Annotated in this window: 58 protein-coding genes and 1 tRNA gene (1 of these 59 cut by a window edge); 19 read left to right on the top strand and 40 right to left on the bottom strand. The window is 64.2% G+C overall.

Features of this window, described 5'->3' with window-relative positions:
• The 21 genes from ABWP92_RS01520 to ABWP92_RS01420 all read right to left on the bottom strand — a co-directional run.
• Positions 1-782: the 5' portion of an Hsp70 family protein gene (locus tag ABWP92_RS01520; RefSeq protein ID WP_502907431.1), read on the bottom strand. It extends 454 nt beyond the left edge of the window; the window shows 782 of its 1,236 coding nt (coding positions 1-782); the start codon lies at positions 780-782; the stop codon falls past the left edge of the window.
• Between the two features lie 142 nt (positions 783-924).
• A tRNA-Met gene (locus ABWP92_RS01515) sits at positions 925-1,001 on the bottom strand.
• Between the two features lie 42 nt (positions 1,002-1,043).
• A complete protein-coding gene (rplQ, locus tag ABWP92_RS01510; protein WP_353233569.1) occupies positions 1,044-1,439 on the bottom strand; it encodes a 50S ribosomal protein L17 in 396 nt (131 codons plus the stop codon).
• 109 nt (positions 1,440-1,548) lie between these two features.
• Positions 1,549-2,541 (bottom strand): DNA-directed RNA polymerase subunit alpha, encoded by a 993-nt coding sequence (locus tag ABWP92_RS01505; protein WP_353233568.1) that lies wholly within the window; start codon positions 2,539-2,541, stop codon positions 1,549-1,551.
• Positions 2,542-2,656: 115 nt separating this feature from the next.
• A complete protein-coding gene (gene rpsD, locus ABWP92_RS01500; protein WP_353233567.1) occupies positions 2,657-3,280 on the bottom strand; it encodes a 30S ribosomal protein S4 in 624 nt (207 codons plus the stop codon).
• A gap of 91 nt (positions 3,281-3,371) precedes the next feature.
• Complete coding sequence (gene rpsK, locus ABWP92_RS01495; RefSeq protein ID WP_011803865.1) at positions 3,372-3,776, bottom strand: 30S ribosomal protein S11; 405 nt, start codon at positions 3,774-3,776, stop codon at positions 3,372-3,374.
• Positions 3,777-3,793: 17 nt separating this feature from the next.
• A complete protein-coding gene (rpsM, locus tag ABWP92_RS01490; RefSeq protein ID WP_194769086.1) occupies positions 3,794-4,159 on the bottom strand; it encodes a 30S ribosomal protein S13 in 366 nt (121 codons plus the stop codon).
• Positions 4,160-4,182: 23 nt separating this feature from the next.
• A complete protein-coding gene (rpmJ, locus tag ABWP92_RS01485; protein ID WP_019576345.1) occupies positions 4,183-4,296 on the bottom strand; it encodes a 50S ribosomal protein L36 in 114 nt (37 codons plus the stop codon).
• 162 nt (positions 4,297-4,458) lie between these two features.
• Positions 4,459-5,772 carry a preprotein translocase subunit SecY gene (secY, locus tag ABWP92_RS01480; RefSeq protein WP_353233566.1) on the bottom strand — a complete coding sequence of 438 codons (1,314 nt, stop codon included), beginning with the start codon at positions 5,770-5,772 and terminating at the stop codon, positions 4,459-4,461.
• A 23-nt stretch (positions 5,773-5,795) separates the two neighbouring features.
• Entirely contained in the window at positions 5,796-6,227 is a 432-nt protein-coding gene (gene rplO, locus ABWP92_RS01475) for a 50S ribosomal protein L15 (protein WP_353233565.1), read from the bottom strand.
• An 11-nt stretch (positions 6,228-6,238) separates the two neighbouring features.
• Positions 6,239-6,421: a 50S ribosomal protein L30 gene (gene rpmD, locus ABWP92_RS01470; protein ID WP_066475638.1), complete on the bottom strand. Its 183-nt coding sequence runs from the start codon at positions 6,419-6,421 to the stop codon at positions 6,239-6,241.
• Between the two features lie 14 nt (positions 6,422-6,435).
• Complete coding sequence (rpsE, locus tag ABWP92_RS01465; protein ID WP_224152946.1) at positions 6,436-6,954, bottom strand: 30S ribosomal protein S5; 519 nt, start codon at positions 6,952-6,954, stop codon at positions 6,436-6,438.
• Positions 6,955-6,969: 15 nt separating this feature from the next.
• A complete protein-coding gene (rplR, locus tag ABWP92_RS01460) occupies positions 6,970-7,335 on the bottom strand; it encodes a 50S ribosomal protein L18 (protein ID WP_353233564.1) in 366 nt (121 codons plus the stop codon).
• Between the two features lie 11 nt (positions 7,336-7,346).
• Entirely contained in the window at positions 7,347-7,880 is a 534-nt protein-coding gene (gene rplF / locus ABWP92_RS01455; RefSeq protein WP_353233563.1) for a 50S ribosomal protein L6, read from the bottom strand.
• Positions 7,881-7,903: 23 nt separating this feature from the next.
• Positions 7,904-8,299, bottom strand: a complete 396-nt coding sequence (gene rpsH / locus ABWP92_RS01450) for a 30S ribosomal protein S8 (protein ID WP_353233562.1) — start codon at positions 8,297-8,299, stop codon at positions 7,904-7,906.
• A gap of 20 nt (positions 8,300-8,319) precedes the next feature.
• Complete coding sequence (rpsN, locus tag ABWP92_RS01445; protein WP_011803856.1) at positions 8,320-8,625, bottom strand: 30S ribosomal protein S14; 306 nt, start codon at positions 8,623-8,625, stop codon at positions 8,320-8,322.
• A gap of 8 nt (positions 8,626-8,633) precedes the next feature.
• Complete coding sequence (gene rplE / locus ABWP92_RS01440; RefSeq protein WP_353233561.1) at positions 8,634-9,173, bottom strand: 50S ribosomal protein L5; 540 nt, start codon at positions 9,171-9,173, stop codon at positions 8,634-8,636.
• 9 nt (positions 9,174-9,182) lie between these two features.
• Complete coding sequence (rplX, locus tag ABWP92_RS01435) at positions 9,183-9,503, bottom strand: 50S ribosomal protein L24 (protein ID WP_353233560.1); 321 nt, start codon at positions 9,501-9,503, stop codon at positions 9,183-9,185.
• 12 nt (positions 9,504-9,515) lie between these two features.
• Entirely contained in the window at positions 9,516-9,884 is a 369-nt protein-coding gene (gene rplN, locus ABWP92_RS01430; protein WP_187597918.1) for a 50S ribosomal protein L14, read from the bottom strand.
• 216 nt (positions 9,885-10,100) lie between these two features.
• Positions 10,101-11,705, bottom strand: coding sequence for a glycerol-3-phosphate dehydrogenase/oxidase (locus ABWP92_RS01425; protein WP_353233559.1), 1,605 nt, complete (start codon positions 11,703-11,705; stop codon positions 10,101-10,103).
• A 215-nt stretch (positions 11,706-11,920) separates the two neighbouring features.
• A complete protein-coding gene (locus ABWP92_RS01420) occupies positions 11,921-12,628 on the bottom strand; it encodes an ABC transporter ATP-binding protein (protein WP_353233558.1) in 708 nt (235 codons plus the stop codon).
• 292 nt (positions 12,629-12,920) lie between these two features.
• On the opposite strand from ABWP92_RS01420, the gene ABWP92_RS01415 reads away from it, so the two are divergent.
• Together ABWP92_RS01415 and glpK are read left to right on the top strand one after the other, a co-directional pair.
• Positions 12,921-13,685, top strand: a complete 765-nt coding sequence (locus ABWP92_RS01415; RefSeq protein WP_353233557.1) for a DeoR/GlpR family DNA-binding transcription regulator — start codon at positions 12,921-12,923, stop codon at positions 13,683-13,685.
• 42 nt (positions 13,686-13,727) lie between these two features.
• On the top strand, positions 13,728-15,221 hold the full coding sequence (gene glpK, locus ABWP92_RS01410; RefSeq protein ID WP_353233556.1) for a glycerol kinase GlpK: 1,494 nt from the start codon (positions 13,728-13,730) through the stop codon (positions 15,219-15,221).
• Between the two features lie 199 nt (positions 15,222-15,420).
• Here glpK and aqpZ read toward each other — a convergent pair whose 3' ends face one another.
• Positions 15,421-16,122, bottom strand: a complete 702-nt coding sequence (gene aqpZ, locus ABWP92_RS01405) for an aquaporin Z (protein WP_353233555.1) — start codon at positions 16,120-16,122, stop codon at positions 15,421-15,423.
• Between the two features lie 204 nt (positions 16,123-16,326).
• Here aqpZ and ABWP92_RS01400 point away from each other — a divergent pair, with 204 nt between their 5' ends.
• Together ABWP92_RS01400 and proC are read left to right on the top strand one after the other, a co-directional pair.
• Positions 16,327-17,526, top strand: a complete 1,200-nt coding sequence (locus ABWP92_RS01400; protein ID WP_353233554.1) for an esterase-like activity of phytase family protein — start codon at positions 16,327-16,329, stop codon at positions 17,524-17,526.
• 90 nt (positions 17,527-17,616) lie between these two features.
• Positions 17,617-18,456 carry a pyrroline-5-carboxylate reductase gene (gene proC / locus ABWP92_RS01395; RefSeq protein WP_353233553.1) on the top strand — a complete coding sequence of 280 codons (840 nt, stop codon included), beginning with the start codon at positions 17,617-17,619 and terminating at the stop codon, positions 18,454-18,456.
• Positions 18,457-18,474: 18 nt separating this feature from the next.
• Here the strand turns inward: proC and ygiD are convergent, their stop codons facing one another.
• The 4 genes from ygiD to recG form a co-directional block, all read right to left on the bottom strand.
• Positions 18,475-19,371 carry a 4,5-DOPA-extradiol-dioxygenase gene (ygiD, locus tag ABWP92_RS01390; protein WP_353233552.1) on the bottom strand — a complete coding sequence of 299 codons (897 nt, stop codon included), beginning with the start codon at positions 19,369-19,371 and terminating at the stop codon, positions 18,475-18,477.
• A gap of 20 nt (positions 19,372-19,391) precedes the next feature.
• Positions 19,392-20,264: a 4-hydroxybenzoate octaprenyltransferase gene (ubiA, locus tag ABWP92_RS01385; protein WP_353233551.1), complete on the bottom strand. Its 873-nt coding sequence runs from the start codon at positions 20,262-20,264 to the stop codon at positions 19,392-19,394.
• 243 nt (positions 20,265-20,507) lie between these two features.
• Positions 20,508-21,473 (bottom strand): LysR substrate-binding domain-containing protein, encoded by a 966-nt coding sequence (locus ABWP92_RS01380; protein WP_353233550.1) that lies wholly within the window; start codon positions 21,471-21,473, stop codon positions 20,508-20,510.
• Between the two features lie 244 nt (positions 21,474-21,717).
• Positions 21,718-23,829 carry an ATP-dependent DNA helicase RecG gene (gene recG / locus ABWP92_RS01375; protein WP_353233549.1) on the bottom strand — a complete coding sequence of 704 codons (2,112 nt, stop codon included), beginning with the start codon at positions 23,827-23,829 and terminating at the stop codon, positions 21,718-21,720.
• 332 nt (positions 23,830-24,161) lie between these two features.
• On the opposite strand from recG, the gene queA reads away from it, so the two are divergent.
• Positions 24,162-25,292 carry a tRNA preQ1(34) S-adenosylmethionine ribosyltransferase-isomerase QueA gene (gene queA / locus ABWP92_RS01370; RefSeq protein WP_353233548.1) on the top strand — a complete coding sequence of 377 codons (1,131 nt, stop codon included), beginning with the start codon at positions 24,162-24,164 and terminating at the stop codon, positions 25,290-25,292.
• Positions 25,293-25,346: 54 nt separating this feature from the next.
• Here the strand turns inward: queA and ABWP92_RS01365 are convergent, their stop codons facing one another.
• The 3 genes from ABWP92_RS01365 to ABWP92_RS01355 all read right to left on the bottom strand — a co-directional run bounded on the left by ABWP92_RS01365 (position 25,347) and on the right by ABWP92_RS01355 (position 28,623).
• On the bottom strand, positions 25,347-25,925 hold the full coding sequence (locus ABWP92_RS01365; protein WP_353233547.1) for an HdeD family acid-resistance protein: 579 nt from the start codon (positions 25,923-25,925) through the stop codon (positions 25,347-25,349).
• A gap of 138 nt (positions 25,926-26,063) precedes the next feature.
• Positions 26,064-27,668 (bottom strand): gamma-glutamyltransferase family protein, encoded by a 1,605-nt coding sequence (locus ABWP92_RS01360; RefSeq protein WP_353233546.1) that lies wholly within the window; start codon positions 27,666-27,668, stop codon positions 26,064-26,066.
• 4 nt (positions 27,669-27,672) lie between these two features.
• Positions 27,673-28,623, bottom strand: a complete 951-nt coding sequence (locus ABWP92_RS01355; RefSeq protein WP_353233580.1) for a Bug family tripartite tricarboxylate transporter substrate binding protein — start codon at positions 28,621-28,623, stop codon at positions 27,673-27,675.
• Between the two features lie 242 nt (positions 28,624-28,865).
• Here ABWP92_RS01355 and ABWP92_RS01350 point away from each other — a divergent pair, with 242 nt between their 5' ends.
• Positions 28,866-29,789, top strand: coding sequence for a LysR family transcriptional regulator (locus ABWP92_RS01350; RefSeq protein ID WP_353233545.1), 924 nt, complete (start codon positions 28,866-28,868; stop codon positions 29,787-29,789).
• Positions 29,790-29,797: 8 nt separating this feature from the next.
• Here ABWP92_RS01350 and ABWP92_RS01345 read toward each other — a convergent pair whose 3' ends face one another.
• The 6 genes from ABWP92_RS01345 to trpE form a co-directional block, all read right to left on the bottom strand.
• Complete coding sequence (locus ABWP92_RS01345) at positions 29,798-30,541, bottom strand: uracil-DNA glycosylase (protein WP_353233544.1); 744 nt, start codon at positions 30,539-30,541, stop codon at positions 29,798-29,800.
• A 121-nt stretch (positions 30,542-30,662) separates the two neighbouring features.
• Positions 30,663-31,463 carry an indole-3-glycerol phosphate synthase TrpC gene (gene trpC, locus ABWP92_RS01340; protein WP_353233543.1) on the bottom strand — a complete coding sequence of 267 codons (801 nt, stop codon included), beginning with the start codon at positions 31,461-31,463 and terminating at the stop codon, positions 30,663-30,665.
• Positions 31,464-31,488: 25 nt separating this feature from the next.
• The gene (gene trpD / locus ABWP92_RS01335) at positions 31,489-32,520 is read right to left on the bottom strand and encodes an anthranilate phosphoribosyltransferase (protein WP_353233542.1); all 1,032 of its coding nucleotides are present in this window, start codon (positions 32,518-32,520) and stop codon (positions 31,489-31,491) included.
• Between the two features lie 21 nt (positions 32,521-32,541).
• Positions 32,542-33,123 carry an anthranilate synthase component II gene (locus ABWP92_RS01330; protein WP_353233579.1) on the bottom strand — a complete coding sequence of 194 codons (582 nt, stop codon included), beginning with the start codon at positions 33,121-33,123 and terminating at the stop codon, positions 32,542-32,544.
• Positions 33,124-33,131: 8 nt separating this feature from the next.
• The gene (locus ABWP92_RS01325; protein ID WP_353233541.1) at positions 33,132-33,503 is read right to left on the bottom strand and encodes a chorismate mutase; all 372 of its coding nucleotides are present in this window, start codon (positions 33,501-33,503) and stop codon (positions 33,132-33,134) included.
• Positions 33,503-35,002, bottom strand: coding sequence for an anthranilate synthase component I (gene trpE, locus ABWP92_RS01320; protein WP_353233540.1), 1,500 nt, complete (start codon positions 35,000-35,002; stop codon positions 33,503-33,505). The genes ABWP92_RS01325 and trpE overlap by 1 nt, the downstream gene beginning before the upstream one ends.
• Positions 35,003-35,411: 409 nt before the next feature.
• Here trpE and ABWP92_RS01315 point away from each other — a divergent pair, with 409 nt between their 5' ends.
• Complete coding sequence (locus tag ABWP92_RS01315; RefSeq protein WP_353233539.1) at positions 35,412-36,014, top strand: chalcone isomerase family protein; 603 nt, start codon at positions 35,412-35,414, stop codon at positions 36,012-36,014.
• Positions 36,015-36,289: 275 nt separating this feature from the next.
• Entirely contained in the window at positions 36,290-38,062 is a 1,773-nt protein-coding gene (locus ABWP92_RS01310) for a methyl-accepting chemotaxis protein (RefSeq protein WP_353233538.1), read from the top strand.
• Between the two features lie 109 nt (positions 38,063-38,171).
• Here ABWP92_RS01310 and ABWP92_RS01305 read toward each other — a convergent pair whose 3' ends face one another.
• A complete protein-coding gene (locus tag ABWP92_RS01305) occupies positions 38,172-38,879 on the bottom strand; it encodes a phosphoglycolate phosphatase (RefSeq protein WP_353233537.1) in 708 nt (235 codons plus the stop codon).
• Positions 38,880-39,086: 207 nt separating this feature from the next.
• On the opposite strand from ABWP92_RS01305, the gene ABWP92_RS01300 reads away from it, so the two are divergent.
• The gene (locus tag ABWP92_RS01300) at positions 39,087-39,446 is read left to right on the top strand and encodes a hypothetical protein (RefSeq protein WP_353233536.1); all 360 of its coding nucleotides are present in this window, start codon (positions 39,087-39,089) and stop codon (positions 39,444-39,446) included.
• A 120-nt stretch (positions 39,447-39,566) separates the two neighbouring features.
• Here the strand turns inward: ABWP92_RS01300 and rpe are convergent, their stop codons facing one another.
• Positions 39,567-40,247 carry a ribulose-phosphate 3-epimerase gene (rpe, locus tag ABWP92_RS01295; RefSeq protein ID WP_353233535.1) on the bottom strand — a complete coding sequence of 227 codons (681 nt, stop codon included), beginning with the start codon at positions 40,245-40,247 and terminating at the stop codon, positions 39,567-39,569.
• 98 nt (positions 40,248-40,345) lie between these two features.
• Between rpe and apaG the strand changes: the two genes are divergently transcribed.
• The 7 genes from apaG to ABWP92_RS01260 all read left to right on the top strand — a co-directional run bounded on the left by apaG (position 40,346) and on the right by ABWP92_RS01260 (position 47,658).
• On the top strand, positions 40,346-40,750 hold the full coding sequence (gene apaG, locus ABWP92_RS01290) for a Co2+/Mg2+ efflux facilitator ApaG/CorD (protein ID WP_353233534.1): 405 nt from the start codon (positions 40,346-40,348) through the stop codon (positions 40,748-40,750).
• Positions 40,747-42,741 carry a transporter-like protein TlpB gene (tlpB, locus tag ABWP92_RS01285; RefSeq protein ID WP_353233533.1) on the top strand — a complete coding sequence of 665 codons (1,995 nt, stop codon included), beginning with the start codon at positions 40,747-40,749 and terminating at the stop codon, positions 42,739-42,741. Before apaG ends, tlpB begins: the two co-directional genes overlap by 4 nt.
• A 232-nt stretch (positions 42,742-42,973) precedes the next feature.
• Positions 42,974-44,233 (top strand): cation:proton antiporter, encoded by a 1,260-nt coding sequence (locus ABWP92_RS01280; protein WP_353233532.1) that lies wholly within the window; start codon positions 42,974-42,976, stop codon positions 44,231-44,233.
• On the top strand, positions 44,223-45,341 hold the full coding sequence (locus ABWP92_RS01275; protein WP_353233531.1) for a YbdK family carboxylate-amine ligase: 1,119 nt from the start codon (positions 44,223-44,225) through the stop codon (positions 45,339-45,341). The genes ABWP92_RS01280 and ABWP92_RS01275 overlap by 11 nt, the downstream gene beginning before the upstream one ends.
• Before the next feature lie 65 nt (positions 45,342-45,406).
• Positions 45,407-46,375: a thiamine-phosphate kinase gene (gene thiL, locus ABWP92_RS01270; protein ID WP_353233530.1), complete on the top strand. Its 969-nt coding sequence runs from the start codon at positions 45,407-45,409 to the stop codon at positions 46,373-46,375.
• 189 nt (positions 46,376-46,564) lie between these two features.
• Positions 46,565-47,113 carry a phosphatidylglycerophosphatase A family protein gene (locus ABWP92_RS01265; protein WP_353233529.1) on the top strand — a complete coding sequence of 183 codons (549 nt, stop codon included), beginning with the start codon at positions 46,565-46,567 and terminating at the stop codon, positions 47,111-47,113.
• Complete coding sequence (locus ABWP92_RS01260) at positions 47,113-47,658, top strand: CinA family protein (protein ID WP_502907430.1); 546 nt, start codon at positions 47,113-47,115, stop codon at positions 47,656-47,658. The genes ABWP92_RS01265 and ABWP92_RS01260 overlap by 1 nt, the downstream gene beginning before the upstream one ends.
• Before the next feature lie 75 nt (positions 47,659-47,733).
• Here the strand turns inward: ABWP92_RS01260 and ABWP92_RS01255 are convergent, their stop codons facing one another.
• On the bottom strand, positions 47,734-48,594 hold the full coding sequence (locus tag ABWP92_RS01255) for a UPF0149 family protein (RefSeq protein WP_353233528.1): 861 nt from the start codon (positions 48,592-48,594) through the stop codon (positions 47,734-47,736).
• Positions 48,595-48,911: 317 nt separating this feature from the next.
• Between ABWP92_RS01255 and ABWP92_RS01250 the strand changes: the two genes are divergently transcribed.
• The 3 genes from ABWP92_RS01250 (at position 48,912) to ABWP92_RS01240 (ending at position 52,550) form a co-directional block, all read left to right on the top strand.
• Positions 48,912-50,642, top strand: coding sequence for an FMN-binding glutamate synthase family protein (locus ABWP92_RS01250; protein WP_353233527.1), 1,731 nt, complete (start codon positions 48,912-48,914; stop codon positions 50,640-50,642).
• 89 nt (positions 50,643-50,731) lie between these two features.
• The gene (locus ABWP92_RS01245; RefSeq protein ID WP_353233526.1) at positions 50,732-51,556 is read left to right on the top strand and encodes a BUD32 family EKC/KEOPS complex subunit; all 825 of its coding nucleotides are present in this window, start codon (positions 50,732-50,734) and stop codon (positions 51,554-51,556) included.
• Positions 51,557-51,779: 223 nt separating this feature from the next.
• Entirely contained in the window at positions 51,780-52,550 is a 771-nt protein-coding gene (locus tag ABWP92_RS01240) for a crotonase/enoyl-CoA hydratase family protein (protein ID WP_353233525.1), read from the top strand.
• A gap of 7 nt (positions 52,551-52,557) precedes the next feature.
• Here the strand turns inward: ABWP92_RS01240 and ABWP92_RS01235 are convergent, their stop codons facing one another.
• Positions 52,558-53,661 (bottom strand): CaiB/BaiF CoA transferase family protein, encoded by a 1,104-nt coding sequence (locus ABWP92_RS01235; protein ID WP_353233524.1) that lies wholly within the window; start codon positions 53,659-53,661, stop codon positions 52,558-52,560.
• A gap of 482 nt (positions 53,662-54,143) precedes the next feature.
• The gene (locus tag ABWP92_RS01230; protein WP_353233523.1) at positions 54,144-55,445 is read right to left on the bottom strand and encodes a UDP-N-acetylglucosamine 1-carboxyvinyltransferase; all 1,302 of its coding nucleotides are present in this window, start codon (positions 55,443-55,445) and stop codon (positions 54,144-54,146) included.
• Between the last annotated feature and the right edge of the window lie 179 nt (positions 55,446-55,624).

The raw sequence follows: 55,624 nt of genomic DNA, 5'->3' as shown, positions 1-55,624 counted from the left end.
AGATGCCAGGTGGACAGATCGAAGAAAACCCGGCTGGGCACCTCGCGGCCACTGGGGCCGATGTGCCGGTAGCCCAGCAACGGCATCACCTGGCTGACGCTCAGGCGGTGGTCGAAGTCCGTTCCGCCGACATGCACACCCGACGTGGCAAGAATGTCCGATGCCCGCTCGGCCTTGCCCGCATGACCTGGCCCCAGCCGTACCACCGTGAAGTCCGACGTGCCGCCACCGATATCGACAACCAGCACCACGGCCTCCCGCTCCAGGCGCTGCTCATAGTCCAGCGCGGCGGCGATGGGTTCGAGCTGAAAGCTCACCTCGCCGAGACCGGCATCCCTGGCGGCGGCCATAAGCGCGTTTTGCGCCTCCCGGTCGCGCTCGGGATGCTCATCGACGAAATGCACCGGCCTGCCAAGCACTACCCGTTCGGGCAGTCTGCCATCCAAAGATTCCTTCGCCTGCGTTGCCACGCGGCGCAGGAACAGCGAAATGATGTCCTGGTAGCTCACCAGCTTGCCATGCAGCGCCGTCCGTTCCTGCAGGAGCGCACTGCCAAGCAGACTTTTGAGCGATCTCATCAAGCGGCCCGATTCACCCTCCAGGTACTGCTTCATCGCATCGCGGCCAAAGTGCATGCTGTGTTCCTCGAAATGAAAGAACAGGGCCGACGGCATGCCCGTCGCGGCGCCTTCGAGCGGCAGCAAGCGCGCCGCCCCTCCGGGAGCACGCCATGCGGCCGCGGAGTTGGAGGTACCGAAGTCGATGCCCAGGGTACCGGGCATGGTGGGCGAGTGATCTGGCATGTTGGCTGAAATGGCGGCTCGATCCCGGCATCTGGCCAAAGGGCAGCGCGTATCCAGGGCCAGGGAAGCAGAGAGGCAAAAAAGAAAAAGCCCGCTTTTTTCAAAGCGGGCTTTTCAAACTTGGTTGCGCGAGAAGGATTTGAACCTCCGACCTTTGGGTTATGAGCCCAACGAGCTACCAGACTGCTCCATCGCGCGGTATGTGTTTATTATAACTTAGTTTTGCAGTAATTTTTCGAATTACGCTGCAGTTTCGTTATTTTCTGCTGCTGCTTCGGGAGCGCGGTCCACCAGCTCAACATAAGCCATGGGCGCATTGTCACCCACGCGGAAACCCATCTTCAGGATACGGGTGTAGCCACCGGGACGTGCATTGAAGCGCGGGCCCAGTTCGTTGAAAAGCTTGGTGACGCTGTCGCGGTCGCGCAGGCGGTCGAATGCCAGGCGGCGATTGGCAACTGTGTCCACCTTGGCCAGGGTGATCATGGGCTCGATCACGCGGCGCAGTTCCTTTGCCTTGGGCAGGGTAGTCTTGATGGCCTCGTGCTCGATGAGCGAGTTCATCATGTTCTTGAGCATCGCGAGGCGGTGCGAGCTGGTGCGGTTCAGTTTGCGGAGGCCGAGTCCGTGGCGCATGGTAATTTCCTTTTGAATTTAAAGCGACTAGCCGTATCAGGTACTAGCCGCTGCGCTTTTTGAAGGGCTCACCTTGAATCTGGTGAGCCAGCGATTATAGCGTTCTGGATCAACGCTTGTCGAGGCCGGCCGGCGGCCAGTTCTCGAGCTTCATGCCCAGCGTGAGGCCACGCGAAGCAAGAACTTCCTTGATTTCGTTGAGCGACTTGCGACCCAGGTTCGGAGTCTTGAGCAGCTCGTTTTCGGTGCGCTGAATGAGATCACCGATGTAGTAGATGTTCTCTGCCTTGAGGCAGTTGGCGGAACGCACGGTGAGTTCGAGCTCATCCACGGGACGCAGCAGGATCGGATCAAACGTTGCGTTGGAGCGCGAACCGGCGGGTGCATCGAACGCAGCGAGTTCGCCACCTTCGAGCTGCGCGAACACTGCGAGCTGTTCCACCAGGATCTTGGCGGATGCGCGCACCGCATCTTCAGCGGTAATGGCGCCGTTGGTTTCAATTTCAACGACCAGCTTGTCCAGATCTGTGCGCTGCTCGACACGCGCGCTTTCCACGGTGTAGCTCACGCGCTTGACCGGAGAGAATGATGCGTCCAGCACGATGCGGCCGATCGACTTGGTCGATTCGTCGGCATAGCGGCGCAGATTGCCAGGCACGTAGCCACGGCCCTTCTCCACCTTGATCTGCATGTCCAGCTTGCCGCCGGCGGACAGATGGGCGATCACATGATCCGGGTTGACGATCTCGACGTCGTGCGGAGTCTGGATATCCTGTGCGGTGACCACGCCTTCGCCATCCTTGCGCAGGCTCAACGTAACTTCATCGCGGTTGTGAAGCTTGAAGACCACGCCCTTGAGGTTCAGCAGAATGTTGACCACGTCTTCCTGAACGCCGTCGATGGAAGAGTACTCGTGGAGCACGCCCGCGATGGTGACTTCAGTGGCGGCGTAACCAACCATGGAGGAGAGCAGCACGCGGCGGATGGCATTGCCCAACGTATGGCCATAACCCCGCTCAAACGGCTCCAACTCGACCTTGGCACGGTTGTGGCCAAGCTGCTCAACGTTAATTGCCTTGGGCTTCAGCAAATTGGTTTGCATGCGAACTTCCTCTTAATACCCCCAGCTCGTTACACCGGTAAGGCTAGTGAAGCGCCTAAACCGCGATGCCTCGCGGTTCAGGAACAGTTTTTCGAAAACTTAGGCAAGCAGCGAATTAGCGCGAGTACAACTCAACGATCAGAGATTCGTTGATGTCCGCACCGAATTCATCACGGTCAGGAGACTTCTTGAAGACGCCTTCAACCTTGTCGGCATTCACCTCGACCCAAGCGGGCAGGCCCACTTGCTGAGCCAGTTGCAGCGCTTCGACGATGCGAGCCTGCTTCTTGGACTTCTCACGCACGGCAACCACGTCGCCAGCCTTCACCAGGAAGGATGCGATGTTCACGGACTGGCCGTTCACCGTGATGGCCTTGTGCGACACCAGCTGGCGTGCTTCTGCACGCGTGGAGCCGAAGCCCATGCGGTACACGACGTTATCCAGGCGCGATTCGAGCAGCGACAGCAGGTTGGCGCCGGTGTTGCCACGGCGACGGTCGGCTTCTGCAAAATAGCGGCGGAACTGCTTTTCCAGAACGCCGTACATGCGCTTTACTTTTTGCTTTTCACGCAGTTGCAGGCCGTAGTCGGAAGTACGAGCACCCGAAGTGCGGCCATGCTGGCCGGGCTTGGAGTCGAACTTCGCCTTGTCGGCGATCGAGCGGCGTGCGCTCTTCAGGAACAGGTCGGTGCCTTCACGGCGGGAGAGTTTGGCCTTGGGGCCGAGATAACGTGCCACTTGAGCTTCCTTGTCTTGTCATCTACCGCGCCCTGAAGGCACGGGAGCCACCATGGCATGAAGCCATGGTGGCGGTGGGCTTATTGAAAAATCAGATACGACGGCGCTTTTGAGGGCGGCAGCCGTTGTGGGGAACCGGCGTCACGTCGGAGATCGAGGTGATGCGGATACCCAGTGCGCCGAGAGCGCGCACCGACGACTCGCGACCCGGGCCGGGGCCCTTGATCTCGACGTCGAGGTTCTTGATGCCTTGTTCAATGGCAGCACGACCAGCCACTTCCGAAGCCACCTGGGCAGCAAACGGAGTCGACTTGCGCGAACCCTTGAAACCCTGGCCGCCGGACGAAGCCCACGACAGGGCATTGCCTTGACGGTCGGTGATGGTGATGATCGTGTTGTTGAACGACGCATGCACGTGAGCGATGCCGTCCGAAATGTTCTTGCGAACCTTCTTGCGAACACGCTGTGCGGCGTTGTTAGCGGGAGATTTAGCCATAGTGCTCTACCTAGTCTTTACTTCTTGAGTGCCGCTGCGCCCTTGCGCGGACCCTTGCGGGTGCGGGCATTGGTGCGCGTACGCTGGCCACGCATAGGCAGGCCTCGGCGATGGCGGAAACCACGATAGCAACCGATGTCCATCAAGCGCTTGATGTTCATGGTGGTTTCGCGGCGCAGGTCACCTTCGATGGTGAACTGAGCGATTTGGTCGCGGATCTTTTCGAGATCTGCGTCCGTGAAGTCTTTGACCTTCTTGGAGAAGGCGATTCCGCATGCTTCGCAGATCTTGCGAGCGCGAGTGCGACCGATGCCGTAGATAGCGGTCAGGCCAATCTCAGCATGCTGATGCGGAGGAATATTGATACCAGCGATACGTGCCATTTGCGTCCTCTAATACTTCTCAATCAACCTTGACGCTGCTTGTGGCGTGCATCTGTACAGATCACACGCACAACGCCCTTGCGGCGGATGATTTTGCAGTTGCGGCAAATCTTCTTGACCGAAGCCGAAACTCTCATTGCATTCTCCTAAATTTCCAATCGTCCCGGCTGCCTGCAGCGGAACACAAAGTCTCATCAAAAGTTTTGTGCCCGCGATACATCGAAGGGCATCAATTTACCGTTGCTATCAGGCGAACCCGGCATTATGCCGTATTCGCCCGATTCTTGCTTGACTCAGCTTCAGAGCGTTGTTTTAAAGTTAGCCTTCTTCAACAACGACTCGTACTGCTGCGACATCATGTAGTTCTGAACCTGGGCCATGAAGTCCATGGTGACAACCACGATGATCATCAGCGAGGTGCCGCCGAAATAGAACGGCACGTTGTACTTCAGGATCAGGAACTCCGGCAGCAGGCAGACGAATGTGATGTACACAGCGCCCACCAGTGTCAGCCGGACCAGGATCTTGTCGATATAGCGAGCCGTGTTGTCACCAGGACGGATGCCCGGGATGAACGCACCGCTCTTCTTCAGGTTGTCCGCCGTCTCACGGCTGTTGAAAACCAGCGCCGTGTAGAAGAAGCAGAAGAAAATGATTGCAGCGGCATAGAGCAACACGTAGATCGGCTGACCCGGGGTGAGCGCACCCGCGATGTCCTTCAACCAACGCATGGACTCACCGGCGCTGAACCAGTTCACCACAGTAGCAGGCAACAAGATGATGGACGAAGCAAAGATCGGGGGAATCACGCCGGCCATGTTGAGCTTCAGGGGCAGATGGGACGATTGGCCGCCATATACCTTGTTGCCCACCTGACGGCGTGCGTAGTTCACCAGGATCTTGCGCTGGCCGCGCTCCACGAACACGACGAAATAGGTCACCAGCGCAACGATCACGACGATCACGATTGCTGCCAGCGGGCCCATGGCGCCGGTACGGACAAGCTCCAGCATGCCGCCGATCGCATTCGGCAGGCCAGCAGCGATACCGCCGAAGATCAGGATGGAAATACCATTGCCCAATCCACGCTCGGTGATCTGCTCGCCCAGCCACATGAGGAACATGGTGCCAGCGGTCAGGCTGACAACTGCGGTCATGCGGAAGCCAAAGCCCGGGTTCAACACCAGGCCCGCGGAGCTTTCCAGAGCAACGGCAATACCGAGCGACTGGAAGATCGCCAGGCCCAGCGTTCCGTAACGCGTGTACTGGGTGATCTTCCTGCGGCCGGCTTCGCCTTCCTTCTTCAACTGCTCAAACGTCGGGACCACGTAGGTCATGAGCTGCATGATGATCGATGCCGAGATGTACGGCATGATCCCCAGTGCGAACACCGTGAAGCGCGAGAGCGCCCCACCCGAGAACATGTTGAACAGGTTCAGAATGCCACCTTGTTGGCCACTGAACAGCTGCTGTAGCTGCGCCGGGTCGATACCGGGTACCGGGATATGAGCCCCGATGCGGTACACAACCAACGCCAGCAACAAAAACACCAGCCGACGACGGAGATCGCCGAACTTGCCCGTTTTCGCAATTTGAGCTGCGTTAGTAGCCACGGATGCCTTTCTAGTTAGCCCGATCAGGCGACGGAGCCGCCGGCTGCCTCGATGGCAGCCTTTGCACCCGCGGTCGCGCCAATGCCGTTGAGCTTCACAGCCTTGGTGAGCTCACCAGACTTGATCACCTTCACGACCTTGGCGAGCTGACCCACCAGACCGGCATTCTTCAATGCGGCGACGTCGACTTCGGCCAGGCCGAGCTGGTTCAGGGCGGTGAGTGTCACTTCCGCATTGAACTTCAGGGAGGCAGACTTGAAGCCGCGCTTGGGCAGGCGACGCTGCAAAGGCATCTGACCGCCTTCGAAGCCTACCTTGTGGTAGCCACCCGAACGCGACTTCTGACCCTTGTGACCGCGACCGGCGGTCTTACCCAGACCAGAACCGATACCGCGACCCACGCGACGCTTGGCGTGCTTGGCACCTGCTGCAGGCTTGATGCTATTGAGTTCCATCATCAATCCTTTCAGAGAACCTTCACCAAGTAGGCGATCTTGTTAATCATGCCGCGCACTTCGGGGGTGTCCTTCAGTTCGCTGATGCTGTTCAGCTTGCGCAGACCCAGACCACGCACGGTGGCGCGGTGGTCTTGCTTGGTACCAATCGGGCTACGCACCAGTTGGACCTTCACAGTTTGTTGCGTTGTCATAGTGACGACTCCGATCAGGCGAACAGGTCTTCAACCGACTTGCCACGCTTTGCTGCCACTTCCGAAGGGGTCGTGGAATTGTTCAAAGCGTCGAAAGTGGCGCGAACCATGTTGTAGGGATTCGACGAACCATGGCTCTTGGCCACGATGTCGGTGATGCCCAGGACTTCGAAAACGGCGCGCATTGGGCCGCCGGCAATGATACCGGTACCCTTGGGAGCAGGAGCCAACATCACGTTGGCAGCGCCATGGTGACCCATCACGGTGTGATGCAGGGTGCCGTTCTTGAGCGACACCTTGATCATGTTGCGACGGGCTTCTTCCATAGCCTTCTGCACGGCAGCAGGCACTTCCTTGGACTTGCCCTTGCCCATGCCAACGCGGCCGTCACCGTCGCCAACCACGGTCAGTGCAGCGAAGCCGAGAATACGACCACCCTTCACAACCTTGGTGACGCGGTTGACCGCGATCATTTTTTCGCGCAGACCGTCGTCACGACCTTCGTCTTGCACCTTGGGGGAAAACTTTGCCATTTTTATCCGCTCCGCTTAGAACTGCAGACCCGCTTCGCGGGCAGCTTCAGCCAAAGCCTTCACGCGGCCGTGGTATGCGAAACCAGCGCGATCGAAAGCCACTTTTTCAACGCCAGCAGCCTTTGCCTTCTCGGCAATGCGCTTGCCAATGGCCTGTGCGGCTTCGACGTTGCCGCCCTTGCCTGCACCGCCGAGGGACTTGCGCACATCGGCTTCCGCCGTGGAGGCCGAAGCCAGCACCTTGGAGCCGTCGCCGGAAATCACGGTAGCGTAGATATGGAGGTTCGTACGGTTCACCGTCAGGCGCGCGATGCCTTGCTGGGCAATACGGATGCGCGTCTGGCGGGCACGACGAAGACGCTGCTCTTTCTTTGTCAACATGTTGCAGCTCCTTACTTCTTCTTGGTCTCTTTGATGACGACCTTCTCATCCGCATAGCGGATGCCCTTGCCCTTGTAAGGCTCGGGAGGACGCACAGCGCGGATTTCCGCGGCGAGCTGGCCAACGCGTTGACGGTCGGCGCCCTTGAGGACGATTTCTGTCGGCGAGGGAGTTGCCACGGTGATGCCGGCGGGCATCTCGAAGTTCACGGGGTGCGAGTAGCCGACGGCCAGGTTCAGCTTGGAACCGGATGCCGCAGCCTTGAAGCCCACGCCGATCAGCGTCAGCTTCTTCTCGAAACCCTTGCTCACGCCCACGACCATGTTGTTCACCAGCTGACGCATGGTGCCGCTCATGGCGTTGGCTTCACGGGACTCGTTGGCGGGGACAAACGTCAGCTTGCCGTCCTCCAGAGTCACCTTGACCAGAGCGTTCGGCGTCAGCGACAGATTGCCGCCCGCGCCCTTCACGCTGATCTGGTTGTCGTTCATCGACACGTCCACGCCTTGCGGGACGGTAACGGGGGATTTGCCTACACGGGACATTTCAGTTTCTCCTCAATGCCACGTTAAGCGACGTAGCAAAGCACTTCGCCACCCACACCGGTAGCACGTGCCTTGCGGTCGGTCATCACACCCTTGGGGGTGGTGACGATTGCCACGCCCAGGCCGTTCATCACGGTAGGAATGGAATCACGACCCTTGTAGACACGCAGGCCGGGGCGGCTCACGCGCTCAATACGCTCGATCACGGGGCGACCTGCGTAGTACTTCAATGTGATTTGGAGTTCGGACTTGCCGTCTTCCGTCTTGACTTGGAAGCCGTCGATGTAACCCTCGTCCTTCAGCACCTGTGCAATGGCAACCTTCACTTTGGAAGACGGCACCGAAACGGATGCCTTGGAAACCATTTGCGCATTGCGAATGCGGGTCAGCAAGTCAGCGATGGGATCACTCATGCTCATGTTGTATCTCTCCTGCCTGCTTACCAGCTGGCCTTGGTGACACCTGGGATGTCGCCAGCAAAAGCCAGTTCACGGATCTTTGCGCGACCCAGACCGAACTGGCGGAACGTGCCACGTGGGCGGCCAGTGATTTCGCAGCGGTTGCGCTGACGGGTCGGGTTTGCGTTGCGGGGGAGCTTCTGCAGACCCAGACGGGCTGCTTCACGCTCTTCGTCGCTGCGCTTGGCATCGCCGGCAATTGCCTTCAGTTCTGCGTACTTGGCAGCGTACTTGGCGGCCAGTTTTTCGCGCTTCAGTTCGCGCTGGATCAAAGCTACTTTAGCCATACGCCGCCTTAGTTCTTGAAGGGGAAACGGAAGCCAGCGAGAAGAGCCTTGGCTTCTTCGTCGTTCTTGGCTGTCGTGGTGATGCTGATATTGAGGCCGCGCAGTGCGTCGACTTTGTCGTACTCAATTTCAGGGAAGATGATCTGTTCTTTGACGCCGATGTTGTAGTTGCCGCGGCCGTCGAAAGCGCGGCCGGAGATACCACGGAAGTCACGAACGCGCGGCAGTGCCACGGTCACGAAACGATCCAGGAATTCATACATCTGAACGCCACGCAGGGTCACCATGCAGCCAATGGCCTGGCCTTCGCGGATCTTGAATCCGGCGATTGGCTTCTTGGCCTTGGTCACCACGGGCTTCTGGCCAGCGATCTTGGTGAGGTCGCCCACGGCGTGGTCCATCACCTTCTTGTCAGCCACGGCTTCGCTCACACCCATGTTCAGGGTGATCTTGGTCAGACGCGGGACTTCCATAGGAGACTTGTAGCCGAACTTTTCCGTCAGTTCAGCCACGATCTTTTCGCGATAGTATTTTTGCAGTCGTGCCATGTTGACTCCTTAGGCTGCCTTGATTTCGGCGCCGTTGGACTTGAACACGCGAACGCGCGAACCGTCAGCTTGCACCTTGATGCCTACGCGGTCAGCCTTGCCCGTTGCGGCATTGAAGATGGCCACGTTGGACTGGTGGATGGGCATTGCCTTTTCCACGATGCCGCCAGTCGTACCCTTCATGGGGTTCGGCTTGACGTGCTTCTTGACCAGATTGATGCCTTCCACGACCACGTGGGAGTCATCCTTGCGCAGCGAAACCGTGCCACGCTTACCCTTGTCGCGCCCTGTGAGCACGATGACTTCATCGCCCTTGCGAATCTTGTTCATGACTCGTGTTCCTTAGAGAACTTCAGGCGCCAACGACACGATCTTCATGAACTTTTCAGTACGCAGTTCACGTGTCACGGGGCCAAAAATGCGGGTGCCGATAGGCTCCAGCTTGGAGTTCAGCAACACTGCCGCGTTGCCATCGAATTTGACGAGCGAACCGTCGCCACGGCGGATGCCCTTGGCTGTACGAACCACCACTGCGCTGAGCACATCGCCTTTCTTGACGCGGCCGCGCGGTGCTGCTTCCTTGACGCTCACCTTGATGATGTCGCCGACGCTTGCATAGCGGCGCTTGGAACCACCCAGCACCTTGATGCAGAGGACGGACTTCGCGCCGGTGTTATCGGCGACGTCTAACCGAGATTCTGTCTGGATCATTTCAATATTCCCAACTTGCACCGGAAAGCCCACACGAATGAAAGCTACCAGTCAGTCTTGGGCCCGTCGTCAGAGCTGCAAACCATTCACAGCTCATCCGCTGGGCAGAAACTTTCGCGCATAGATTTACGCGAAGCCTTGTATTGTCGCAAAGAAATGCCTGCCCGTCAAGAGGCAGGAAATCCAAAGACGCGACGCCCGCGCCCCGAAGATGGCTCAGGGCTGCGGTACTGTGGCGTATTGTTGCGCAACTGCCAAAAACTCGTCCAGCCGAGGATCGATTTCCAGCTCTTCCCGAAGGATTTCGGCCACGCGCGGAGCGACGCCAGCCGCCATCCGCGCATCGAGGAACAGCATGCGCACACGGCGCGCGAGCACGTCCTCCACGGTGCGGGCATATTCGTGGCGGGCCGCAAAGCGCACCATGGCTTCGGTGAAACCCGGCGCCAACAGTTCGTCCGCGCCATCCAGGGAAGCCACGAATCCCGCCTCACTGCCGTAGGAATGCAGACCCTGGGGATCATTCATGCCCTCGCGCATGGGCCTGGCGATGTCCGCGCCCACCACGGGCAGATGCACGGTCACGCCGCCAGCGATTTTCGGCAACAGATGGGCATCCATGCAGTGCTGCAGCACGTCCTCCGCCATGGCGCGATAGGTGGTCCACTTGCCGCCCGTCACCGTCACCAGTCCGCTGCGGCTGACCAGCACCGTATGCTCGCGGCTGATTTTCTTGGTATTGCCCGCATCGTCGTCCTGATGCTTGACCAGCGGGCGCAGCCCGGCCCAGATGCTGCGAACATCGGACACCTGGGGGGCACGACGCAGATAGCGCGCGGATTCACCCAGGATGAAAGCCACTTCCTTTTGCATGGCTTCGGGCTCATAGTCGAGCCGGTTTTTCGGACTGTCGGTCGTGCCCAGGATCACCTTGCCAAGCCACGGCACGGCAAACAGCACCCGGCCATCGGTTGTCTTGGGAACCATCAACGCGTGGTCGGATGGCAGGAATTCCCGATCGACCACGATGTGCACGCCCTGGCTCGGGGCCACCATGGGCTTGACCGGCCTGCCCAGGGCAAGGCCATCCCTTTCACGCAGCGCATCCACCCAGACGCCTGCGGCATTCACCACGCAACGCGCCTTGATCTCGAAGCGCCGTTGCGTCTGCGTATCCTCGCACACCAGGCCGTTCACCTTGCCGTCGGCATAGGTCAGGCTGGTTACCGCGCAGTAATTGACAAGCAGCGCGCCCCTGAGCGCAGCCGTGCGGGCCAGCGCCAGCGCCAGGCGTGCGTCGTCGAACTGGCCGTCCCAATACTTCACGCCGCCCTTCAGGCCTTCGCCCTGCACCGTCGGCAGAAGCCGCATGGTGTCCATGCGGCCCAGGAACTCGGTCGAGCCCAGACCCGCCGATCCCGCGAGGCCGTCGTACATCTTCAGGCCCACGCCATAGAACGGCGTTTCCCAGAGCTTGTAGGAGGGCATGACGAAGGCCAACGGACGGGCCAGATGCGGCGCATTCCTCAATAGCGTCGTGCGCTCATGCAACGCCTCGCGCACGAGGGAGATGTTGCCCTGCGCCAGATAGCGCACGCCACCATGCACCAGCTTGGTCGCGCGCGACGATGTGCCTTTGGCGAAGTCATGGGATTCGAGCAGCACGACCTTCAGGCCACGGGCGGCGGCATCCAGCGCCGTGCCCAGGCCGGTGGCTCCCCCGCCCACGATGGCGAGGTCATACACGACGGGCTCCTGAAGCCGCTCCAGCAACTCGGCTCGCACTGTCTTTAACGGTAAAACATTCGATTCAGCGGTCATATATATCAACGGGCAGGTTGTGACTTTTGTGGGTTTGAACCCGGTGGTTCCCATTTTTTACGGCGCGACAAGCCGGGGGTTGCGCGGCAACACTGCCGCAAGCGCCCCACCCGATCCGTCGCACCACCATGCCCCCAACAGCCTCGCCGCCTCTCGTCCATGTCGCCGGATGAGGGCCGCGTTATCGTTATGAAAAAACAAATCCGTGCCATCCATCAGATATCGAGATACGCCTCGCACGGCGTTTCACTTCCCCGGATATCCCGCCCCGCGCCGGACATCACGATCTCGCCATGCTCGAGCAGGTAACGCCGCTCGGACACGCCGGCCGAACGATGAATGCCCCGCTCCACCAGCACGATGGCCACGCCGCGATCGCGAATCATGGGCAACTGGCCGCAAATCTCCTTCGCCATGGCGGGCGCCAGACCATCCGACGGCTCATCGAGCAGCAACAGCTTCGGAGAGGTCATCAAGGCCCTGCCGATCGCCAGCATCTGCTGCTCGCCGCTGCCGCAGGAGCGTGCAAGCTGGCCACGGACCTCCTTCAAGCGCGGGAACACGTCGTAAATCCACTGCAGATTCTCGCGCTGCTGGTTCTTGTCGTTCAGGACGTCACCGCCAACGAGCAGGTTGTCCTCCACTTCCATGTGGCCGAAGAGGCGGCGCCCCTCCATGACCTGCGCGATTCCGGCGCGCGCTATGCGGTGCGGCTCCAACCCATCGATTCGCTGGCCATTGAAGCGGATTTCTCCCTCGCTCGCCGGCAGCGTCCCCAGGATGGTCCGAATCAACGTGGTCTTTCCCGATCCGCCAACGCCGGCAAGACTCACGATCTCGCCCGCACGCACGCCCATGCTTGCGCCACTGAGCACCGTCACATCACCGTAGCCAGAACTTATATTTTTGACTTCAAGCAACATGAGTTTCTCCCCGATATGCAGAGATCGCCAGTGGAGTGTTGACGATAGGCCCGTTCGGAGGGGCTCTGGTACAGCCCGCCGACCCGCCGCGGCCTGTGAAACAAGGTTCCATGCGCTATTTCTTGAGGAGCGGAAGCCCCATCGCCCTACCGGCAACCAAGAAACGAACCGCGAGAACAACAATCAACGCTCGTATTTTTTCCATTTTGTTCGTTTTTTGTATTTTTGTGCAATATATTTCGCCATGGTTATCCCTGGGAATTGTTTGCTTTTTTTCCTTTAGGCTGCATTCATGAGTGCTAACCCCCGTCTGGACCATCTGGTCGAAGAAGTCCGGCGCCAAGGCTCGATGTCAGTGGAAGCACTGGCCGACCGGCTTGGCGTCACCCTGCAAACCGTCCGCAGGGACATCAAGCAACTCGCCTCGCAGGGCGTTCTCGCCCGCTACCACGGCGGCGTGCGGCTGCCTGTCTCCACCACCGAGAACATCGAGTACAAGCAGCGCAGGCAGCTCAACGCGGAGGCCAAGCGCGCCATCGCGCGCGAGGTGGCGATGGCCATTCCCGAAGGCTGCTCGCTGATTCTCAACATCGGCACCACGACAGAGGCCATCGCGCACGAGCTGGTGCGGCATCGCGGGCTGCGGGTGATCACCAACAACCTGAACGTCGCGGCGATTCTCGCGGACAGCCCCGACTGCGAGGTGATCGTCGCGGGAGGCGTGGTACGTTCGCGCGATCACGGCATCGTCGGCGAAACCACCGTTGATTTCATCCGCCAGTTCCGCGTGGACATCGGAGTGATCGGCATTTCGGGAATCGAGCAGGATGGAACGCTGCGGGACTTCGATCTGCGCGAGGTGAAGGTGGCGCAGTCCATCATCGCCCAGTCGCGCGAGGTCTGGCTCGCGGCCGACAGCAGCAAGTTCGGTCGGCCTGCGATGATAGAACTGGCGCGCCTCGGCCAGATCGATGCGCTTTTCACCGAAACGCCACCGCCCGCGCCCTATGCGGATCTGCTCGCGGACGCAGGCGTCAAATGCATGATCGCGTCCTGATTTGAAAAAACGTCAAAGACAAAAGCACACGGCCCATCTCCCATGACCTATCTCCTCGCCCTGGACCAGGGCACCTCCAGCTCCCGCAGCATCGTCTTCGACGCGCAAGGCCAGATCGTGGCGCTCGCGCAGCGCGAGCTGCCGCAGATCTATCCCCAGCCAGGCTGGGTGGAACACAGCCCGGCCGAGATCTGGCAGTCGCAGCTCACCACCGCGCAGGAGGCGCTGAAAAAGGCCCGGATTTCAGCCCGTGACATCGCGGCCATCGGCATCACCAACCAGCGTGAAACCACCATCGTCTGGAACCGCAGGACCGGGGCGCCCATCCACAACGCGCTGGTCTGGCAAGACCGCCGCTCGGAGCCGATCTGCGCGCAACTGCGCGAACAGGGCCTGGCCGAAACCATTCAGCTCAAGACCGGCCTGCTCATCGATGCCTACTTCTCCGGCACCAAACTGCAATGGCTGCTGGACAACGTTCCCGGCGCCCGCGCCCAGGCCGAGCGCGGCGAGCTGGCCTTCGGCACGGTCGACACCTGGTTGATCTGGCAGCTCACGCAGGGCCAGCGCCACGTCACCGACGTGAGCAACGCATCGCGCACCATGCTGTTCAACGTGCATACCAACGAGTGGGACGACGAACTGCTGGCACGCCTGAATATTCCGCGCGCGCTCATGCCCGAGGTCCTTCCCTCGAGCGCCGATTTCGGCGCAACCGCGCAACCGCTGCTGGGCTCATCCGTCAGGATCGGCGGCGTCGCGGGGGACCAGCAAAGCGCGCTCTTCGGCCAGGCCTGCTTCAGCGCGGGCATGGCCAAGAATACCTATGGCACCGGCTGCTTCATGCTGATGCACGCCGGCCACAATTTCCAGACATCGCAGAACGGGCTGCTCACCACCAGCGCAGCGCAAACCGGCTCACGTCCTGAATTCGCGCAGGAAGGCAGCGTGTTCGTGGGCGGCGCGGTCGTGCAATGGCTGCGCGACGGCCTGCGGGCCATCGAGAACAGCGGCGAGGTACAGTCGCTCGCCGAAAGCGTTCCCGACTCGGCCGGCGTGATGCTCGTGCCCGCGTTCACGGGCCTGGGCGCGCCCTACTGGAAGCCCGATGCGCGCGGCACGATCACCGGCCTGACACGCGGCACCACGCTCGCGCACATCGCGCGCGCCGCGCTGGAATCCATCGCCTACCAGAGTGGCGCATTGCTGCAGGCCATGAGCCGTGATGCCGTGGCCGCCGGAGGCTCGCCGGTCACGGAACTGCGCGTGGACGGAGGCGCCAGCGTGAACAACCTGCTGATGCAGTTTCAGGCCGACCTGCTCGGCATCCCCGTGGTGCGGCCCGCATGCGTGGAAACCACGGCGCTGGGGGCAGCCTACCTGGCAGGGCTCTCCTGCGGCCTGTACCAGGGTACCGAGGAACTCTCCGCGCTCTGGAAGGCCGAGCGCCGCTTCATGCCCACCATGGACCGCGCGCGCGCAACGGAGCTGATGCAGCGATGGGAGCATGCGGTGCGGCAGGCCACCGCGCAGTGACCGGGGCCGCCCGCTTTTGAGGGGGCGCTTTTTGTCTTGGGGCGGCCCTACGACAAAACAAAGCCCCCACGCTTCCCCGCTGCGCGCGGTCCGCTGCCCCCCGAGGGGGCGCATTTGTCTTGGGGCGGCCCTACGACAAAAAAGAGACGGCGCCCCGCAGGACGCCGTCTCTTCGAATCTTGCCGAACCCGGGTGAGGATCACTCGTTGTCGTCAGCCAGCAGCACCTTGTAGATCACCGCTCCGATGATGGCTCCCACGATCGGCATGACCCAGAAAAACCACAGTTGCGACATGGCGATCGCCGGGCCGAACACCGCCACGCCCGTGCTGCGCGCGGGGTTCACGGAGGTGTTGGTAACGGGGATGGAGATCAGGTGGATCAGCGTCAGGCACAGGCCGATGGCCAGGCCGCCGAAGCCGCCTGCGGCACGCTTGGCGGTGGCGCCCAGGATGACGATCACGAAGATGGCGGTGAGCACGACTTCGGTCACCAGTGCCGCCGTCATCGAATAACCGCCCGGCGAATGCTCGCCAAAACCGTTGGTGGCGAAGCCGCCGATATCCGCGCCCGCCTTGCCGGTGGCGATCACATACAGCACCGCTCCCGCCGCGATCGCGCCCAGCACCTGGGCAATGATGTAGCCAGGCAGCTCGGCCGCCCGGAAACGCCCGCCCACGGCCAGGCCCACGGAGACGGCGGGATTGAAATGGCCGCCCGAAATGGGCCCGAGCGCATAGGCGCCCGTCAGCACCGTCAGGCCGAATGCCAGCGCAACGCCGAGCAGGCCGATGCCCACTTGCGGAAATGCCGCAGCCAGCACCGCGCTACCGCAGCCGCCAAAGGTCAGCCAGAACGTGCCGATGAATTCAGCAGACCATTTCTTGATGTTGGAAGCCATGTATGTTCCTTTCGAACAAAAACTATATTCCTGTATTCCACATCCGCCTTGGGTGTTTGCCCCACAGCAGATTTATCCAAACAAAATGGTACTCACGGCATATGACCGTCGATTACGAAAAATGTGAACAATACATCCCACATGGCATGTAAAGCGTTTCAAAGTGGAACAGATCAAGCGCTGAAGCGCCTCCCCGCAAGCCTCATGCCGGCCCCCGGCCTGGCGGCTGCCATGGCCTGTCTGCTTGCCGCCTGCAGCTCCATGGACGGAGCCGCGCGGCGGCATGCCGCTGCCGCCGCGGCATGCGGAGCGCGGCAGGCACATGAGGAGCATGCCCCCGCGTTTCGCCTGCTTGGCGAGATCCGCTGGGATACCGGGACACACTATGGCGGCGTGCCGGTGGGCGGCATTTCCGGTATCGACTGGGACGCCGCGCGCGGCGAGTATGTTTTGATCAGCGATGACCGCGCGGCGCACGGTCCCGCCCGCTTCTACACGGCGCGCATACGCTATGACGGCCATGGGCTGCATGATGCGTGGCTCACGGGAATGCATGCATTGCTGACTCCGCAAAACCAGCCTTACAGGAACGCGCGGCTCGCCCAGGCCGGCACGCCCGTCCCCGATGCCGAGGCATTGCGCGTCCTTCCCGGCGGCGATGCGCTGCTCTGGGCCAGCGAGGGTGACTTCCCGCGCGGCTTCGGCCCGGAGATCAACGCCGCCTCCCATGACGGGAAATGGCTCTGGCGATGGCCGCTGCCCATGGCATTGAGCCAACCCCGGGCGCATGGCGGGCCGCGCGCGGGCTTCACGATCGAGGGCATGGACTTCGCCGACGACGGCCAAACGCTGTGGGTTTCGATGGAGGGAGCGCTCAAGCAGGACGGCGACATGCCGAGCCCCGGCCGCGCCGGAGCACCCGTGCGGATCACGCAGTTCGATGTCCGCACCCGCGAGCCGATACGCCAGATCACCTACCAGCCCGACGCGCTTGCCAGCGACATCTGGGCGCTGCCGCAAAGAGCGGTCAATGGCGTCAGCGAGATTCTTGCCGATGGCCCCGGTCACCTGCTGGTTCTGGAGCGTTCGTTTTCGGTGGATTCGGGATGGGGCGCGCGCCTGTACCGGATCGACACCCGGCCGCATTCACCACGGGCAGCCACCGACACATTGCACATGGAGCGCCTGGAGACGGGCGGATTCCAGCCCGCGGCCAAGCAACTGCTGCTGGACTTCGCGGACCTGGGCCTGCGCAGCGTGGACAACCTCGAAGGCATGGCCTGGGGCCCGCGCCTGGACAGCGGCGAACGCGTGCTCCTGCTTGTAAGCGACAACAATTTCAACCCCGCCGAGGTGACGCAATTCATCGCCCTGGCCGAATCCGCGCCCTGCGCCCCCGAATGAATTCCGCAATGAATCACAGTGAGCGCAACGGCGTCGCGGCGGTATAGTCGGCGCGTTCTCCCATCTTTCGACCGCACACATCCTCGCACCATGGCATCCACGACACCTGCTTCATCCAGCTTCCCCACTACTGCCTTCATCGGCGGCGGCAACATGGCCAGCGCCATCATCGGCGGCCTCATCGCCCAAGGCGTTCCGGCATCGCAGATTCTGGTGGTCGAACCCTGGGACGAGGCGCGCACGGCATTGAAGCGCAACTTCGGCATCGACGCGCTGGCGGCAGCCGACGCATCGCTCTCATCCGCCGCGCTGGTGGTATGGGCGGTGAAGCCGCAAACGTTCAAGGACGCCGCTGCGGCGGCGGCCGCGCACACCAGCCAGGCCCTGCACCTGAGCGTGGCCGCCGGCATCACGTCGGACAGCATCGCTGACTGGCTCGGCACCGGGCGCATCGTTCGCGCCATGCCCAACACCCCCGCGCTGGTCGCCAAGGGCATCGCGGGGCTGTTTGCCCGCGCTGCCGTGAGCGCGGATGACAAGGCGCTGATCGAGAGCGTGATCCGCACCACAGGGCAGTTCGTGTGGGTTCATGAAGAGGCTCAGCTCGATGCCGTGACGGCGCTCTCCGGCTCGGGACCCGCATATGTATTCCTGTTCCTTGAAGCCATGACCCGGGCCGGCCAGGAAATGGGGCTGAGCGCCGAGCAGGCCTACCGCCTCGGCGTCGCCACCTTTCAGGGAGCCTCGGAACTCGCCTCGCGCTCCAGCGAGCCTGCCGAGGTGCTGCGCCAGCGCGTGACCAGCAAGGGCGGAACCACCCATGCCGCCATCATGCACATGCAGGAGCACAAGGTGCCCGAGCACTTCATCGAAGCCATGCACGCGGCGGAAAAACGCGCCAGGGAGCTGGCGGCGGAGTTCGGCAAATAAGCTGCGCAGCAGCCCGCGTCAGACCCGCAGGGTGTCAGGCGCCCCCCAGATGACCGAGCGCATCGAAATCGCCGCCATCTGGTAATCGGCGTTGAAGAAGCGCGGCGCCTCGCCGTCATGCACCGCGCCGGCCGCATGCAGCAGCGGGAGATAGTGATCGTGGGTCGGGTGCGCGAGCTGCGCCACCTTGCCCAGGCCCTGGAAACCCGCCAGAGCGCCCAGATCGCCGCCCTCGATCCGGCTGGTGACGAAGGTGTCGAACTCGTGCGACCAGTCATAGGTCTGCTGCGGTGATTCGGTGCGCGCCATGGCGCGCAGGTTGTGCACGATGTTGCCACTGCCCACGATCAGCACGCCCTGTTCGCGCAAGGCCTGCAATTGCCGCCCGAGCGCGAAATGCTCTTCGGGTGGCCGCCGATAGACGAGGCTGAGCTGCACCACCGGAATGTCCGCCGAGGGAAACATCGGCTTGATCACGCTCCAGGTGCCGTGATCGAGCCCCCATTCCACCGCATCCACCAGCACGGGCCGGTCGGCCTGCGGCGCATTCAGCCTCCGGGCCAGCTCAAGCGCCACCGCCGGCGCTCCGGGGGCCGGGTACTGCTGGGCGAACAGCTCCTCGGGGAAACCGCCGAAATCATGAATCGTGCGTGGACTCTCCATGCCGGTCACGGCCCAATCGTCGCGCGTCAGCCAGTGCGCCGACACGCACAGCACCAGTTGCGGCTTGCCGTATTGCGCAAGCAGCGACTGGCCCAACTGCTGCCAGCTGCGGCGGTAGGCGTTGTCCTCGATGGCATTCATCGGGCTGCCATGCCCGACAAACAGCACCGGCATGCGCGGCGAGGGAGAAAGCGATTGCAGCCCCGCTGCCGCGGCAAGCTGATCGGTGGAAGTAATGGTGGATTGGGACATGGCCTGAAGGTGAGGGCGGATCAGCGCAATGCAAATCCCGACACTACGCCGGCGAAAATCGCCACGCCCATCCAGTGGGCTTTGCTGAACGCCACGAAGCAGCCCTCGCGGGTGCGATCACGGATCAACGTGTAATGCCAGGCCATCTGCGCCGCGGCGATGCCCATGCCCAGCCAGAACGGCCAGCCCAGCCTCATCGGAGCGACCACCACCGCCGTGAGCACCCAGCAAAGCGCGAAGAACAGCATGATGCCCGCCACATCCATGCGGCCCAGCGTGATCGCCGACGTCTTCATGCCGATCTTCAGGTCGTCGTCACGATCGACCATCGCATATTCTGTGTCATAGGCCAGCACCATGAACATATTGGCCGTCCACAGCAACCATCCCGCCAGCGGCACTTCCCCCACGACGGCGGCGAAAGCGATCACGATGCCGAAATTGAAGGCGATGCCGAGAAACGCCTGCGGCATCGAGAAAAAGCGCTTGGTGAAAGGATAGAGAATGGTGAACAGGACGGCCGGAACGGACCATGCCACCGCCTCCCAGCGGGTGGTGAGCACCAGGCCGAGCGAAACCAGCGCGAGCACCACGCCAACCATGGACGCCTCGAACACGGAAACCTGCCCGCTGGTGATCGGCCGCGCCGTGGTGCGCTTCACGTGCAGGTCATACTTGCGGTCCGCGATGTCGTTGATGCAGCACCCGGCGCTGCGCATCAGCACGGTGCCAAGCACGAACACGACGAGCAGATGCCATCCCGGGAACCCATCCGCCGCCACCCACAGCGCCACCAGCGTGGGCCACACCAACACCAGCCAGCCCGCCGGACGGTTCCAGCGGATCAGATCGAGATACAGGGACAGGCGAGAGCGCGAAGAAGCAGCGGACATTCCAGAAAGCCAGGCAAGAAAATCAATGAAAGGATGGCCGGCGAAGAAGCGCTCCCCGCGGGCCCGTCGTTTATACGCCATCGACGAACGCCATATCCGCCCGGGCTGCGGAGCCCCCGGTCCGGAGTCAGATTGGCTGCGCGTCATTTTCGCTGGAACATCTGGAGCATGAAAAAAGGCGCTGCACGCGGTGTGCAGCGCCTGCGAAGAGGCCGGATAAGAGGCCGGATGCCGCCGGGCCGCTCAGGAAAGCCGGGTCACTCCAGGCAGTTCGCAAGCAAAGACGGCGTTGCGCAGCGCGGCGATCGCCTCATAGCGCGTGAAACTGCGGCGCCATGCCAGCACCACCCGGCGCATCGGCGGGCCGCTGCCGTCGTCCTCCTTGATGGGCAGGTAGCGGATATGGGCATCGTCGCTCTTGCGGCGGCGCGACGTGGTGATCAGCGCATCGCGCGGCACCGACAGGCGCGGCACCAGCGTCACGCCCATGCCGGCGGAGACCATGTGCTTGATGGTTTCGAGCGACGAGCCCTCGAAGGTGCGGCGTATGCCCTCCGAATTGCTCGCATAGCGCGCGAACTCCGGGCAGACTTCCAGCACGTGATCGCGAAAGCAGTGGCCCGCGCCGAGCAGCAGCATGGTTTCGTTCTTGAGCTCGGAAGCCGACACATAGGGCCTGTCGGCCAGCGGATGGCTCGAGGGCACGGCCGCCATGAAGGGCTCGTCGTACAGGGGCGCCAGCGCCAGCCCGGTGTCAGGAAAGGGTTCGGCCATGATGGCGCAGTCGATCTCGCCCGTGCGCAGCATCTCCAGCAGCTTGGCGGTGAAGTTTTCCTGCAGCATCAGCGGCATCTGCGGCGTGCGCGCGATGGCGTGGCGCACCAGCTCCGGCAGCAGGTAGGGGCCCACCGTGTAGATGACGCCAAGGGTCAGCGCACCGGCCAGCGGGTCCTTGCCGCGCTTGGCGATTTCCTTGATGGCGGCGGCCTGCTCCAGCACGCTTTGCGCCTGGCGGACGATCTGCTCACCCAAGGGCGTGACGGACACGTCGCCGGCACTGCGTTCGAACAGCTTGATTTCCAGCTCATCTTCCAGCTTCTTGACGGCAACGGACAAGGTCGGCTGTGAGACGTAGCAAGCCTCGGCCGCACGACCAAAGTGCTTCTCCCGGGCGACTGCGACGATATATTTGAGTTCTGTGAGAGTCATGTGATTTCCTGCAAGGCCTTACAACATTTTGCACTGCGGCGCAGCCGACAGTATCGTGTGCGCGAATTCCATGCAAACCGCAAAAACAATTGAGTAACCGCGAACAATTGAAATCTACGTTTTTTGCATCTATCGGCGTCTCATCTGCGTGCAAAGACGGCTATTTAAAAAAGAGTCCCGACCTTTCGGAAAAAATATCGGCCATTCCAAAGTCTTAATATCAAAAATCCGATGCGTATGTGCTCTACGCTTTCAAAAAATCAGATTTGCTCCCAAGCCAGCGGGCGACATGGCGCTGCGCCAATGCCGGATATTGATCCAACATTTGCGGTGCAACAGACTTAGCCCAGCTTAGTAAATCGGAATCCATGGATAGATCAGCAAATCGTAACAAAGCGTCTCCTGATTGGCGCGCACCCAACAGTTCACCAGGTCCGCGTATTTCCAGGTCTCTTCTTGCAATTTCAAAACCGTCGTTGGTTTCCGCCATTGCCTTGAGGCGTTCTCGCGCCGTTTCGGCCAGACGGCCGCTTTCACCAGTCGAATACAGCAATACGCATGCCGAGGCTGCGGCGCCACGTCCCACCCGGCCCCTCAGCTGATGCAACTGGGAAAGGCCGAACCGCTCGGCATGCTCGATCACCATCAGCGATGCGTTGGGAACATCCACCCCAACCTCGATCACCGTGGTGCTCACGAGCACGCCCATGGAGCCGTCCTTGAACTGCGCCATGACCGCTTTTTTTTCGGCGGCGGGCATGCGCGAATGCAGCAGTCCCACCGTCACTCCCGGCAGCGCCTCGCTGAGGTCCACATGGGTGGCTGTCGCATTGGAGAGATCGAGGGCCTCGCTCTCTTCGATCAAGGGACAGACCCAGTACACCTGCCGGCCCTGCGCGACCTGCGCGGCGATGCGCTCGATCACCTGATCCTTGCGGCTGTCGGAAATCACCTTGGTCACGATCGGCGTGCGCCCCGGGGGCAATTCGTCGATGGTGGAAACGTCGAGGTCAGCAAAATAGCTCATTGCCAGTGTTCTGGGTATGGGAGTTGCACTCATCATCAGCATGTGCGGCTCCAGCCCCTGCTCCTGCAGTTTCTGTCTCAATGCCAGCCGCTGCGCCACCCCGAACCGGTGTTGCTCGTCAATCACCGCCAGCGCCAGATTCCGAAAGCGCACCTGCTCCTGAATCACTGCATGTGTACCAACAACCAGCGCCGCTTCGCCACTCTCGATCAGCGCGAGCATTTGTGCGCGGACCTTCTTCCTTTGTCCACCCGCAAGCCATGCGACGCGCTTGCCGCGCGACTCCAGCAGCGGCTCCATCCAGCCGATGAGTTTGGAGAAGTGCTGCTCGGCCAGGATTTCCGTGGGCGCCATCAGGGCGCACTGCCAACCCGCATCCATGCAGACAGCCGCGGCCATGGCGGCGACGACCGTCTTGCCCGAGCCCACATCGCCCTGCAGCAGCCTGTGCATGGGAGCGTTGCGGGCCAGATCGGCGAAGATCTCTGCGCAGACGCGGCGCTGCGCGGCCGTCAGGTGAAACGGCAGCACGGCCTGCAATTGCTCGTGCAGCGCGCTCGCGCCCAGCGCGGGATGGAGTCCGGGAGAGCGCAGCCGCGCGCGCGCCCTCTTGGATTGAAGCTGCGACAGTTGCTGCGCCAGCAGCTCCTCGGCCTTCAGCCGCTGCCATGCCGGGTGGGTATGGTCCTCGAGCGTGGCCAGCGCCACATCTGGCGCGGGGTGATGCAGGAAGAACAGGGCATCCCGAAGGCTCCACAGCGGCTCGAAGCCCTTGCCCGCACGCAGCGCGACGGGCGGCTGCGCAAGCGACTCGCCCAACGTTTCAGAAAGATCGGCGCGCCGCAGAGCACTGGCCACCGCGCGGCGCAAATAAGCCTGCGGCAGTTGGGCGACCGTCGGGTAGACGGGTGTGAGCGCCGAGGGCAGCTCTCCTTCGGCCTTGCGGAACACGGGGTGCAGCATCTGCCGTCCCCAGAAACCGCCCTTCACTTCCGCGCGCGCGCGGATGCGCTGCCCCACGGCGAGCGTCTTCTGGTGGGAGGGGTAGAAGCTGAAGAAGCGCAGCTCGCACTCGCCGGTGCCGTCATCGAGGCGCACCACCAGTTGGCGCCGCGGCCGCATCTGCACCTCGCAGGAGATCACCACGCCCTCGATCTGCGTCGGCTCGCCATCACGCGCGTTGCGGATCGGCGTGATGCGGGTTTCGTCTTCGTACCGATGGGGCAGGTGCAGGGCCAGATCGATGTCGCGGATGAGCCCGAGCTTGTGCATCGCCTTTTGCGGCACGCTCAATTCAGCGCTACGGGAGCCGGTCGGGGATTCAGGCATGTTCACGGCGCGGCGCAGCCAGGCTGCGGCGGACGGCGGAAGAATGTGGGAAGCGGGAAATATGCAAGGGCTGAAGGCTAGCACGCCTGGGGCCGGAAAATGAAAAAAACAGGAGCAATGCCGGCAGATCGTCAAATACGTTGACAGATACGCCCTCGCAAGGCGCGCCGCGAGGAGATCGTGAACACGTTCTAAAATAGCGGTTTTCGTTCAACCCATCTTGCCGGCGCCGCCCGGACTCGGCCCGCGTCCCCACGCCCCGCCCCTGTCCGGCGCCATCCGGGACGCTGCGCATCGTCATGCCAGAGCCGAGAAGATGGCCATCGCCTTCCATGCCAAACATTTCCAGCCACGATCTGCAGGACACCGTCCCGCCCGCGGGCAACCGTGAGTTCACGCTCAGCGACTTCGACTTTGAACTCCCCGAATCCCTGATCGCCCAACACCCCATGGCGCAGCGCAGCGCATCGCGCCTGCTGGACGGTCGCGCCCACACGCCAGTGGACCGCGTTTTCCGCGACCTGCCCGATCTGCTCGAACCCGGCGACCTGCTGGTCTTCAATGACACGCGCGTGCTCAAGGCCCGCATCTTTGGAGAGAAGGCAAGCGGCGGCAAGCTGGAAATCCTCATCGAGCGCGTGCTGCAGGACAATCAGGTCGTCGCGCACATGCGCGTGAGCAAGAAACCGCTGGTCGGCGGGCGCATGCATCTGTGCGGCGGCATCGCCAGGGGCGGCTTCGATGCCGTGCTGCTCGGGCGCTGGCCCGACGAGAACGGCGCGCTCTTTCACCTGGAGCTCACCGGCGCCAACGGCGAGACGCCTTACGAGCTGATGGAGAAGTTCGGGCATCTGCCGCTTCCGCCCTATATCGAGCGCCACCAGGAAACCGGCGACGACCCCGACGAAGCACAGGACAACGAGCGCTACCAGACCGTGTTCGCCACCCAGCCCGGCGCGGTCGCCGCGCCCACCGCCGCGCTGCATTTCGACGAGGACGTCCTCGAACGCCTGCAAGAGCGCGGCGTCGAGCGCGCCAGCGTCACTCTGCACGTAGGCGCGGGAACATTCCAGCCGGTGAAGACGGAGAAACTCTCGGAGCACACCATGCACAGCGAGTGGTACAGCATTCCGCTGGACACGCTGGCCGCGCTGGAGCGCTGCCGCCAGCGCGGCGGCCGCATCGTCGCCGTCGGCACGACCACCGTCCGCACCCTTGAGTCCTGGGCCCGCAGCGGCCGCGTCTCGGGCGACACCAGCATCTTCATCACGCCGGGCTTCCAGTACCGGGTGGTGGACCTGCTGATCACCAACTTCCACCTGCCCAAAAGCACGCTGATGATGCTGGTGAGCGCCTTTGCGGGCTATGAGCACGTCATGTCGCTCTACCGGCACGCCATCGCGCGCCAATACCGCTTCTTCAGCTACGGCGATTCCATGCTGCTGGAGAAAAAGCGCGGCTGAGGGCAAACTGCCCAGGCGGGCGGAGTCCAACCGCTCGCCATGCCCGAATCCGTTTCAGCGGTTGAGCTTGCGCACGTGGAATGCGGCCCAGATCTGCATCACGCCGTACAGCAAGACGCCGCAACCGATCCAGAGCGTGCCGACCACCAGCCCCGCCACAGGCGTCATCATCATCAGGGCGCCCAGGATCACTCCGAGCACGCCGCCCAGGATCAGCATCCATTCGTTGTCGATTTCCTTGCGCACGCGGATCGCCCAGATGATGCGCATGACGCCCGAGACGACGAACCAGGCGCCCATCACCATGGTGATGCTCTTGGCCATCGACAGCGGATTGGCCGTCGCCAGCAGACCGAACAGGATGGAGATGGCGGCGTAGAGGATCATCCAGCCGCGCGAGACGCCGGCGTCCTTTCTGAATGCGCCAATCAGTCCGACGATGCCCTCGGCCAACGCAAACAGGCCGATCGCCCAGGTGAGGCCGGCTCCCGCCGCGATCGGGTTGATCAACGCCATGATGCCGAACAGCACCGAGAACACCCCGAACAGCAAAATGACCCACCAGCTGCGGCCAACGGTATCGCGCAGTGAATCAGCGGAGGCGCCTCCAGGCGGGGTTGGCAATGTATCCATGTCGAGCTCTCGATGAAGGGGATGGCTCGATTATGGAAATGCGCACACGCCGGCCATGTCAGCCAAGTTCGCCAGTAGCCAGTGCGATGTGCGCGTTAGCGCGCCGATGCAGGCAAATGCGCACCGGCCGCCTCCCCGTCAGCAGGCTGCCGCCTGTCCGTCCTTGCGCGGATCGGAGCCCGCCACATAGCAATCGCCATCGCGCAGGATGAGCTGGGCGCCGCCGAACGCAAATACGCCGTGGCCTTCCTCGACGGTGACCTCATGCCCGCGCGCGCGCAGCCCGGCGATCACGCCCGCATCGAACGCGGGCTCCACCGCCACCTTCATGCCGCCGGTGACCCGCCAGCGCGGGGCATCCGCCGCGGCCTGCGGGTTCTGGCCGTAGCGCAGCACGCGCAGGGCCATCTGCAGGTGCCCCTGTGACTGCATGGGCCCGCCCATCACGCCAAAGGCCATCCGGGGAGTTCCATCCGCATGCATGGCGAATGCGGGGATGATCGTGTGCGATGGCCGCTTGTTCGGCCCCACCTCGTTCGCATGCCCCTCCTGCGTCGTGAATCCGCAGCCCCGGTTCTGCAGGCTGATACCCGTGCCCGGAACCACCACGCCCGAGCCGAAGCCCATGTAGTTGGACTGGATGAACGACACCATCATGCCGCTCTCGTCCGCCGCGGCAAGATAGACCGTGCCGCCGCGCCTGGGCGCGCCGTATGTGGGATTGCCGGCCCGATGGATGTCGATGAGCCGCGCTCGCTCGCGCAGATAGTCGCGGCACAGCAGCTCTTGCTGCGGCCGCACGCGCATGTGATCGGCATCGGCGTTGTACTCGTGCAGATCGGCCAGCGCGAGCTTCATCGCCTCGATCTGCAGGTGCACGGTATCCACGCTGTCCAGTGGCTGGCCGCCGACGCCCAGCTCGTCGAGCATGCCCAGCGCCATCAGCGCGGCAATGCCCTGCCCGTTCGGCGGAATCTCGTGAATGACCGAATCACCGAAAGGCTGTGACACCGTGCCCACCCAGTCGGCCTTGTGCGCGGCCAGGTCTTCCACCGTCATCACACCGCCGTTGGCCTTCGAGTGCGCGGCCATTTTCTGCGCGAGTTCACCGCGATAGAACGCCTCGCCTTCGGTCCGCGCAATCAGCTCGAGCGTGCGGGCATGGGCCTCGCTCCTGAAGATTTCGCCCGCGCGCATGGCACGGCCGCCGGGCATGAAGCATTCGGCGAACCCTGGCTGCGCGCCGAGCTTCTGCGCCCCCAGTTCCCACAGCGTGGCGATCACCGGAGACACTGGATAGCCGTTGCGCGCATAGTCGATCGCGGGCTGGGCGACCTGCTCGAGGGGGAGCTTGCCAAAGCGCCGCGAAAGCTCGGCCCATGCCGACACAGCGCCCGGCACCGTCACCGCGTTCCAGCCCTTTTCCGGAATACCGCCAAGCTGCTTGAAGTAGCCGGGCGTCCAGGCGGCGGGCGAGCGGCCCGATGCATTCAGGCCGTGCAGTTCCTTGCCGTCCCAGAGGATGGCGAATGCGTCGCTGCCGATGCCGCAGCCCGAGGGCTCGACGACGGTCAGCGCCATGGCGGCGGCGACCGCCGCATCCACCGCGTTGCCACCGGCCAGCAGCATGCGCAGACCGGCCTGTGCGGCCAGCGGCTGCGAGGTGCTCACCACGTTGCGGCCGAGCACGGACGAGCGGTGAGATGCGTAGGGCAGCGCCCAATCCTTGACAACAGAGGACATAGGGTCAATCCAGAGTGATGTGGTTGTCCTTGATGATCCCGGCCCAGCGCGCGCTGTCGGCCTTCACCAGGGAATGGAATTGTGCGGGCGTTTGCGCCCTGGCGGATTCGGCGCCGAGCTTGGCGAGCGCTGCGCCCACCTCCGGGTTCTCGATCGCCTTGTTGAATGCGGCATTGATGCGGGCCACGAGCCCGGGCTGCATGCCGGCGGGGCCATAGACACCGAACCACGTCACCGAAGAATACCCCGGCAAACCCGACTCCGCGATGGTGGGCAGCTCGGGCGCGAGCGAGCTGCGCTTGGCGCTCGTCACCGCGAGCGCGCGCAGGCGGCCGCTGGCCACGTGCGGCATGCCCGTTGGAATCGAGTCGAACAGGATGTGCACCTGCCCGGCCACCAGGTCGGTGATCGACTGCGCCGTGCCCTTGTATGGCACATGGGTCAGCTCGACGCCCGCGCGCGCGGAAAACTCCAGCGCGTTCAGGTGCACGATGGTGCCGTTGCCGCTGGTCGCGTAGTTGAGCTTGCCGGGATGGGCCTTGGCATAGGCGATCAGCTCCTGCACGTTCCTGACGGGAAGCGACGGCGTCACCAGCAGCACGCTGGCGGCGTCGGCCACGTGGGCGATCGGCGTGAAATCCTGCTCGACCTTGTACGACAGGCGCGGCATGAGGTGCGGCGAAATCGCATGCGTGCTGCTGGTCGTGAACAGCAGCGTGTACCCGTCGGGCGCGGCCTTCACCACCTCGGCGGCGCCGATCGTGCCGCCAGCGCCGGGCTTGTTGTCGATGACGAGCTGTTGGCCGATGTCCTGCGAAACACGCTGCGCGATGACGCGCGAGATCAGGTCGGTGGCGCCGCTCGATGGAAATGGAACGACCACGCGGATCGGCTTGGCGGGCCAGGCCGCCGCGTCGGCTGACGGCTGGGCCCAAGCGCACGTGCCGCCACCCATGGCGAGCACGCCTGCCGCGGCCGCGCTGGCGATCAGCGTGCGCCGCGTCCACGCATGTGCTGCGAGCGAACGCCCGTCGGCTACGGTAGATGGACCCATGGAATGCCTCGTCTCGGAAAAAAGGAGCGACTATCTTATGCATCCCCGGCGCTCGTCGCCATCAGAGATTCGGCAAATCACATTTGCCATGAAGGCAATGCTTCACAATAAAGCATTCCCATCCGGCAAACCAGAGCAACCCCATGTCGATCACCCATCAGTTGCAGGACACAGCGCTGCGCTATTTTCTGGAAGTGGTGCGATGCGGCTCGGTGAGCCTCGCGTCGGAACGGCTGCATGTCGCGATGTCGGCCATCAGCCGCCAGATCGCCGGCCTGGAGGCGCGGCTCGGCACGCCGCTTTTCGAGCGCCATGCACGCGGCATGGTGCCCACGGCCGCGGGCGAGATACTGGCGCAGCATGCGCGGCGCATCAGCCTCGAAGCCGAGCAGGCGGTGGATGCCATCCATGCGCTTTCCAGCCTGAAAAGCGGCGTGGTGCGCATGGCGACGTCCGATGCGTTCGCCAATGAACTCATACCCGGCATGTGCGCGGAATTCCAGAAAAGCCATCCCGGCGTGCGCTTCGAAGTCCTCGTCTGCGCGACCGCCCAGGTGTCGCGCCATGTGCGCATGGGCGATGCGGATATCGGCCTGTGCTTCAGCCTCGCACCCGCGCAGGACATCCACGTCGCCCATCGCCAATCCGCGCCCGTGGTCGCCATTCTCCCGCCGGGCCATGCGCTCGCGGGCAGGCGGCGCGTGTCGCTGGCCGAACTCACCCGCCATCCGCTTGCGCTGCCGCCAGCCGAGACGGCGGTGCGCCAGATCGTCGACATGGCCTGCGCCCGCCAGGACCTCGCGCTGGAACCCGTGCTGGTCAGCAACCATGTGCAGACGCTGCTCAGATACGTGCAGTACAGCGGCGGCGTCAGCGTCTCCAGCGAGGTCAGCGTGCGCCACCTCGTCGCGGCCGGAGAACTCATCGTCAAACCCATGGCGGACGCCGGCATGAACCTGCGCGACATCGAGGTACAGACGCTCGCGGGCCGCGCGTTGCAGCCGGCGGCCAGGGCCTGCCTGGAGCTTCTGGTGTCCCGGCTGGCAGGCCGTGGCGATGCGGGATAGCCCGCCGTTCACAAACCGTGCTGCAGGCGGAATTCGCGGGCCCGGCCGAAATGCCCGTTGCCGATGAAGGGCACGGGCGGGCGCAATGCCGACAGCGGCGAGGGATGGTTGCTCGTCAGCACCAGATGCCCGCGATCCTGCGGAATGAATGCGCGCTTGGATTGCGCATGGCTGCCCCAGAGCATGAACACGACAGGCTTGCCGCCCTCGGCGACATGATGGATCACCGCATCTGTCAATGACTCCCAGCCCTTGCCGGAGTGGCTGGCCGCCTGGCCTTCCTCCACGGTCAGGCAGGTGTTGAGCAGCAGCACGCCGTGCGTCGCCCATTTCACCAGGCTGCCTCCGGGATTCGGAAAGGGCGGGAACGGCACGCCCAGATCGCGCTGCATTTCCTTGAAGATGTTCTGCAGCGACGGCGGCAGGCGCACACCGGGCGCGACCGAAAACGCCAGGCCCTCGGCCTGTCCCCGGCCGTGGTAGGGGTCCTGGCCGAGGATCACCACGCGCACGTCCTCGGGCGGCGTCAGCTCCAGCGCGCGCAGCGGCCTGGGAGGGAAGATGACGGCCCCCGCATCCAGCCGCGACTGGATGAAGTCCAGCAGGGACTGGCCTTTGGCGCTGGCGAAGAACGCATCCACCAGCGGCTGCCAGCCCGGCGCGACGGGCCAGTCGGCGGGATTCGCGCTGGTGAGTTGGGAGGCTTGCGCAGAACGCGGGGAATCGGAGGAAAAAACGTCGGCGGTGCTCATGGACAAGCGGGGGAAAGAAGCGGGCGGGAATGCAAGGATAACGCGATCCGCAACCACGTTTCCCACACGCCAGGCCGCAGCGCGCGGCCCGGGCCCCGCCGCCAGACCGCCACGCGCTGCGTCAGGCGAACAGTCTGGCCAGCGCTTCGCCCGGCTCCTCGGCGCGCATGAAGGCCTCGCCCACGAGGAAGGCGTGGACGCCCGCATCGCGCATGGTCTTCACGTCCTGCGGGCCAAGAATGCCGGATTCGGTCACCAGCAGCTTGTCCGCTGGAACACGTTTTTGCAGGTCGAGCGTGGTCTGCAGGCTCACTTCGAACGTGCGCAGGTTGCGATTGTTGATGCCCAGCAGCGGCGTCCTGAGCCTGAGCGCGCGGTCGAGCTCCTCGCCATCGTGCACCTCCACCAGCACCGCCATGTCCAGGCCCAGCGCGATGGCTTCCATTTCCGCCATTTGCGCATCGTCCAGGCATGCGGCGATCAGCAGGACGCAGTCCGCCCCCATCGCGCGGGACTCATAGATCTGGTAGGGGTCGATCATGAAATCCTTGCGCAGCACCGGCAGGGCGCAGCTCGCGCGCGCCTGCTTCAGATAGTCCGGCTGGCCCTGGAAGAACTGGCGGTCGGTGAGCACGGAGAGGCACGCCGCGCTCACCTTGCCGTCGCCTTCTGCATAGCTTTGCGCGATGTCGGCGGGAATGAAGTCCGCGCGGATCACGCCCTTGCTCGGGCTCGCCTTTTTCACCTCCGCGATCACAGCCGCCTGGCCGCGGGCGATCTTCGCCTTGAGCGCGCCCACGAAATCGCGCGTCAGCACGCGGCTTTCCGCATCACGGCGCATGTCTTCGAAAGACATGCGCTTGCGGGCCGCCGCAACTTCCTGCACCTTGACGTCGCAGATTTTTTTGAGAATATCGGACATGGCTTGAACTTCCTTGCGCGCCGCTTCAGGCCGCGCACTTTTGTGTGAACCGCACCAGCTCCTCGAGCTTGCGCAGCGCGGCGCCGCCATCGAGCGCCGCCTGCGCCTTCTGCAGGCCGTCCTCTATCGAGGAGGCCACGTTGGCCGCATACAGCGCGGCGCCAGCGTTCAGGCACACGATGTCGCGCGCCGGGCCCTTCTCGCCGTTGAGCACGCCCATCAGCATTGATCTGGACTCTTCCGGCGTCTCCACGCGGAAGGCACGCGTGCCCACCATGCGCAGGCCGAAGTCCTCGGGGTGGATCTCGTACTCGCGCACCACGCCGTCCTTGAGCTCGCCGACCAGCGTTCCGGCGCCCAGGCTGATTTCATCCAGGCCGTCGCGTCCATAAACCACCACGGCATGCTCCGCGCCAAGGCGCTGCAGCGCGCGCACCTGTATGCCCACCAGGTCCTCGTGGAAGACGCCCATCAGGATGTTGGGCGCCCCCGCGGGATTGGTCAGCGGGCCGAGGATGTTGAAGATGGTGCGCACGCCAAGCTCCTTGCGCACGGGCGCGACGTTCTTCATCGCCGGATGGTGGTTGGGCGCGAACATGAAGCCGATGCCCACCTCCGCTATGCTTTGCGCGATCTGCTCGGCCTTCAGGTTGATGTTCACGCCCAGCGCCTCCATCACGTCGGCGCTGCCCGACTTGCTGCTCACGCTGCGCCCGCCATGCTTGCTGACCTTGCCGCCGGCAGCGGCGATCACGAACGTCGAGCATGTGGAGATATTGAAGGTGTTGGCGCCGTCACCGCCCGTGCCGACGATGTCGACCAGGTTCTGCTTTCCGGCGACGTTGACCTTGTGGGAGAACTCGCGCATCACTTCGGCCGCCGCCGAGATCTCGCCGATGGTTTCCTTTTTCACGCGCAGGCCGGTGACGATGGCCGCGGTCATCACGGGCGACATCTCGCCGCTCATGATCATGCGCATCAGGTGCAGCATTTCATCGTGGAAGATTTCGCGGTGTTCGATGGTGCGCTGAAGCGCTTCCTGAGGAGTGATGGACATGTCGTTTCGTCTCGGTTGCGTTCAGCGTTGTTCCAGGAAATTGCGCAGCATGGCATGGCCGTGCTCGGTGAGGATGCTCTCCGGATGGAACTGCACGCCCTCCACCGCCAGCGTTCTGTGGCGCACGCCCTGTATCTCTCCATCCTCGCTGGTGGCGGTGACTTCGAGCACCTCGGGGCAGGTCCTGCGGTCGATGACCAGCGAGTGGTAGCGGTTCACCGTGAATTGCCTGGGCAGGCCGCTGAACACGCCTTTCTGGTCCGTGGTGATCACGCTGGTCTTGCCGTGCATCTGCTGGCCCGCGCGAATGATGTCGCCGCCGAACGCCGCGCCGATGGCCTGATGGCCCAGGCATACGCCGAGCACCGGCAGCCTGCCCGCGAAATGCTTGATCGCGGCAACGGAAATGCCCGCCTCGTTGGGCGAGCAGGGGCCGGGCGAAATCACGATGCGCGTGATGCCTTCGCGCTCCACAAGCGCCTTCACCTCATCCATCGACGCTTCGTCGTTGCGCACCACATGCACCTGGGCTCCAAGCTCGGCGAGGTATTGCACGATGTTGTAGGTGAAGCTGTCGTAGTTATCCACCATCAGCAGTTGGATCCGGTCGGTCATGATGCCTCGCTCCCCCGTGTATTGCGGGGCTTCAGCCCCTGGGCGCGCAAACGCGCGAGTTCCTCGTGCTCATAGTCGATGCAGCAGTCGATGATCGCGCGGAAGATGCGCTCGATGAGATCGGCGTTGCCGCCTTCGCGCTCGGCCTGCGGGCGCACGCGCTCGATGATGGCGTCGATGCGTTCCTGGTCGAATACCAGGCTCTCGTCGTTCTTCACCCTGGCGGCCTGCGTCATGTAGCCGCTGCGCTCCACCAGCAGCGGCACGAGGATGTCGTCGAGCGCGTTGACGCCCTCTCGCACCTGCTCCATCGATTCGCAGTTCCTCACCTTGTCGATTGCACGCGGTGTGCTTGCGCTGGTCATCATCACTCCAATCCTTCTTCCACCAGTTCCGAAGCACGCAGGAGCGCGCGCGCCTTGTGCTCGGTTTCCTTCCATTCCAGCTCCGGCACCGAATCGGCGACGACTCCGGCGGCTGCCTGCACGTACAGCATGCCGTCCTTGACGATGGCCGTGCGGATCGCAATGGCCAGATCCATGTCGCCCGCGTAGCTCAGGTAGCCGCAGGCGCCGCCGTAGATGCCGCGCTTGGTGGGCTCCAGCCTGTCGATGATCTCCATCGCATGCACCTTGGGCGCGCCCGTCAGCGTGCCGGCCGGGAACGTGGCCTTGAGCACGTCCATGCTGGTCATGCCGTCGTTCAGGATGCCCTCGACGTTGCTCACGATGTGCATCACATGGCTGTAGCGCTCGACCGCGAAGGCCTCGGTGACCTTCACCGTGCCGGTTTTGGCGATGCGCCCAATATCGTTGCGCGCGAGGTCGATCAGCATCACGTGCTCGGCGCGCTCCTTGGGGTCGTTGATCAGTTCCTGCTCGACCTCCCGGTCCTTCTCCGGCGTCGCGCCGCGCGGGCGCGTTCCGGCGAGCGGACGGATCGTGACCTTGTGCCCTTCGGGCACGGCTTCGTGGCGCACCAGGATCTCGGGGCTCGCGCCCACCACCTGAAAATCGCCGAAGTTGTAGTAGTACATATAGGGCGACGGGTTCAGCGAACGCAGCGCGCGGTACAGGCTGAGCGGGCTTTCCGTGTAGCGCTTGTGGATGCGCTGGCCGACCTGGACCTGCATGAAGTCGCCCGCGGCGATCAACTCCTTGGCCTCGGCCACGGCCTTGAGATAGTCATCCTTCGCGAAGCTGCGTTCGGCGGGATGGTTCTCGGTGGGGCGCACCACCGGCGCGCTCACTGAATACTTCAGCAGGTCCTTCAGTTCGCGCAGCCGCTTCTTGCCCTTCGCATAGGCCTCGGGCTGCGCCGGATCGGCATAGACGATGAGGTAGAGCTTGCCGGAGAGGTTGTCGATCACGGCCACCTCCTCGCACTGCAGCAGCAGGATGTCCGGACAGCCCAGGGTGTCGGGCGGGCACGAGAGCTCGAGCTTTTTCTCGATGTAGCGCACCGCGTCATAGCCGAAGTAGCCCGCCAGGCCGCCGCAAAAGCGCGGCAGCCCGGCGCTCAGCGCCACCTTGAAGCGCGACTGGTATCGGGCAATGAAATCCAGCGGATTGCCCTGCGCGGTCTCCACCACCTTGCCGCCGGTGACGACCTCGGTTTTCGCCGCGTCGCCAAAACCGCTGGCGCGCAGCAGCGTGTGCGCCGGCAGCCCGATGAAGCTGTAGCGGCCAAAGCGCTCGCCGCCCACCACGGATTCCAGCAGAAAACTGTTGGAGCCGTCGCCACGGGCGTGCGAGAGTTTCAGGTAAAGGGAGAGAGGAGTTTCAAGATCCGCGAACGCCTCGGCGATCAGAGGGATGCGGTTGTAGCCTTCAGCGGCCAGGCTTTTGAATTCAAGTTCTGTGATCACAGGTGAGTTCCCAGCTCTGCAACACGTGGAGCCCGCGCATTCCGGTCGGCGCGGCGGATGGGTGTTGCGGGTTCATTCAGTTTCTTGCTTGCCTTGCGGGAAGCGACGGGTGCACGCCGGGAGGTGCCCCAGGGTGCTGTCACGATATCAATGACGCAGGCTTACGCCAGGGCCAGGCTCCCCGGTCCGTCGAACCTGCAATCGATATGCGGTGAATGAACATAGGCCGTCAGTGTAACAAGTCTGGATGGCATTCGCGTGCTCATGGCGTCGCTGCCCCGGCCGGAACACGGAGCCGAGACAGCCCGCCAACACACGACCACGCGAAAACCCTGTTGAGTGGCGACGCAATTTGTTTCAAACTGCTCACACAAAAGCACGACCGTACTATTTGCAGCAGGGGACAAAAATGACTTCTTCCTACCGCCGGGCCATGTTGCTGAGTTCTCTTCTGTGGGCCGCCGCGGCCCGTGCCGCAGCAGCTGCGCCGGATCCGGTGGAAGTGGGCGGCGTCTCATTTCCATCCACCCAGCAGATACGCAAGAACACTCTCGCGCTCAACGGAGCCGGTATCCGCTACAAGGCGGTATTCAAGGTCTACGCCGCCGGGCTTTACCTCGAAAAACCTGCCCACACGCCGGCCGAAGTGTTCGCGCAATCGGGAGCGAAACGCCTGGTGGTGCACATGCTGCGCGACATCGACTCCAGCGAGCTCGGCAAGCTCTTCTCGCGCGGCATGGAAGACAACATGGACAAGGCCTCGTTCTCCAGGCTGATCCCCGGCGTGCTGCGCATGAGCCAGATCTTCTCCGACCACAAGAAGCTGCTCGCGGGCGATCAGTTCATGGTGGATTGGCTGCCCGGGGCTGGCACTCTCGTCACGGTGCGGGGCCAGGCGCAGGGTGAACCCTTCAAGGAGCCCGAATTCTTCAACGCCCTGCTGGGAATCTGGCTGGGCCCGCAGCCCGCCGACTGGAAGCTCAAGGAGGCGCTCCTCGGGAAAACGGATTGACGCGCGAACCCATGCAATCGCCCACATAAATTAACAATATCAATCATCAACCATTTTCTTTAGCGACAATATAGTGAAATAGATAGCAAGGGAATGCACCATGTCGGGCGACGGGGCGGATTGCGCCCGTCTCCGGCGTGGCTCGGCGGGCTGCTTTGCCAGGGATGAATCCAGCCGGCCGCTTGGCGCATTTCTCAATTTGCGTATATCGTTAGAAACTATTACCTAATCGAAAGCGTTTTGCTCTCGAGGCCTGCCCGGAAGGACTGTGTGTGATGAGACTCGCCAATGCCAAGGTCGGTGTGCGACTGGCCTTTGCTTTCAGCCTGATTCTCTTGATTACCCTGGTGATCGCCGGCATCGGCGTGTGGAGGCTGCAGGAACTTGCCGATACGACCCACCAGCTCACCACCACGGACAACGAGCGCCTTCGGGCCGCGGTGAAATGGCACAACGCCGTCGAGGAAAACTGGCTGCGCGCCCAGACCGCGCTGCTCGATGCCAACAGGGACAACATCAAGACCTGGCAGGAGGACATCAAGAAAACCTCCGAAAGCGCGGAATCCGCCCGCCAGGTCATCGTTGAACTGCTCACCGCGGGCGAAGGCATCAACCTGCTCAAGGAGGTCGATGCCGCGCGCGAAGCCTACCGCACGGCACGCGAGGAGCTTCTGGAGCGCCGCAAGGCCCAGGAGGACATCGCCGACGCTCTCGTGCACAACCTCAAGCCCAAGGCGCAGACATACATCGCGGCACTCGCCCGCATGGAGGAGCGTCAGTCCGTGCTTTACGAACAGACCCGCCACGAAGCCGCCGAGAAGGCGGCCCAGGGTCGCATGATCCTGATCGTGGGCGCCGTGCTGGCGCTGCTGCTGGGCATTTTCCTGTCCTATGTGCTGACCCGCTCCATCACGGTTCCGCTGCAACTGGCCGCGCAGCGCGCCGGCCAGATCGCCGAAGGCGACCTGACCCAGCCGATCGTCGTGCACGGCCGCGATGAAGCAGCGCGCCTGCTCGATACGCTGCAGCACATGCAGGACAATCTTGCGCAGCTCGTTTCGGGCGTGCGCGCCAACGCGGAAAGCGTGGCGATCGCCAGCGCGGAAATCTCGCAAGGCAACAACAATCTCTCCGCGCGCACCGAGCAGCAGGCCAGCGCCCTGGAGGAGACCGCCGCATCGATGGAAGAACTGGGCTCCACCGTGCGCCAGAACGCGGACAACGCGCGCCAGGCCAATCACCTGGCGATGAATGCCAGCTCGGTGGCCATGCAAGGTGGGCAGGTGGTGGCCGAAGTGGTGGACACGATGAAGGGCATCAACGATTCCAGCCGCAAGATCGCCGACATCATCGGCGTGATCGACGGGATCGCCTTCCAGACCAACATTCTCGCGCTCAACGCGGCCGTCGAGGCCGCGCGCGCGGGCGAGCAGGGGCGCGGCTTTGCCGTGGTCGCGGGCGAGGTGCGCAGCCTTGCGCAGCGCAGCGCGGAGGCGGCCAAGGAAATCAAGGCGTTGATCACCGCCAGCGTCGAGCGTGTCGAGCAAGGCACGCACCTCGTCGACAAGGCCGGCGAAACCATGACCGAAGTCGTCACGGCCATCCGCCGGGTCACGGACATCATGGGCGAGATCAGCGCAGCCAGCAGCGAGCAAAGCGCGGGCGTCAGCCAGGTCGGCGAAGCCATCACGCAAATGGACCACGCCACGCAGCAAAACGCCGCGCTGGTCGAGGAAAGCGCAGCGGCGGCCGACAGCCTCAAGACACAGGCTGCCCAGCTCGTGCAGGCTGTCGCCGTATTCCGCCTGGCGCAGGAGCACGAGCAGACTCCGCCAGCGCCGCCGGTACGCAAATCCATGTCGCCGGGCACGGGCAGCCACCCCCTCCAGCCAGTGCGCCCGACCGCAGCGCCGCTCGCACAGCACAACGGCGCCAATGGCGTCATGTCGGCATCATCTGCGATGGGTTCCGCGAAGCGCAGTTGGGAGCACAACCGCAGGCGCGGCAACGGCGTGGCCGAAAACCATGACCACTGGGAGAGCTTCTGAAGCCGTTGCGACCCCGCGCACAACGGCGGCCCAGCAGCGCATGAACCCGCTCCAGGGCCGTCGTTTCATTGATTGACGGACCCGCGCGCTGTCAGCGCCGGTAATCCGCTCAGCTCGCCACCAGTTCCGTCAATGAATCCACAAACCCGTCGGCCTTCACGCCGCGTATCGGCTCGCCGTGGTTATAGCCGTAGGTCACCAGGACCACCTTGCAGCCGGCGGCGTGGGCCGCGCGCGCATCGTTGCTGGAGTCCCCCACCATCAGCGTATTGCCGGGGCGGGTGCCAAGCGCCTCGCAGGTCTTGAGCAGAGGCATCGGATCGGGCTTCTTGCGCTCGAAGGCATCACCGCCAAAAACGCAGCTGAAATACCCGCGCATGCCCTTCGCATCCAGCAGCTCCACGGCAAAGGCCGTGGGCTTGTTGGTGAGGCAGGCCAGCTTCAGGCCCTTGGAGCGCAGCAGCTCAAGTCCTTCGATCACGCCCGGGAACACACGCGAGAACTGGCCGTTGATGCGTTCATAGTGCTGGTGATAGCTCCGCAGCGCCTGCGGCATGAGCGCATCCGCGCGCTGTTGCGCATCGGCATGACCATTTGCGCTGATCACATGCGTGAGCACCGATAGCAGCAGATGTTCCGTGCCCTTGCCCACCATGTTCTCTATGCGCGATGCGTCAATGGACGGCAGCTCCAGATCCCGAAGCATCGCGGCCACAGCCTCCGAGAAATCACCGATGGTGTCCACCATGGTGCCATCGAGATCGATCATCGCGCCCACGCTCTGGTGTACCAATTGCGGCACGGAAATCAGGGCCATACTCACCTTTCTGCTCACTCGTTGTGCTGATTCAAAAGAAGCGTGAATTGGAGTTTGGAACTCCATCGAAAAAAGCTGTAATTGTCCGTCCTGTCCGACATGCGGAGCGAAAGTGCACGGACAACAATTCGCCTGCACGGCCTATAAGCTCTGCTCCTGAATTCGGACGTGATCATTCAATGGAAAACATTTCGAAGGAGGTTCCATATGCGTTTCACATCGAAAGTCGCCAAAACCCTGCGCGTAGTTCCCGCCATTATGCTGCTGTGCGTTGCTGGCACGACCTTCGCACAAGGCGCTGCCGACAAATGCCCGGCTGACGGCCCCGTCAACCGCCAGGCATGCCTGCGTGAAATGGGTGCCGCAAAGCAGGCTGCCCGCAAGGGAGGCCTGACCAATCCCGACGAAGCGACACTGCAGCGCAACGCCTTGGCGCGCTGCAATGTGTTCAAGGAACCCGCTGACCGCCATGCCTGCGAAGTGCGCGTGCGCAACGGCAGCGTGGCCGGCTCCGTGCCCGGCGGCGGCATCCTGCTGCGCGCGGAAACACCGGTGAAGGTCAACTGAAGCACAGAGCGTATCTGCGGGAGCCGCCACGGCGGCTCAAGCATGGCCAGGATGTGAAAGAGGCGCCCCGAAGGCGTCTCTTTTTTCGCCTGCTGCTATCTGCTTGCGGATTGCGTGGATTCAGGCCAGTTGCCCGCGCATCTGGCTGATCACGGCGGAATAGTCGCTCTTGCCGAAAATCGCGCTGCCGGCCACGAAGGTATCCGCCCCCGCATCGGCCACGCGGCGGATGTTGTCCACCTTCACGCCGCCATCGACTTCCAGGCGGATGTCCTTGCCGCTGGCATCGATACGCCTGCGCGCCTCCTCGATCTTGCGCAGCGCCGAATCGATGAAACTCTGCCCGCCAAAGCCCGGGTTCACGCTCATGATGAGAATGAGGTCAATCTCCTCGATCATCCAGTCCAGCACTTCCAGCGAAGCGGCCGGATTGAACACCAGGCCGGCCTTCACGCCCTTGGACTTGATGGCCTGCACGCTGCGGTGCACATGGGCCGATGCATCGGGGTGGAAGCTGATGTAGTCGGCTCCCGCCTCCGCGAACGCGGCCGCCAGCGCATCCACCGGCTCGATCATCAGGTGCACGTCCACCGGCACGGCCGCTCCGGCGGCGGTCCTGGCGTGCGGCTTGAGCGCCTGGCAGATCATGGGGCCGAAAGTCAGGTTGGGGACGTAGTGGTTGTCCATCACGTCGAAGTGGATCCAGTCTGCGCCGGCGGCGATCACGTCGCGCACCTCCTCGCCCAGGCGGGCGAAGTCGGCGGAGAGAATGGAGGGGGCGATGCGGAATTGGGGGCTCATGCGGCGATTGTCGCAGCAGCCGGCGCCGTTTGCCCAGCGCCCCCCGGAATTTCAACTGCCCCACCAGGGCGAACATGCAATCCCGTTACCATAACGCCATGCCCACATACCGATTCGCAGTCGAGGTGCTCCCCGAATACCTGCCCGACCAGTCCGACCCTGACAACGAGGTATTCAGCTTCGCCTACACCATCACCGTGACCAACACGGGGGATGTGCCCGCGCAGTTGATTTCACGGCACTGGATCATCAGCGACGCGCGCGGCCACACGGAGGAAGTCAAGGGCCTTGGCGTAGTCGGCCAGCAGCCACTGCTGCGCCCGGGCGAGGCTTTCCAGTACACCAGCGGATGCCGCCTGCGCACCGCTTCGGGCACCATGCACGGCAGCTATTTCTGCGTGGCCGACGACGGCGGGCAGTTCACCAGCCCCATTCCGATGTTCGTGCTCGAAGCCATGGACGATGGCGGCCCAGGGGCGATGAATCACAGAGTGCTGCATTGAAGACAAGCGCGGAACACCACAAACCACTCACCCAGATCCTCGCCTCGGTCGATCCGAAAGCCTCGCTCGCGCAGCGCAACCTGCAATTGATCGCTCTGCTCGACTGGGTGCGCGGCGACAGCCCATCGACCGAGGCCGCGGCGCAGCGCGTGCAGGAGCTGGTGATGCTGGCCGAGCAGTCCCCCGTGCTGCGCGAGCGCCTGCAGCTCTGGTGGCAGGCCATCACGCAGTCGGTGGACATCACCATGCTGCTGGCCGACTTCGGCTTTGCGCAGCGCACCTCCATGATCAGCGAGCTGGCCGAGCGCCTGCGCTACAAGCTGCTGCCCAGCAATCCCGACACCATCGACTCCTCCGGGCTGTTCATGGCGGCGCTGCACAGCGAGTTCGATGCGCGCTGGCTCGGCGCGCTCGATGAAGACCTGATCCACCGCCTGAGCCGCATCTTCGCGCCCGACCATGAACAGGCCGACGGCGCCACGCGCTGGCAGCAGGCGCTGGTCGACGCCATCACCTACTGCGCGGGCAACATCCTGGCGACCGGGTTCGCCCCGGAGCTGCGGCTGCGCATGACCGACGAGATGCGCGAAGCGCAGCCGTTTCACGACCTGCTCCGCGATGCGGAGAGCCTGCGCATCGAGGTGCTGCACCCGCTGCGTACCAGCAACCGGCTCGACGCCACCGTCTCGCGCCTGCGCGAGCGGCTCGACGCCTGCCGCAACGCCGCGAACTCGGTCTATACGCACTTCGAGGACAACGGCGTTTCCGTGGGCCTGGTGTTCCGCCTGCGGCAGCTGCGCGCGCGGATCCTGCGGGTGCGCGAACTGCTGGAATGCCTGCTCTCGCCCAAGCCCGAAGTCGCCGCGACCCGGCTGATGTGCCGGCTCGTGGCCGTGAGCCGCGAGCGCCACAGCCTGAAGGCGCTGTTCATGGCCAACTCCTCGCTGCTGGCCGCCAAGATGGCGCAGCGCAACGCCGAGACCGGCTCGCACTACATCACGCGCACCACGCCGGAATACTTCTCGATGGTGAAGAAGGCCGCGGGCGGCGGCCTGGTGATGGCCTTCACCACCCTCGTGAAGTTCTGGCTCTACACCATGGCGTTCTCCGCCTTCTGGGGCGGATTCTGGGCGGGCATGAATTACGCGGCGAGCTTCGTGCTGGTGCAGCTTCTGCACTTCACCGTGGCGACCAAGCAGCCCGCGATGACGGCCCCCGCGATGGCCGCCAAGCTCAAGAATATCGAAGACGAGGGCAGCGAGCAGGCCTTCGTCGACGAAGTCACGCACCTCGTGCGCTCGCAGGTCGCCGCCATTCTGGGCAACGTGCTGGTCGTGTTCCCGGCGGTGCTCGCCATCACGCTTGTGCTGGCCCGGCTGCTTGGCCATCCGGCCATCAGCGAGAAGGAGGCGCTGCACGTGATCGACACGCTCAAGCCCTGGGGCGGATCGCTGCTGTTCGCCGCGTTCACCGGCGTGCTGCTGTTCTCCTCGAGCATTTTTGCCGGATGGGTGGAGAACTGGTTCGTGCTGCACCGCCTGGATGCCGCGATTCACTACAACCCTCGTATCACGAGAACCATAGGAGCGCATCGCGCGGCGCGCATCGCACGTTTCCTGCGCAACGACCTCTCGGGGCTGGCCGCGAATATTTCGCTGGGCTTCATGCTGGGCCTGGTGCCGGTGATCGCCGCATTCTTCGGGCTCGGCCTGGACGTGCGCCACGTCACGCTTTCCACGGGACAGATGGCGGCCGCGGCGGCCGCGCTGGGCCCGGGGGTCGTGCACATGCCCGCGTTCTGGTGGTCGATGGCGACGCTGCCCTTCATCGGCGCGCTCAACGTGCTGGTGAGCTTCTATTTCGCATTCCACCTCGCGCTGAGGGCGCAGAACGTCACCGGCGTGGAGCGCTCGCGCATCTACCGTGCGCTGCGCCATCGCTTTTTCCATTCGCCGCAGAGCTTTTTCGCGCCATCGCGCACCAACGTCTGATATGGTGTACGGGAACAGCGGCAGGATTCCTGCGCAGCCCATGCGCGAATATCCAGCCGCAAGCCGAGGCGGTTTCGGCCCGCACCCACGCATGCGCAAGCCGCCCTTCGGGCCATGACAACAGCACTGCGGCTCGCCAGGCAGGGCCTGTCCGGATGGCCTGCATCCGGATGATCGAAGGCGCGGGCCATACGCGCACCCCCTTGGGGCGAACCACAATAGGACAGCGAGCATGAATGAGCTGATGAATTTTTGGGGGCAATGGCTGCGCCCCTCTGCGGGACTCCCCACGGTGCAATGGGCGCTGCTTCTGGCCATCGCATCCATCTGCGGATATCTCGTCTATCGACACACGGGCCTGCCGAAAGTGGTGGGCTACTCCCTTGTCGGGATGGTGACCGGCCTGCTCGGCTTCAGCGGAGCAATGTGGCCGCTGCAGGACATCGGCCTGTTCCTCATCGAGCTGGGTATTTCCATCGTCCTGTTCGACGCCGGCGGGCGCATCCCATGGCGCTGGTTCCGGCACAACCCGATGGTGCTGGTGCAAAGCATCGCCGAATCCGCCCTTACCTACTTCGCGGTGTACTGGGCCATGCTGTGGCTGAACGTGCCCAGGGAGGCGGCGGGGCCGATCGCGCTGGTCGCCATGGCCGCATCGCCCGCCGTCGTCACGCGCGTGGTCGCCGACACGCGCGCCGCCGGGCCTGTCACCGACCGCGCCATCGTGCTCACCACCCTCTCCACGCTCTACGCGCTGACGTTCGGCGGCGTGCATGCGCAAATGCTCAGCCGCCCCGACAGCGGCTTCCTTGAAGGCGTGCCGCCCGTGCTGGTGATGTTCGGCGTGTCCATCCTGGTCGGCGCGCTGCTCTCCGGCCTGATCCGGCTGGCGCTGCGCTACATGAGTCCCGCGAGCGAGAACACGTCCATTCTCGTACTCGCGCTCATCGCCGCCAGCACCGCCGTGGCGGCGCATCTGGGTGGATCTGCGCCGCTAGCCGCCCTGCTGGGCGGCATGCTCATCAAGCAGTTGCATCCCAAGCCCTGGGCGCTGCCAAGGCAACTGGGAACGGCGTCCTCGGTGATCACCATGCTGATGTTCGTCCTGGTATCGACGGTGGCCGCACAGGCCGACTGGAGCGCCCAGGTCGCCGGCGCCGTGCTGTTGCTCATCGCCGTGCGCCTGGTCGCCAAGGCCGTGGGCGTGGGCATCGGCAACGTGGGCAGCGGGGCGAGCTGGCGCCAGGCCGTATGGGTGGGCGCGGCCATGATGCCGATGTCATCCATCGCGCTGCTGATCGCATCGCAGTTCATGGTGGCTTCGCCGTCAACGGGTGAAGTCATCTCGCGCATTGCGCTGCCCACCATCATGCTGATGGAAGTGTTCGGCGCCGTGATCGCCACCGTGGCGCTGTACCGCGCCGGCGAAACACACAAACCCTGGGCCGAACTGCCCGCCAGTCCGACACGGGAGGAACATCGTGAGTCTTGAAGCCTTTCATCATTCCGAGCCGCTCACGCTGGGCGTGGAGCTGGAGCTGCAGCTCGTCAGCACGCACGACTACGACCTCGCGCCCTACGCGGAGGACATGCTGCGCCTGATGCACAAGACGCCGCTGCCCGGCAGCGTCGTGCCCGAGATGACGAGCGCCATGATCGAGATCTCCACCGACGTGTGCCGCTCCAGCAGCGAAGTGCTGGGCCAGCTCACGCCGATCCGCGATGCGCTGGTCAAGAGCGCGGACAAGCTCAACATCGCCGTCGTGGGCGGCGGCACGCATCCGTTCCAGCAATGGCACGAGCGGCGCATCTACGACAAGCCGCGCTTTCACGAGCTGTCCGCGCTGTACGGCTATCTGACCAAGCAGTTCACCATCTTCGGCCAGCACGTGCACATCGGCTGCCCGGACTCCGACGCCGCGCTGCTCATGCTGCACCGCATGTCGCGCTACATTCCGCACTGCATCGCGCTGTCCGCCTCCAGCCCCTACGTGCAGGGGCAGGACACGCAGTTCGATTCGGCCCGGCTCAACTCCGTGTTCGCCTTTCCGCTGTCGGGGCGCGCGCCCTGCGTGCTCACCTGGAACGAGTTCGAGGCCTATTTCGACAAGATGACGCGCACCGGCGTGGTCAAGAGCATGAAGGATTTCTACTGGGACATCCGCCCCAAGCCCGAATTCGGCACGATCGAGATCCGCGTCTTCGACACCCCGCTCACCATCGAGCGCGCGGCCGCGCTCGCCGGATACGTGCAATCACTGGGCGCATGGTTCCTCGAAGAACAGCCCTTCATCCCCCAGGAAGACGACTATCTGGTCTATACCTACAACCGCTTCCAGGCCTGCCGTTTCGGCCTGGACGCCGTCTACGTCGATCCGGCAAGCGGCACGCACATGCAGTTGCGCGACCACATCCTCGAGACCATGGATCGCATCGCCCCCCACGCGCAGGCCAGGGGCGCCGCCGGCGCATTGCAGATGCTGCGCGCGGACGTCGAGGCCGGGCAGAACGACGCGCGCTGGCTGCGCGAGCGCCAGCAGAGCGAGCAAATGCTGGCAGAGGTCAGCCGCCAGGCGTCCATGCGTTTTCGCGGCGCATGAACACATGACGGACTCGTTTTTCAACAAGGGCGCCGCCATGCCTGCGCGGCGGCGTGGATGGGCACATGGGTGAATTCGATCTGATCGCGCGCCATTTCGCGCGCCCCGTGAAACGCGCGGCGCTGGGCGTCGGCGACGACTGCGCGCTGCTGCGCGTGGCGCCCGGCATGCAGCTCGCCGTCTCAAGCGACATGCTGGTCGCGGGCTGCCATTTCTTCGAGGACGTGAACCCTGCGCACCTCGGGCACAAGTCGCTCGCCGTGAACCTGAGCGATCTCGCCGCCAGCGGCGCCACGCCGCTGGCCTTCACGCTGGCGCTGTCCCTGCCAGGCATCGACGAGCCGTGGCTCAAGGCATTCGCCGACGGCCTGCTGCGGCTCGCCGACGAGCATGAATGCGAGCTGGTGGGCGGAGACACCACACATGGCCCGCTGAACATCTGCATCACCATCTTCGGCGAAGTGCCGCCCGGACAGGCGCTGCTGCGCAGCGGCGCTCGGGCGGGAGACGACATCTGGGTGAGCGGCACGCTCGGCGATGCGCGGCTGGCGCTCGACGCCAGGCTGGGCAGGATCGAACTGCCGCCGGACGCATTCGAGAGCGCGCTGCAACGCCTCGAACGCCCCACGCCGCGCCTGGCGCTGGGCCGCGCGCTGCGAGGCATCGCCACCAGCGCGCTGGATCTGAGCGACGGCCTGCTGGGCGACCTCTCGCACATCATCGAACAGTCCCAGGTGGGTGCGCAAGTCGACGCCGACGCCGCGCTGCAGACCATGGCGGCGCGCAACCATCCCGCGCTCCGTCTCCACGACGACCAGTGGTACCAATGCGTGCTTGCCGGCGGCGACGACTATGAGCTCGTGTTCACCGCCCCAGCAAGCCGCCGTGATCAGGTCATGGCCGCCGCGCGGATGGCCGACACCCCGGTCACGCGCATAGGCGGCATCACGAAGGAGCCCGGACTGCGCGTGGTCGATCGCCATGGCAAGCCGCTTGCGCGGCAGCGCTGGGCGTCCTTCGACCATTTCGCCTGATGTCTTTCCCATCCGATGTCCTGTCCTTTCGCGCCGCCCCGCGCCATTGCGCGGCGCAAGGCGTGGCTGTTAGCATGAGCGACCGGATCGGCTGGTTCCTGTGGCGCAAAATGCCGTCGAGAACCGGCACGGCATACAGTTGATGCACTCCACGAGCCAGCGCGCAGCTTCATCCGCCAAGACGACGACATGCAAGATTTATCCCACTCTCCCGCACCCCAGCCCGAGCCGCGCCCTCACCCGCCGCGGTATTCGCTCGCACGCTTCATGCTGTCCCATCCGCTGCATCTCGTGGCGCTGGGATTCGGCAGCGGCCTCTCCCGCGCGGCGCCCGGCACGGTCGGCACGGCCTGGGCGTGGCTGGCCTATCTGGTGATGCAGTTGTGGCTCACGCAGGCGCAGATCGGCATCGTGATCGCAGTCTCGCTGGTGCTGGGCTGGCTGGCCTGCGCCGTCACCGCGCGCAACATGGGCGTGGCCGACCCGGGCAGCATCGTCTGGGATGAGGTGGTCGCCATGTGGATCGTTCTCTGGCTGGCCATGCCCATGGGCTTCTGGGGACAACTGATCGCATTCGGGCTGTTCCGCTTCTTCGATGCGGCCAAGCCCGGGCCGGTGAAGTGGGCCGACCGCTCGTTCAAGGGATTCGGCTGGCGCGGAGGTTTCGGCATCATGTTCGACGATCTCGTCGCGGCCTTCTGCACGCTCCTGGTCATCGCCTTCTGGAGGTGGCTGTGATGCTGGAGCAAGACAATCCGCAAGGGGCATCCGGCTCCTCTGCCAAGGAGCTGTTCGGGCTGCCCAGCGAACCGCTGGAGCCGCATCTGCGCCAGCTGGCCGCCGCGCTCAAGGCGCGCCGATGGATGCTTGCCACGGCCGAAAGCTGCACGGGCGGCATGATCGCCGCGGCCTGCACCGACCTGGCCGGCTCCAGCGAATGGTTCGAGCGCGGCTTCGTCAGCTACAGCAACGCCGCCAAGACCGATCTGCTCGGTGTTCCCGGCGCGTTGCTGCTGCTGCACGGCGCGGTCAGCGAACCTGTGGCGCGCGCCATGGCGACCGGAGCCGTGCTGCGCTCGCAGGCGCAGGTGAGCGTTGCCGTGACAGGCGTCGCCGGCCCCGGCGGCGGCAGCGACGCCAAGCCCGTCGGCACGGTCTGGTTCGGCTGGCAGGTGGACGGCGCGCTGCACAGTGAAGCGCGGCAATTCCGCGGCGACCGCGCCGCGGTGCGCGCCCAGACGCTGTGGCACGCCATTGTGCGGCTCAACGAGCTGATGGCCTGAGAACGTGTTTACGATCTCTACGCAGCCGAGGAGATCGTGAACACGTTCTGAGAGCGGGCACGCGCGCCATCGGGGTCATGCCCCGTGGCATTTTTTGTATTTCCTGCCGCTGCCGCAGGGGCATGGATCGTTGCGTCCAGGCTGCGCCTGCTTGCGCACGGACTCCACGCGCGGGCCGAAGCTCTTCCAGATCTGGCGCAGGTCGTAGCACGCCCAGATCGCCTCGCCGACCTGCTCCACGCGCTCCTGGCTGGTGCTGGCCGGGCCCTGGTCGTCGTACATGTTCACCGCCGGCTTGCCGGTGTCGTCTTCCGTGACCGCGACGATTTTCTCCAGCGAGTCGTCGATCCACTTCGACGCATCCCTGTCGCGCGGGGCGGCCCATTCCTCGGGCCAGTTCTCGACGGCGAACATGAAGCCCAGCGCCCATACCTGCGCGAACGAAGGAATGTCCTGGCCCTCCATTTCGGCGCGCTCCGCCTCGGGCAGCATCGAGATGGCGCCACGCATATCCATGCATTCGGGCTGGAAGGCGTCGTCCGCGTCGAGCGAGTCGGTCTCGGTGTCGAGCTGCGCGGCGATCTCGTCCAGCCGCAGCTGGCACAGCTCCAGGAAACGGGCCTGCTGCGCCGCATCCTTGAAGATGTCGCCTTGCAGCGGCAGCGGTTCGTTGTCAGGCGCATCGTCGATTTCCATGCCGTCGCCCAGCAGCATCGGCAGCCATTCGGCGACGGAGATCGGGCGGCGCGTACACACCAGCGCGGTCAGATAGCCGTCGCAGAACTCCCACTGCGGCGTTTCTTCATTGCGGCCGCGCACGTCGTCCAGGATGGCGTCGAGTTCGTCGAGCGCCTCGTTGCTCAGCGCAGGATTGAATTCGGACGCGGCATCCGCGTCGGATGGGATCGCGTTGGGGGTGGAGTCTTGTGCAGCCATTGGAAAACCTGGTGATGCGGCGCGGGGACAGTCCGAAAAAGCCGTGCGCGGCCGCCATGGAAAAGGGCCTGATTTTACGCCGCGCATGCAAAAAAGGCCGCCCGCAGGGAACACCGCGCGATCCCTGGGCCAAGGCAGGGGGCGCGAAGGGCTCGGTTCAACCGGTCTCTGTTGAATGGGCCTGTCGCATGAAGGCCGGCAAATATCGCTGGCAATGGCCCGCCGACTGCAATACCCTTGCACCACGCGGGCGGCGTGCTCTCCGGCAGATTCGCCGGGCCGCTCTTCCCTACAGACCTATCTTTTCGCGCCCACCGATGAGCCAAACTCTCGCACCACGCCGCATTCCCGCATGGGTTCCCATCCGCTACACCGCCTTCTGTCTCGCCCTGCTGGGCACGGGATCGTTCTTTGCCGCGGCGCGCCTGTGGGGCGGCAGCTGGTGGTGGGCCGGCTACGGCACGTGCCTGGCGCTTTCCGTGGTGGGCATATGGGACATGCTGCAGACGCGCCACTCCATCCTGCGCAACTATCCGATCATCGGGCACCTGCGTTTTCTGCTGGAATACATCCGCCCGGAAATCCGCCAGTATTTCATCGAGGCAGACCAGGAGGCGCTGCCGTTCTCGCGCGCCCAGCGTTCGCTCGTGTACCAACGGGCCAAGGGCGAGCCCGACAGCCGCCCGCTCGGCACGCTGCTCAATGTGGCGGCGCAGGGCTATGAGTGGGTGAACCATTCGATGCAGCCGACCCGGCTCGATTCGCATGACTTCCGCATCTGGATCGGCGGCCAGCCCGGCGAGCCGCTGGAAGGCGTTTGCCCATGCACGCAGCCGTATCACGCCAGCGTCTTCAACATCTCCGCGATGAGTTTCGGCGCGCTGTCCGCGAATGCGATCCTGGCGCTCAACAAGGGCGCGCGGGCCGGCGGCTTCGCGCACGATACCGGCGAAGGCTCGATCAGCCAGCATCACCGCGTCCACGGCGGCGACCTGATCTGGGAGGTGGCCTCGGGCTACTTCGGCTGCCGCAACGACGACGGCACCTTCAATGAGGAAAAGTACATCGCCAACGCCACCGATCCGCAGGTCAAGATGATCGAGCTGAAGCTCAGCCAGGGCGCCAAGCCGGGCCACGGCGGCATGCTGCTGGGACCCAAGGTCACGCCGGAGATCGCCGCGGCGCGCGGCGTTCCCGCCGGGGTGGACTGCATCAGTCCGGCAACGCACAGCGCATTCAGGACACCCGTCGAGATGATGCGCTTCATCGCGCGCCTGCGCGAGAAGTCCGGCGGCAAGCCGACCGGCTTCAAGTTCTGCGTGGGCCACCCGTGGGAGTGGTTCGCCATCGTCAAGGCCATGCTGGAGACCGGCATCACGCCCGACTTCATCGTGGTCGACGGCGCGGAAGGAGGCACCGGCGCCGCGCCCGTCGAGTTCGTCGATCACGTCGGCGTGCCGCTGCAGGAAGGGCTGCTCCTGGTGCACAACACACTGGTCGGCGTGGGCCTGCGCCACCGCATCAAGATCGGCGCGGCGGGCAAGGTGATCACCGCGTTCGACATCGCGCGCATGATGGCTCTGGGCGCCGACTGGTGCAACGCCGGGCGCGGCTTCATGATGGCGCTGGGCTGCATCCAGGCCCAGACCTGCCACACCGGCCATTGCCCCACGGGCGTCGCCACGCAGGATCCGGGGCGCCAGAAAGCGCTGGTCGTGCCGGACAAGGCCACGCGCGTGGCCAGCTTCCACAAGAGCACGCTGCACGCGCTGCAGGAGATGGTGCAGGCCGCCGGCCTCGAACATCCGTGCGACATCACCGCGCACCACATCGTGCGCCGCATCTCGGACACCGAGGTGCGCCAGCTCGCCCACCTGGTGCTGCGCGTGGAGCCGGGCGCGCTGCTGGGCGACCTGGACAAGCAGCACAACGTCTTCAAGACCTACTGGCCGGGCGCCAGCGCGCACACCTTCCAGTTTTCCCCACCGCCGCTGGGGCCGAGCGCGCCGCAGTCCCGGGAAAACGCGCAGGCGCAGGCGGCGGCCTGACATCCTGATACCCTTGGGGATTTCACGCAACGCCCGCGCCACCGGAAACCCGGCGCGGCGGCTGCCTCACTCTTCAGTTTTCCTCGACCGTGCCACCCACCGAAGCCCCCGACTGCGCCCAGCCCATGGACCCTGACGCCTTCCTCAAGGAACACCTGCGCACCCAGTCCAAGAACATCCAGCGCTACGAGCACGACGGCGAATGGTTCTGGATCAAGCGCACCGGGCCGCTGGTTCCCGCGTGGCGCTACCGCGTCCTGCACGTGCTGCGGGTGCTGCTCGGCGAGCCGGTGCTCGGCCCGGTGGTCAACCACGGCGGGCGCGAGGCCATAGCGACCGAGGTGCGGCGACTGCGTGACCTGGCCTCGCGCGGCATCCGCGTGCCGCGCTTGCTGGCCGCCGAAGAGGACGGCTTCATGATGAGCCATCTCGGCCATGCCGGCCAGGAAGTCCCGTCGCTGGGCAACAAGATCCGCGCGCTCGTGCCGCAGGGGCCGGACGCCGTCATGCCGCTGTGGATGCAGGGCCTTGCCATGATCGACGAAGTGCACCGCTCGGGCACGGTGCTCAGCCAGGCGTTCGCGCGCAACCTGGTGATCTGCCCCGACGGCGAGCTGGCTTGCGTGGATTTCGAGGATGACCCGCTCGCCGTGCTGCCGCTGGCCGTGTGCCAGGTGCGCGACGCGTTGTGCTATGCGCACTCCACCGCCATCTATCTGAGCCACGCCGGAGCGCTGGCGCAGGCGCGCGTGCAATGGCGGCAATGGCTTTCACAGCCCGCGCGCGGCACCGAGTTCCACGAGGTGCTGGGCAACACGCTCGGGCGCATGCGCTGGCTGCGTTTTCTGCCCGCCAGCCGCAAGCTGGGACGCGACACGGAACGGCTGCGTGCGATGTGGGACCTGATGGGCTGACCCTCGCCCAGCCGCATCCTGGCGGCTCGCCACACATGAGCAAACGGACCGGCCGGGCGAGCAATCCTCCGGCCCGCCGCGCGTTGCGCGCCGCACAATGGAACCTGCCGCCAAAGTCTGCATGGAGCCGCGCCACGAGCGGCGGGCATGGCGGAGAATTCCATCGCACCGCACTCGCACCAGCGCCGCGCCCCCGAAACCTTCCATCACAGGAGATCCACCCATGTCCGACCAACAGCCCCTGCTCGTCGAAACCCGCGGCAACATCCAGATCATGACCCTGAACCGGCCCGAGGCGCGCAACGCCGTCTCGCTGGAAATGGCGCAGGCCATGGCCGCCGCGCTGGACGCGTTCGATGCCGATCCCGCGCTGAGCGTGGGCATCATCACCGGCGCCGGCGGCAGCTTCTGCGCGGGCATGGACCTCAAGGGATTTCTTCAGGGCAAGCGCCCCACCATTCCCGGGCGCGGCTTCTGCGGCATCACCATCAAGCCGCCCAGGAAACCCATCATCGCCGCGGTCGAGGGCTATGCGCTGGCCGGCGGCTTCGAGGTGGTGCTGGCTTGCGACCTGATTGTCGCCTCGCGCGAGGCCCGGTTCGGACTGCCCGAGGTGAAGCGCGGGCTGGCCGCTGCCGGCGGCGGCCTGCTGCGCCTGCCGCGCCGCCTGCCCTATCACCTGGCGATGGAGTGCATTCTCACCGGCGACATGCTGAGCGCCGAGCGGGCGCAGCAAAACGGCCTCATCAACCGCATGACGGAGCCCGGCGGCGCGCTGGACGCGGCCATCGAGCTGGCCAACGCCGTCGCCGCCAACGGGCCGCTTTCGCTGGTGGCCAGCAAACAGGTGGTGGGCGAATCGGCGGACTGGAGCCGCGAGGAGATGTTCGACCGCCAGGCCGCCATCACCGACCCGGTGTTCGCATCCCAGGATGCGCGCGAAGGCGCGGCGGCGTTCGCCGAAAAGCGCAAGCCGGTCTGGAAGGCCATGTGACGGCGCATCACCGCCACAATGCCGCGCCGCGCTCCAGTGCGGCCAGGATCTCGCCCGTATGCGCCCCGGCGGCGCATGCGGCCGGCGTCTCGTAGGCGCTGCCGTCAAAGCGTGGAGCGGGCGCCGCCTGCAGCACGCCGCCCTGCTCGCCATAGACGCCGCGCGCCTGCATGTGCGGATGCCGCGACGCCTCCAGCGGACTCAGCACGGCGCCGAAGCACACGTCGCTCGGCTCGAAGACCGATTGCCAATGCGCGCGCGGCTGCTGCAGGAAGATGGACTGCAGACGCGCCCGCCGCCTGGGCCACGCGGCGCGGTCATGCTGCGGCGTGGCGAAGTCGGCGTCGCCTTCGAGACCGAGCATCTGCAGCAGCAGCGCGTAGAACTGCGGCTCGATCGCGCCGATCGTGATGTAGTGGCCATCGGCGCAGACATAGGTTTCATAGAACGGCGAGCTGTCGTACATGCTCTGGCCGCGCACGTCGGCCACCGCGCCGCGCTCGCGCGCGCTGAGCGACAGATTGAGCATGTGCGCGGCGCCATCGACGATCGCCGCGTCCACCACGCAGCCCTTGCCCGACTCGCGGGCCTGCACGATGCCCGCGAGGAGCCCGGTCATCAGGTACAGGGCGCCGCCGCCAATGTCGCCCAGGGTCGCGAAGGACGACACCGGCCGCGCATCCGCCGGGCTGCAGCCCCACAGCGCGCCCGCCACCGATGCGTAGTTGTTGTCATGCCCCGCGCGCGGCGCGAGCGGCCCCGTCTGCCCCCAGCCGGTCATGCGCCCGTATACCAGCCGGGGATTGATCCGCATGCATTCCTCGGGCCCCAGGCCCAGCCGCTCCATGACGCCGGGGCGCATGCCCTCGATCAGCACATCCGCTTGCTCCACCAGCGCCAGCACGAGCTTCTTGCCGGACTCGCTCTTGAGATCGGCAAACACCGAGCGCTTGCCGCGATTGAGCAGCACGCCCGTGGGGCCGGTGTTCTCTACCTGCCGCACCACGGAGATCACATCCGCGCCCAGATCCGCCAGATGCATCGCGCAAAACGGCCCCGGGCCGAGGCCGCCGATCTCCAGCACGCGAACGCTGTCCAAAACCTTGCTCATTGCCTGTATCTCCTTTGACTCTCAACTTGGGTGGCTTCATCCACCGCCAGCGGCAGTGGAAACAAGCCCCAATTTAACAGCAGCGGACAACGAAAACGGCAGGCAAAAGAAAAGCTCCAGCGCATCGCAGCGGTGGAGCCTGACTTGATGGATCCGCGCCCGGGCGCGGCATTCCGCAAAATTACTGGTTTGCGATTTCCAGGTGAGCCTGACGGGCTTCCTGGATGAATTCGATGAGCGATTCGATAACGTGACGCATGGTTTTTCTCCCATGAGATGCCTTGGGGCCAACGCGCGGTGTGCATCTCGTACATCGCGGCTGCTAGGACGGCAGTCAAGTGCTTACCCTATGGCTATAAGTATAAACCGATATAGGGTTTACACCAATATTCCCGCATCCAAACCCCATCGAAATATCAGGGTTAATACCTATCAATCATTTGGCCCCCCACGCGGCCCTCGCTCCCAGGGCCGCACCGCGTTCACTCCTCCTCGGTCCACTCCACCTGCGCCCCCAGGCTGCGCAGGTTCTCGACGAAGCGGGGATGGGCGCGCCGGATCGGCGTGGCGTTGCGGATTTCGGAGCGGCCGTGGATGCTGGCCGCCACCATGAACAAGGCGATCGCCACGCGGATGATGTAAGGGCTCTCCACGGTCGCTGGCGCCAGCTTGCCGCCGCCAAAGGTGATGATGCGGTGCGGATCGGAGGAGAACACGTGCGCGCCGAACTTGGAGAGCTCGCCGGTCCAGCCGAGCGCCCCGTCATAGACCTTGTTCCAGAACATCGCATTGCCTTCTGCGGAGACGCCCAGCGCGATGAAGATCGGCAGCAGGTCCACCGGGAAATACGGCCACGGCGCGGCCTCGACCTTGGTGAGCGTGTTGGGCGTGAACGGCGTCTGCACCTTGAGCGGACCGTCGCGCCAGGCGCGCGACCAGCCGTCCTTGTGTTCGACGTGAACGCCGAACTTGGCAAAGGTGCGGTCGATCAGCGGGAAATTGTCGGGAGCGGAGTTCTTCACCACCACGTCGCCGCCGGTAATGGCGCCCAGCGCGAGAAAGGTGGTGATCTCGTGGAAATCTTCGTCGAAGCGGAATTCCCCGCCACCGAGCCTGGCGCCCCCGGTCACGGTGATGCGCGAAGTGCCGATGCCCTTGATCTGGGCGCCCAGCATCTGCATGAACTGGCAAAACTCCTGCACATGCGGCTCGGAGGCGGCATTGTTGAGCGTCGAGGTGCCTTGCGCCGCCACCGCGCAGAGCACGAAGTTCTCGGTCGTGGTGACCGAGGCATAGTCCAGCCAGTGCCGCACGGCCTGGAGCGGGCCGTCGCGGTGGATCAGCAGCGATCCGAGCGAGCGCTCGACCTGCCCGCCGAAGTTGCGGAACACCTCCACGTGCGGGTCGATCTCGCGCACGCCCAGGGTGCAGCCCTTGACGTTGTCCTCGAGGCGCGCCACGCCGAAACGCGCGAGCAGCGGCGGCACCAGCATGATGGACGAGCGCATTTCCTCGGGCAGATGGTGCTTCGCCGGGTCGAAATGCGTGTCGCGGTGGTGCAGGCTCAGCGTGCCGCTCTCACGGTTCCACTGCACCGCGCTGCCCAGCTCGCGGAAGATCTCCAGGATCTTGCGCACGTCGGTGATGTCGGGCACGCCAATGAGCTTGAGCGGTTCGGAGGTGAGCAGCGTGGCGCACAGGATGGGGAGCACGGCATTCTTGTTGGCGGACGGCGTGATGCGCCCGCGCAGAGGCATGCCTCCATGCACGATCAGATTGGACATGGCAGTGTGAACAATTCGCAGGGAATGAAGGGGAAAGGGTAACAGAACGCGCTTTCAGGCAGCCTGGGCCGCCAAGGCGCGTGTGGGATGCCGGAACTGTACGCCGAGTGGAGAGCGCCTGCCGCGAAAGCGGCGGGCAGACTTCATACAAGTTGTGTCAACAACGGTGGACGCCTCAG

This window comes from Diaphorobacter ruginosibacter (assembly GCF_040396215.1).
GTDB lineage: Bacteria > Pseudomonadota > Gammaproteobacteria > Burkholderiales > Burkholderiaceae_C > Diaphorobacter_A > Diaphorobacter_A ruginosibacter_A.
This window is presented reverse-complemented; position numbering and strand designations above follow the sequence as displayed.

Bases quoted from the DNA above. Each gene is read 5' to 3' on its own strand.
- ABWP92_RS01380 (WP_353233550.1), bottom strand. From the start codon at position 21,473: ATGACTCTCACAGAACTCAAATATATCGTCGCAGTCGCCCGGGAGAAG.
- ABWP92_RS01425 (WP_353233559.1), bottom strand. From the start codon at position 11,705: ATGACCGCTGAATCGAATGTTTTACCGTTAAAGACAGTGCGAGCCGAG.
- ABWP92_RS01230 (WP_353233523.1), bottom strand. From the start codon at position 55,445: ATGTCCAATCTGATCGTGCATGGAGGCATGCCTCTGCGCGGGCGCATC.
- ABWP92_RS01240 (WP_353233525.1), top strand. From the start codon at position 51,780: ATGTCCGACCAACAGCCCCTGCTCGTCGAAACCCGCGGCAACATCCAG.
- ABWP92_RS01265 (WP_353233529.1), top strand. From the start codon at position 46,565: ATGCAAGATTTATCCCACTCTCCCGCACCCCAGCCCGAGCCGCGCCCT.
- rpsE (WP_224152946.1), bottom strand. From the start codon at position 6,954: ATGGCAAAGTTTTCCCCCAAGGTGCAAGACGAAGGTCGTGACGACGGT.
- trpC (WP_353233543.1), bottom strand. From the start codon at position 31,463: ATGTCCGATATTCTCAAAAAAATCTGCGACGTCAAGGTGCAGGAAGTT.
- ABWP92_RS01400 (WP_353233554.1), top strand. From the start codon at position 16,327: ATGCCGGCCCCCGGCCTGGCGGCTGCCATGGCCTGTCTGCTTGCCGCC.
- rplQ (WP_353233569.1), bottom strand. From the start codon at position 1,439: ATGCGCCACGGACTCGGCCTCCGCAAACTGAACCGCACCAGCTCGCAC.
- ABWP92_RS01315 (WP_353233539.1), top strand. From the start codon at position 35,412: ATGACTTCTTCCTACCGCCGGGCCATGTTGCTGAGTTCTCTTCTGTGG.
- queA (WP_353233548.1), top strand. From the start codon at position 24,162: ATGCCAAACATTTCCAGCCACGATCTGCAGGACACCGTCCCGCCCGCG.
- ABWP92_RS01345 (WP_353233544.1), bottom strand. From the start codon at position 30,541: ATGAGCACCGCCGACGTTTTTTCCTCCGATTCCCCGCGTTCTGCGCAA.
- ABWP92_RS01350 (WP_353233545.1), top strand. From the start codon at position 28,866: ATGTCGATCACCCATCAGTTGCAGGACACAGCGCTGCGCTATTTTCTG.
- rplR (WP_353233564.1), bottom strand. From the start codon at position 7,335: ATGTTGACAAAGAAAGAGCAGCGTCTTCGTCGTGCCCGCCAGACGCGC.
- apaG (WP_353233534.1), top strand. From the start codon at position 40,346: ATGCCCACATACCGATTCGCAGTCGAGGTGCTCCCCGAATACCTGCCC.
- ABWP92_RS01415 (WP_353233557.1), top strand. From the start codon at position 12,921: ATGAGTGCTAACCCCCGTCTGGACCATCTGGTCGAAGAAGTCCGGCGC.
- ABWP92_RS01355 (WP_353233580.1), bottom strand. From the start codon at position 28,623: ATGGGTGGCGGCACGTGCGCTTGGGCCCAGCCGTCAGCCGACGCGGCG.
- ABWP92_RS01365 (WP_353233547.1), bottom strand. From the start codon at position 25,925: ATGGATACATTGCCAACCCCGCCTGGAGGCGCCTCCGCTGATTCACTG.
- rpmD (WP_066475638.1), bottom strand. From the start codon at position 6,421: ATGACAACGCAACAAACTGTGAAGGTCCAACTGGTGCGTAGCCCGATT.
- ABWP92_RS01305 (WP_353233537.1), bottom strand. From the start codon at position 38,879: ATGGCCCTGATTTCCGTGCCGCAATTGGTACACCAGAGCGTGGGCGCG.
- ubiA (WP_353233551.1), bottom strand. From the start codon at position 20,264: ATGTCCGCTGCTTCTTCGCGCTCTCGCCTGTCCCTGTATCTCGATCTG.
- glpK (WP_353233556.1), top strand. From the start codon at position 13,728: ATGACCTATCTCCTCGCCCTGGACCAGGGCACCTCCAGCTCCCGCAGC.
- aqpZ (WP_353233555.1), bottom strand. From the start codon at position 16,122: ATGGCTTCCAACATCAAGAAATGGTCTGCTGAATTCATCGGCACGTTC.
- rpsM (WP_194769086.1), bottom strand. From the start codon at position 4,159: ATGGCACGTATCGCTGGTATCAATATTCCTCCGCATCAGCATGCTGAG.
- ABWP92_RS01325 (WP_353233541.1), bottom strand. From the start codon at position 33,503: ATGATGACCAGCGCAAGCACACCGCGTGCAATCGACAAGGTGAGGAAC.
- ABWP92_RS01420 (WP_353233558.1), bottom strand. From the start codon at position 12,628: ATGTTGCTTGAAGTCAAAAATATAAGTTCTGGCTACGGTGATGTGACG.
- rplN (WP_187597918.1), bottom strand. From the start codon at position 9,884: ATGATCCAGACAGAATCTCGGTTAGACGTCGCCGATAACACCGGCGCG.
- ABWP92_RS01235 (WP_353233524.1), bottom strand. From the start codon at position 53,661: ATGAGCAAGGTTTTGGACAGCGTTCGCGTGCTGGAGATCGGCGGCCTC.
- proC (WP_353233553.1), top strand. From the start codon at position 17,617: ATGGCATCCACGACACCTGCTTCATCCAGCTTCCCCACTACTGCCTTC.
- ABWP92_RS01300 (WP_353233536.1), top strand. From the start codon at position 39,087: ATGCGTTTCACATCGAAAGTCGCCAAAACCCTGCGCGTAGTTCCCGCC.
- thiL (WP_353233530.1), top strand. From the start codon at position 45,407: ATGGGTGAATTCGATCTGATCGCGCGCCATTTCGCGCGCCCCGTGAAA.
- ABWP92_RS01255 (WP_353233528.1), bottom strand. From the start codon at position 48,594: ATGGCTGCACAAGACTCCACCCCCAACGCGATCCCATCCGACGCGGAT.
- ABWP92_RS01360 (WP_353233546.1), bottom strand. From the start codon at position 27,668: ATGTCCTCTGTTGTCAAGGATTGGGCGCTGCCCTACGCATCTCACCGC.
- rplE (WP_353233561.1), bottom strand. From the start codon at position 9,173: ATGGCACGACTGCAAAAATACTATCGCGAAAAGATCGTGGCTGAACTG.
- ABWP92_RS01260 (WP_502907430.1), top strand. From the start codon at position 47,113: ATGCTGGAGCAAGACAATCCGCAAGGGGCATCCGGCTCCTCTGCCAAG.
- ABWP92_RS01505 (WP_353233568.1), bottom strand. From the start codon at position 2,541: ATGCAAACCAATTTGCTGAAGCCCAAGGCAATTAACGTTGAGCAGCTT.
- rpsK (WP_011803865.1), bottom strand. From the start codon at position 3,776: ATGGCTAAATCTCCCGCTAACAACGCCGCACAGCGTGTTCGCAAGAAG.
- ABWP92_RS01280 (WP_353233532.1), top strand. From the start codon at position 42,974: ATGAATGAGCTGATGAATTTTTGGGGGCAATGGCTGCGCCCCTCTGCG.
- rplF (WP_353233563.1), bottom strand. From the start codon at position 7,880: ATGTCCCGTGTAGGCAAATCCCCCGTTACCGTCCCGCAAGGCGTGGAC.
- ABWP92_RS01250 (WP_353233527.1), top strand. From the start codon at position 48,912: ATGAGCCAAACTCTCGCACCACGCCGCATTCCCGCATGGGTTCCCATC.
- recG (WP_353233549.1), bottom strand. From the start codon at position 23,829: ATGCCTGAATCCCCGACCGGCTCCCGTAGCGCTGAATTGAGCGTGCCG.
- rpsN (WP_011803856.1), bottom strand. From the start codon at position 8,625: ATGGCTAAAGTAGCTTTGATCCAGCGCGAACTGAAGCGCGAAAAACTG.
- ABWP92_RS01310 (WP_353233538.1), top strand. From the start codon at position 36,290: ATGAGACTCGCCAATGCCAAGGTCGGTGTGCGACTGGCCTTTGCTTTC.
- rplO (WP_353233565.1), bottom strand. From the start codon at position 6,227: ATGGAACTCAATAGCATCAAGCCTGCAGCAGGTGCCAAGCACGCCAAG.
- rpmJ (WP_019576345.1), bottom strand. From the start codon at position 4,296: ATGAGAGTTTCGGCTTCGGTCAAGAAGATTTGCCGCAACTGCAAAATC.
- rpe (WP_353233535.1), bottom strand. From the start codon at position 40,247: ATGAGCCCCCAATTCCGCATCGCCCCCTCCATTCTCTCCGCCGACTTC.
- rpsH (WP_353233562.1), bottom strand. From the start codon at position 8,299: ATGAGCATGAGTGATCCCATCGCTGACTTGCTGACCCGCATTCGCAAT.
- ygiD (WP_353233552.1), bottom strand. From the start codon at position 19,371: ATGTCCCAATCCACCATTACTTCCACCGATCAGCTTGCCGCGGCAGCG.
- trpD (WP_353233542.1), bottom strand. From the start codon at position 32,520: ATGTCCATCACTCCTCAGGAAGCGCTTCAGCGCACCATCGAACACCGC.
- rplX (WP_353233560.1), bottom strand. From the start codon at position 9,503: ATGAACAAGATTCGCAAGGGCGATGAAGTCATCGTGCTCACAGGGCGC.